Genomic DNA, 57,530 nt, shown 5'->3' on the forward strand with positions numbered 1-57,530 from the left:
AACCCTTCGCTTTCGCATCCGCCCCCACTGAACTACTTTGGAAGGTCGTAAAAAATGACTAGTCAGGCTGCCACCGACCCCAGCGTAATCCGTTCTCAGATGGAAAAACTCGAGACTGTGGTAAGCGCTCTGCTCAGCGATGACACATACAGCGAGTCTCACCTACACGACCAGCTGGAAACATTCCGCCCTGTCGTAGCTCCCGACGTCTCTGACAACGACATCACAGCAGTTCACCGACGGCTTGTGAGCAAATTGAGCATCGATGTGGAGATCGGTGTCGGTATCACCGACAAGGATTTCAAGCCTTGGCTCGCGTCGAAAAAGCATCACATCGAATGGACTCGGTGGCTCACCTACAAGCAATGGCTACGTAACAACAATCGTTCTCCACGAGTCCTCGAAAAGATGGAAGAATTCACTGACGAAATCCTCGACTACGTCGGAGACCCGACGCTGCCTGGACCTTGGGACCGAAAAGGCCTAATCATCGGTGACGTGCAGTCAGGCAAAACACAAACGTACTTGGGTCTACTTAACAAGGCAGCCGACGCGGGTTACCGCTTGGTCGTCCTTTTGGCCGGCAATACGGAGTCCCTGAGGCAGCAAACACAGATTCGTGTCGACGAAGGATTTCTGGGCAAAGATTCAAGCCGAAACGTTTCTAGGTCAGGAACGGGCACCGCCGCCGATAGGTTTGTTGGGGTCGGACGGCTAAACAAACAATTGACGTACGCGACCGGAATGACGACAGTCGTCCAAGATTTTCTGCAAGCCAGTAAGGATGCCACCAGCATAAGTGTGTCCGAGGAATCGCCCAACCCGTTCATCTTCGTCGTCAAGAAGAACGTCCATGTCCTAAAAGCGCTCATTGACTGGACGAACGACCAGCCAAAGTCTCATGGCCGGATCGACCTGCCTCTCTTGCTCGTCGACGACGAATCAGACTACGGCTCGGTAAATACGGGCAAGGAAGACGACCCGACTAAGACGAACTTCCTTATCCGTAAACTCCTAGGAAAGTTTTCTCGGAACTCCTATGTCGCTATTACGGCGACTCCGTTCGCCAATATCCTCATCGACCACGAAGCTGAGACTGTCAAGGACGGCGAAGTTCACCCGGATCTGTTTCCGAAGGACTTCGTCTACGGGTTGGAAGCTCCAACAAACTATGTGGGAGCCGATAGAGTCTTTGGGACCGAGGACGACATCAATGAAGAGAGTGTCATAGATCTCCACGACGTCGAGCCATTACTGCCACTCAAGCACAAGCAGAACCATTCCATCCACACAATCCCTGACAGCCTAAAGACTGCCGTCCGCGTGTATGTTGTCGCGAACGCCATTCGTGATCTTCGAGGACACGAAGACAAACGCCGCTCTATGCTCGTCAACATTTCCCGTTTCAAGCGCGTTCAAGTGCACTTGCACGACCTCGTGAAGCATGAGCTCGACACCATCAAGAATGCGCTCGAAGCCCACGCCATCCTTTACACGGAGGGCGTCGAAAATCAGATCATCGACGGTTTAAAGTCCGCCTTCGAAACGCACTTCTCTGCTGATGGGCCAACTTGGTCGGAAGTCTTGTCCGCACTACCAAGTTCAGCCAATGAAATTACGGTCAGGACGTTCAACTCGGACACAGAAAAACTCCTGAAGGATCAGCAGCAAAGCGCTGAGATGCCGAAGCGCGTCATCGCCATCGGTGGGGACGTTCTCAGTCGCGGTCTCACCCTCGAAGGTCTCATGATCAGTTACTACTACCGAAACGTCCGAGCAGCGGACACCATGATGCAGATGGCTCGTTGGTTCGGATACCGGGACGAATACGAAGACCTCTGCCGCATCTGGATCGATCCTGGAGTCGCAGCTGATTACCGGTTTATCGCTGACGCTGTAGCGGAACTACGTTCGGACCTGAAACTCATGCGACGCCAATCCCTAACCCCCCTTGATTTCGGACTATCTATTCGCATGCATCCGGGCGCCCTTCTGATCACGGCAAAGAATAAATCCAAGTCGGCAGCGGTGGAGCCCAAGGTAATCAGCCTTATCGGGCGGCGCATTGAAACCTCCCGGCTCGACCCGAGAAAAACCATCGTGAAGGAAAACAGGGACGCTGCCATCGGGCTGGCTCAAGCCCTTATCGGCACATTCGGCCAGCCCAGCCAAACCCAACGAGGCTACCCGCGTTTCACTGACGTCCCGCAGGCCATGGTCGCCGCCTTCCTCGACGAATACACAGCACACCGGATGGACGAACTCTTTTACGGCAACGCCATCAGTAAATTCGTGAAAAACAACAAGACGGCCAAGTTCTCGACGTGGGATGTAGTCTTCGTCAATGGTACAAAAACTGCCAACTCTGAGGAACCGTTTGGCGGCGTGAAGATCCATCCACCGACCCGAACTATGACCGTCGGGGCCGCTGACGAACTGCTCGTCTCAGGGAAAAGTAGCCGGCTAGCAGGTAGTGACGACCTAAGAAAAATACTCGACGCCGGCACAGATGACTCCCTAGCTGAAAGGTTCAAGGAGGAATATGCGGGCAAGCAAATCCCAGAATCAGCGATCTACGAGCATCTCCCGAGACCGACCTTGCTCATCTATGTGCTGGTGCCTAACTTCAAGGAATTGCTTGAAAAGGAGCGCAAGAAAGTCGCAAACATTGAGGGCGAGCGAATCGTGGGTGTCAAGCTAGCGTTTCCGGGGAACCGCCTCGACGTCAACAACCGCGACGGCGATGTTCGCTACCTCATCAACACTGTCGCTCAGCAACAGTGGTTCGTAGAGTACTCCGGCACTGACGAGGATGATGATGTCTAATCCCGTCGAAACCACATGGTTGAGCGCCATCGAGCAACGGCTACCCAGAACACTTGAAGTCGATCCAGAGCTCGAGCTTCGCCTCGTCTGCGGTACTGATCAAGCTGGACAACCGATGTTCTGTTCCATCAGCAGCCTCAAGCCGGCTGTTCCGGAACTGTCAGATGCTGTTGATGTAACACGCACCCAGAGAAGCATAGACGGCCATTGGGTACTCCTGCTGACGCTCAAGGCGTCCAAGTTCACGGACGTGTTCGTTCAGCTCTGCGCACATATCGTCGATCGTGTCTCCGAGACCAGTTCTGAAGCCCATGGACTTGCAGCATTCATGGCAAGTGTCGAGGAGTGGCGGACACTCCTCCAAGCTCCCGCAAGTCAGCGGCTTTCCTTGGAAGCCACGCGGGGCCTTTTCGGCGAGCTTTGGCTCGGCTTTTCCAACCTGATACAGGGGTGCACTGTCGGCCACGTCATGGACGCGTGGCACGGCCCGTTCCAAAGTGACCAAGACTTTCAGTTCCCAGGCGGGCCGTTGATCGAAGTAAAAACTGTCCATAGTCGCGCCCGCCGCATTCAGATTTCCTCAGAGAACCAGCTAAATCGCCTGCCGAATGAGCAACTCTTCGTCTGCGTCGTGGCCGCTGACGACGCCGTGGCAGATACACCGGGGGCCATGACGGTTGTTGGGCTACTCAGCCAGACTGACCGGCTGCTCCAAGATTCTGGAGTTGCGCAGTCTGAACTTGCACGCCGTCTCGCCGAGCTCCGTTTCGATCGATCGGACGATGTCTACGCTGATATGTACTTCTTCCCGACAGGCGTTCGATATCTGGAGGTAACTGACTCCTTCCCACGGATCGAGCCCAGCCTGCTCCCAGCCAGTGTCAGCCGGGTCTCGTATTCCTTAGACTTAGCTGACCTAGCGCCTTTTGAATGCGATTTTTCACAGCTGGGCCTGCCCGGACCGGAACTGAAGGTGTCGTCGAATGAATCTTGATGATTTCTACTTGGACCTACAAAACACCGTCAATGCTCGCGCGGCAGTCGATAACGACTACACCTCAATGGCCTTCATGGCAGAAGTGTCGGAACGGTTCGCCGAAGCTGGTGAGGTTGAAGACTTTACGGTGCTTCAGTTTGAAGGCTCGGGTCAGCGAAACAAAAAGCTTGCAGTCAACGCATACGACCTTGACGATGCCGATGATTCGATCTCACTGGCCGTGCTTTTGCACTCGAACTCCGACTCGATCGAGGTGGTCACCGCTACCGATGCTAAGAAACGTTTGACGGCACTCGAGAACTTTCTATTGGAAGCGGTTTCCGGCCAATTCATGGCTGGCCGAGAAGAAAGCTCAGCCGCCTATCAGCTGGCCGAAGACCTCAACCATCGTGGCCGCGCTGTTTCGCGTTATCGCCTTTACCTCGTCACCAACGGCCGACTCAGCGACCGTATCAAGGAAGTCCCATCATCGGTTCTTAACGGTGTTCCTGTAGATTTCCACCTCTGGGACCTGCAAAGACTCCACCAAGTCCAGGAGTCCCAACAGGGCCGTGAAGCCCTCGAGATCAACTTGACGAATTGGGTTCCGGAGGGGCTACCAATACTAGAAATTAGCGGCGATTCCACGGACTTCGCCACATATATGGCCGCTGTCCCAGGCGCCCTCGTTGCCGACTTGTACGCGCAATACGGAAGCAGACTGCTGGAAGGGAACGTCCGTTCTTTTCTAAGCGGTCGGGGCAAGGTCAATAAGGGTATCAAGACGACCATTCTGTCCGAGCCTGAGATGTTCATGGCGTACAACAATGGCATCACCGCCACAGCCACCGGCCTGACGCGAACTTCGGACGGCCTCAGAGCAACGTCCCTCGTTGATCTCCAGATTGTGAACGGTGGACAGACCACTGCTTCGCTTTTCTACGTGGCAAGGGAAAGCGCCAAAGGCTCCGTACTGAGTGACGTGTTCGTGCCAATGAAACTTGTGGTGGTGGACCCCGAGAAAGCTGTTGACCTCGTTCCAAAGATCTCGAGGTTTGCCAACAGCCAGAACCGGGTGAGCGAGGCAGACTTTTTCTCAAATAGCCCATTCCATATCCGGCTGGAAGAACTGTCCCGGAGGCTGCTCATCCCGGCTCGCCCGGGTGTGAATTACCAGACCAAGTGGTACTACGAGCGAACTCGCGGACAGTACCTCAATGAAAGGAACAAGCTCGCCACCGCCGACGCCAACAAGTTCTTGGCGACCTATCCGCGAGGTCAAGTCTTTACAAAAACGGATGCGGCGAAGTACGCGGTCTCGTGGGATCAAAAACCGCACATCGTGAGTGCCGGCGCCCAGAAGAACTTTGTCGCCTTCGCCGAAAGCGTCGCCAAAATCTGGGAGTCCTCGAACGAGGAAATCAACGAACAGTACTTCCGGGACCTCGTCGCAAAAGCGATCATGTACGAGGAAATTCGACGCTCCGTCGCCAAGGCAGACTGGTATGACAAGGGCTATCTCGCAAACATCGTCACCTACACGATGGCCAAGTTGGCGTTCGAAATCGGCAGACAGACGCCCGGAAGGCACTTCAACTTTGCGGCGGTCTGGCGCCAACAAGCCCTGTCCGAAGCGATGCTAACGACAGCTCTTCCCGTGGCTGAACTCGTCTCGGAATTGCTTACCTCGCCCACCCGCCGGGTGGCGAACGTAACCGAGTGGGCGAAATCGCTGGCATGCTGGGAAGTAGTGCGGACAGCCCCCTTCAAATTGCCAGGCAGTCTCGTGGCCGAGCTCGTCGATTCATCAGTTCGAGCTGAAGCTCAGAGTGCATCCAAAGCCGTTCAGAAGATTGACAACGGCATTGATATCCAGAAGCAAGTTTTCTCTACTACTAAGGAGGAGTGGGAAAGCCTGCGTACTTTCGCTCTCGCAAACCGAGTCGCAGGCCCCACCGACATCGGTATCCTCGATGTGGTCACTGGGCGCAAGGGCGGATTTCCCTCTGAGCGGCAAAGCGCTCGACTCATCGCAACCCTGGAAAAGGCACGGGCGAAAGGCTTTTCCGACTTCTAGTCTTCGCTTCCGTACTCATTCGCGGAAAGGCGCAAGGTCTCGACCACCTTTTCCGCAATGAGGCGAGCCAGCAGGGGAGGCACGGCATTTCCTACTTGGTGGAACTGCGCAGTCCGACTACCCTCAAAAAAATAGTTGTCGGGGAAAGTCTGCAATCGTGCTGCCTCACGCACAGTCAAGCTCCTCATCTGCTTCTCATCGGGATGAATGTAGTAATGACCGTCCTTGGAGATGTGGGACACGATCGTCGTAGACGGCGAGTCCCACACTTGGACCCGGAACCGATCCATGAATGGCGTGTTATCCTCGGCGATATTCTTGTGGTTCGGCTCCAAGCCGTCCGGGAGATGAGTGAATTTAGGGCTCTTCCCCAGTTCAAGGGCCTTCCACGCTAGAAAGCCATACCTCTTGATATCGCTTGCCATGTGACTTCGCGATTTGTGCTGGAGCGGTGACGTCACACGAGAGTCTTCGACCCACTCCCGGTAAGTCTTGAGCGCAGTATTGACTTCCTCAGCGTCCACCGACGCCGTGGTTTCCTGCGACACTGTCTCAGAAAGCGATTCCGATCGCAAGGCGATGGTTTCATTTCGAAGGATTAGCCAAGCTTCTTCGCTGTCCATTTTCGCCGGCGATATGTGAGATCGGCAACTCGGCAGGTCGGCAATCGCATCCCTCACCGTAACTGTTGAAGTCTCCGCGAGGACGGCGCGGCCTGTCCGCTCAACAACGTCTGATCGAATGCCAAGCAGGATGATCCGATGTCTCTTTTGGGGTATGCCGTACTTCTCAGCCGGGATAACGAAATCTCGGGGCTGGAGTTTATGCGCTTCCTCGTCGACCACGAGGGACCGGATCTCGTAGTTCAGCGCAGAATTTGGATGGCGCAGATCACGGAGGATCTGACCAAACATACCCACGCCATGATTGGTTGAAGACAGAAGACCCTTGACGTTCTCCATGACAAAGACGGCTGGCTTGAATCTCTCAATTATGTGGAGGTACTCCTCATAGAGGAAATGCTTGTGATCAAAAGCAAATTGAAGATCGTTCGTCCTCCGCGAGCGTCCCGCCAAGGAGTAGGCCTGACAGGGCGGGCCCCCAATTAGCACCCAGTCCGCGTCCTCGTCCGCACGGGCGGCCTTCAGGGCATCGGCGATCTTCGTGTCGACTTCGTCACGGGTACTCTTTCCAAGCTCGACCTTGTGGACATGCTTCTTTGCCTCGGCCAATGCCCGCGAAACGGCTTCGTCTTGCTCGAAGTCCTCGCGGGTCGTCTTGCCGGAGATGTAGTCATAATATGCCTGCGGCACACGCCCCGCCCGCTTGAGAAAGCGGAACGCCGAGCGAAGCGTCAGTGTCGATACGGCGTTGCTTTCCATCTCGAAGGAACCGACAGTGCGAAAGATGGGTCCGGCGTCGTCTTCACCTATGCTCGAGAAACCCTCGTTCAGGCCACCAGGGCCAGCGAAAAGGTCAATGACTGGAATCGGTGCCGAGGGCGGCGTGGGTACTGTGGCTTTCATCGTCTGACCAGGTTACCAAGATATTCGAGGCATGAGGGCATCCACTGAGCAGATGTGGATAACTGGCCATCGCCAGCTGAAGGGTGGGCTCGGCTGGATTCTCCGAATCGCATGCCTCCACCCTCGCTACTTGGTCAGGTCGACCGTAGTCAGATCTTCGACGTTGTGGCGACACCTGCTCCACATCGAATGCTCTGCGACTGCGGCAGCGATCGCGCAGCCGCCTCAGAGGGACTTGACCGTATATGCGGAACGCCAAGGCTATTGAGGACACTTTGCGGACTGCAAGCCCCCAGAATCAAGAATGCTCCTTGGGCCAGGTACTCGCTTCGCGGACCGCGAGCAAAAAGGGACGAGTGGGACCCTTTTTGACGAACCGCCTTGGCTTGACACGTCCCGCTCCAAGCGCGCCGTCAGAATATATACACTGGCAAAGCGTACAGTAATTAAGCATTATCCGTCGGAAAGCAAGGAACCCACGTTGACACAAGAGAACTACGAAGGCCAACCAACTCTCTGGGCGGACGACTATGATGCGGAATCGGATCTGAAACTGTCGAACGGCCACCAAGCAGTAGTCACCGGAACCGACTGGACCGTCGAGACAATTCTCAGTCAAATGCGCCGGGGAAACTTCGATCTCTCACCAAAGTTCCAACGAAGGGACGCTTGGGACGCTGTCAGAAAGAGCCGCTTTATCGAGAGCCTAATCTTGCAGTTACCTGTCCCCCAAATCGTATTGGCAGAGAAGGCTGATTCGAGGGGACAATACATCGTATTAGATGGGAAGCAGCGCCTTCTCGCAATCCAGCAATTCGCCACTAATTCATCTCTCGATCCAGGTGGCAACGAATTCCGCCTACTGAAACTTTCCGACCTTGACATGCGACCGGACTTAGTTTCCATGAGTTTGAGCGATCTGGAAGAATCGGTGGAATTCCTGGATGACCTCAACTCATTTCTAAACCAAACGATTAGGACCGTCGTGGTTAGGTCTTGGCCGGACGACGATTTCTTAAACCTCATTTTCCTTCGCCTCAACACTGGAAGCGTGGGATTATCTCCCCAGGAATTAAGGCAAGCTCTGGCCCCCGGACCCTTCACGGAATTCTTGGATGACTACGCTTCTAATTCGGAGCCGATGAAGCGGGCGCTCAACCTCCAGCGTCCAGACTTTCGTATGCGCGATGTAGAAATTGCCTTAAGGTTTTTTGCTTTCGATTTTCTGCTTAGCAGCTACCAAGGAAACTTGAAGAAATTCCTTGATGATGCAACTAAGCAGCTGAACGCGACGTGGCCTCAACGCTCGGATGAAATAGCACGCTCAGCAGATTCCCTTGACGCTGCGATCGAATGCACCCTCAACATTTTTGGCAAGAATGCATTCAGAAGATGGGCAAACAGTGAATATCAAAGAAATTTCAATCGTGCCGTCTTTGACACAATGACATACTTCTTCAAACTCCCCACAGTACGTTCGCTTGCAATGGAACATCGAATAGAAGTTCAAAGAGCTTTCGAAGAATTAAATGATTCGAATGTCGAATTTGTCAACTCAATTCAGACAACTACGAAAACTCTAGGCGCCACTAGGACGAGACTTAAGGCTTGGGGCGACATTTTAGAGAAAACCTTGGGGACAGCAATTCCGGAATTGCGCAATGTGGAATCGTTGGGGGAGAAATCCCGGCGATGACGAATGGAACGTCCTTGAGATACCGATCTCTTGTAAGCGGAATTGCGAAGCTAAAGCGATTGTGGCTGCCCCGGCGGCTCGACCCGACCGGATCTTATCCTCAACGCGTGCACGATAAGGTAGTGGTATTTAGGATTTTTGCGCATGCGGAAGTGGAACATTATGTTGAGGACCGAGTCAAAGAGGTTGCTCTCCTTCACCAGCGACGGTGGAAAACCAACCAAGAGGCGAGCCGTGTAATCTTGGGGCTTATCGGCTACTACTCCGGGGACCGTAAGGTTGTGTCAAACTCAAAAAAACAGGCTCCCGTCCTCGAAAAAGTTCAGGATATCGACTTCTACATCGAGAAGGGAATGAACGAGTTAAGTCACCAAATTATCGCCAACAACGGCATCAAGGAAGAAGACATCTTAGCCCTGCTTACTCGTGTAGGTATTCTCGCGAGCGATCTCGAGCAAACATGGCTCAATCGCATGAGTTCTTGGGGTACAGAGCGCGGGGATTTTGTACATCGGAGTCCGAGCCTCACATCTCGAACGCTTGACCCCGCATCGGAGCTCCAGGCCATCGGTGAAGTGCTTGCAGGCTTGAAAGCAATCGATTTGAAACTGTCGACTTTCTAACGGATTTTTAGCTCTCGCGGGACTTACTTCAAAGGTTTGATCTGCCTCTTCGATACATTTGCCTAAGAGCAGGAATTGAACACGTCGCCGTGTCAGCTCCCGCCCCGCCACTTTCCCCTTTGCCGGCTTCCGCCACGCCAACAGCAGCACAAAACACCACCACGATCAGCCCCCGGCACCATGGGGCTGGGGCTCGGCTGGGCCCCGCCAGCGCCGCGTTAATCGGGTCCCGACGCAGTAGTTGGTCTGGAAAGCCCCGGCAGCCACTCCCCTCGCCTCGAGCGGTGCGAGCGCGTACAGGACCTAGTCCGATGCCGTGCTGACCACGCCATGCTGAACCCCCATGACCGCCGCAGGCACCAGCAGCGGTCAGAAGGACAAGATCAGCAAGCGGCACGCCGACGATCATCACGGACCGCACGCCGAACCGCTCAATGAACCGAACCGTCACCGGCGTCATGAAAACCGACATGGCAGCAAGGGGAAGCATCAGCCGACCGCCCACGCCGACGTCGTACGCCTGCTGCAGCAGCCGCCATCGGTCGAAAGCGCAAAGTAATACACCTTGCTGAAACAGCAGCTGCCGGTTCCGGCCAGCCCGTTGTACCCCCTCCCCCAACGTGCCTATAGTGGCAGTCATCGCACTCCTCTCTGAGCACCGTCCTGCCGTCCAGCACGTTCTGCCATCTACAGGAGAGAACCCCATGGAAAACCGCGCGCTTGGTTCATTGACCGTTTCCGCCCTCGGCCTCGGCTGCATGGGCATGAGTGAGTTCTACGGCGAGGGGGACGACCGCGAATCCGTCGCGACCATCAACGCCTTCCTCGACGCCGGCGGCAGCCTGTTGGACACCGCGGACGTGTACGGGCCATTCACCAACGAAAAGCTCGTGGGCCAGGCCATCGCCGGCCGCCGTGACGACGTCGTGCTGGCCACGAAGTTCGGAAACGAACGGCGCGAGGACGGCTCCTTCGTCGGTGTCAATGGCAAGCCCGAGTACGTTCGCTCCGCCTGCGACGCCAGCCTGCAGCGTCTCGGCGTGGACCACATCGACCTGTACTACCAGCACCGCGTGGACAAGACCGTCCCCATCGAGGACACCGTGGGCGCCATGGCCGAACTCGTCCAAGCCGGAAAGATTCGGCACTTGGGACTCTCCGAGGCAGCACCGGACACCATCCGCCGCGCTCACGCTGTTCATCCGATCACCGCATTGCAGACCGAGTACTCCCTCTGGGAGCGGGAGCCCGAAACGAAGGTCTTCCCGGTCCTGGCTGAGCTGGGCATCGGATTCGTTCCCTACAGCCCGCTCGGCCGCGGCTTCCTGACCGGGCAGCTGCGCACCGAGGCAGACTTTGCCGTGAACGACTTCCGCCGCCACTCCCCTAGGTTCCAAGGCGACAACTTCAAGCGCAACCTGGAGCTGGTGGACAGGGTGAAAGAACTCGCCGACCAGAAGCAATGCACCCCGGGGCAGCTGGCCCTCGCCTGGCTGCTGGCCCAGGGCGCGCACATCGTCCCGATCCCCGGCACGAAGAAGCGCGAACGCCTGGCAGAGAACCTGGGGGCCACCGCCGTCGAACTTTCCGAGCAGGACCTCAAGCGCCTCGATGAACTCGCGCCGGCCGGAGCCACAGCCGGAGCGCGCTACCCCAACATGTCCAGCATCGACACCTAAGCCCGCTAACCAGCCACCGATTCCTTACCCAGCACCACGTTCACCGGTGCCTCGCCGGCAAGCAGAAACGAAATCTGCTTCTTGATCAGCCGGACCATCCGAGGAAACATTGCCGAGCTCGCCCCGCCCACGTGGGGTGTGATAAGCACACCAGGGACCGTCCACAAAGGATGGTCGGCCGGCAGCGGCTCCGGGTCGGTCACATCCAAAGCGGCACGTAGACGTCCCGATGAAGTCTCCCGCAGCAAGGCTTCCGTGTCGGCCACGGGACCCCGCGCCACGTTCACCAACAACGCCCCGTCCGGCATGGCCGCGAGGAACCGAGCATCCACGAGCCCACGGGTCTGCTCGGACAGCGGCACGCTGACCACCACGATCTCGTGCAGCGGCAACTGCTCGAACAGCGCATCGACGCCGAGAATCCGGCCGTGGTCATCGTCCCGTTCGCGGCTCGCCATCCGCGTCACGTGGGTTTCGAACGGCAACAGCCTGGCTTCAATGGCCTTCCCCACTCCCCCGTAGCCCACCAGGAGCACGCGGCGGTCCGCCAGGCTGGGACGCTGGCCAGCACCCCACGCACCGGACGCTTGGTTCCGCGCAAACTCCGGAATCCCACGCTGGCTGGCGATCATCATTCCCAAGGCGAGTTCCGCCGTCGACGTCTCATGGACTCCTGCCGCGTTGGCGAAAACGCAACCCGACGGCAAGACGCCAGCAACGCCGTCGTACCCGATCGACTGGCTCTGCACCAACCGGACCGTCACGCGGTCCAGCTCTGCGAGGGCGTCCGGCCGGCCCATGTACGGCGGCACCAGCAGGTCGAAACTGTCCGCCGGCGCGGGACCGGTCAGGTCCCACACCACGAACTCGACGTCGGCGGACGGCTCCATGGCGTCCAGGAGCTTCTGATCAGGCAGGCATACCCGCAGCGGGGCGGTCATCGTGCCGTCACCCTGATGTTCGCGGCACGCCGCGCGGCATCGCTCATTTTCCTTTTCCTGCTTCCCTCAGCCGGGCCAATTAGTCAGATGGCATGTTGCAGTTCCAGCACAAATCTACTGAGTGCCTTGCTCAACGGTTCGTGATCGGTGCGGCGCGCCAAAGCCCGCTACCCCAACGTGTCCTGCGTCGACACCTAAATCGACGCTTTCTGGGGTAGCGGACTCCGCTGGACTAACTATTCGGCGGCGGGCTCGCCCTGCTTGACCAGGGCAGCCTCAAGATTGATCTTCACCTTGTCGCTCACCAGAAAACCGCCGGTCTCCAAAGCAGCGTTCCACGTCAGTCCGAAGTCCTTGCGGCTGATGTCGGTTTCGGCGGAGAACCCGGCGCGCGTGGCGCCGAAAGGATCAACGGCGACGCCGGTGAACTCCACTTCCAGCTCCACCGGTTTGGTGATCCCGCGGATGGTGAGATCGCCCGTGAGAGTGTAGTCCTCGCCGTCGCCCTCCACACTGGTGGCCCGGAAAGTCATCTCCGGGAACTTCTCGACGTCGAAAAAGTCGGCGCCGCGGACGTGGGCGTCGCGGTTCGCATCACCGGAGTCGAAGCTCGCTGTCTTGACGGTTGCGTGGAGGGAGGCGTCGGCCAGGGACTCGCGTATGCGGGCCTCGGCGTTCGCTTCAGTGAAACGGCCGCGGACCTTGCTGATGCCAGCGTGCCGCACGCTGAAACCAATTTCGCTGTGGGACATGTCCAGCAACCAGACGCCGGAAGTCAGACCTGAGGGAAGAGTCATGGTGGATCTCCTGATTCGCAAGAATTTCGCTTGGATCGGTCCTCTCCACCCTTGTAGAGCCACTCGATGAAGTCAAGGATTCCAGCGCTGGCCTCGGGGAACTCCCAGTTGTCCGGGGTTCGCGGACACTGTGGTGGTGGTGGTGCGTTCAAACGGTGGATGCACGCAGTCACCCTTCGCGGCAGCGCGGGCGGGTAGGCTGAGGACCGCCAAGCCATTCAGGATGGGCGGCTTCTACGGCCGCCCCTACGCAGACGTCGAACGCAGGCGTCGCCACGAGAACTGGAGACTGCACCATGCCACATGTGCGACGCTTCGACCACGTCGGCATCACCGTCGCAGACCTCGACAGGGCAACGGCGTTCTTCGTCGGGCTGGGTCTGGAGGTCGAGGGCCGGATGTTCATGGAGGGCGAGTTCGTGGACACCGTCATCGGCATCCCCGATTCCCGCAGCGAGATCGTCATGCTGCGGCCACCTGACGGAGGCGCTGGCCTGGAGCTGTCAAGCTTCATCCGACCCGACCACGAACCCGGGTCTCCCGCCGCGATGTCCACCGAATTAGGGCTGCGCAACGTGGCCTTCGAGGTGGACGACCTTCAAGCAGCCGTCGACCGGCTGGCCGCCGATGGCTACGGCCTGGTGGGCGGCGTGGGTCAATACGAGGACATGTGGCGCATGGCCTACGTGCGCGGACCGGAAGGAATCATTGTGGCCCTGGCCGAGCGGATCGGCTGATACCGCCGTCGGCGAGTCCGCCACTTTTCGCCTCGAGCCCACCCCACTGCCCCGGCATCAATTTCCAACGAAACAACCGCGACCTGGAATATTGTTGACCGATGTTTGAATCGCGCCAACTTAGTGAAAGCGTCAGCATGCGTGTGCTGCGTCCGAGTGATGCGGCAGCGCTTGCCACCGCATATGTGCGCAACCGCGCTTACCTTTCACCGTGGGAGCCAGTACGCCCCGAGGAGTACTACACCGAGGCATGGCAGGCCGCCGACATTTCCAACCGCCTCGTTGCGCATGAAGCTAAGGAGGGATATCCCTTTGCCCTGTTTGCTGGCGATATGCTCGTTGGCCGATTCACCCTGGCGGGGATCGTGCGCGGCCCCTTCCAGAGCGCCGGGCTGGGTTACTGGGTGGATAGCAATTATGCAGGCCGCGGGCTGGCGACCGCTGCGGTCCAACCGATCGTCGAAATCGCACGCGACGAACTCGGACTTCACCGCATCGAAGCGAGCACTCTGCTGCACAATGGTGGCTCGCAGCGGGTGCTGCTGAAGTCCGGGTTCCGGCAGATTGGCATGGCACCGAGATACCTGCAGATTGCCGGACAGTGGCAAGACCACAACCTCTATCAAATAGTCCTGCACGACTAAAGCAGCCAGTTCATCCGAACCCAGCAAGGAATGCGCGGCGCCCGTCCCCTTGACTGACAACGCCCGCCGCCCGAGAGTGTCACATGTGAGGCGTGATGCCGTTCGGGAGTATCTGGCGAGTGCGCTGTGGGCGATGCCGACGTGCGCTGTCGTCCTCGCGATCATCGCGGGGGCGAGCCTCTCCGCGGTGGAGCTCGACGTGGCGTCGCCCTTCGCCGTCCTCCTCTTCCAAGGGACATCCGACGACGCGCGGAACCTGCTCATCGGGATCGCGAGCACCATGGTGACGGTCATCGCCGTCGTACTCGGGCTCACTGTGGTGGCACTGCAGCTCGCGTCGACGCAGTTCAGCCCGCGGCTCCTGCGGAACTTCCTCCGCGACATCCCCAACCAGGTGACGCTCAGCGTGTTCGTGGCCACGTTCGCATACAGCACGGCCGGGCTCTACACAGTGGGAATCGCCGCCGGTCAGCGCACCGAGAACTACCCCCGCCTCGCCGTAAGCGGCGCCCTGCTGCTGCTTTTCGTGAGCATGGTCATGCTCGTTTTCTTCGTCCACCACCTCTCGCATTCGATCCAAGTGGACCAAGTCATGAAGGGCGTCGAGCGGGCGACGCTCAAGGTGATCGAGCGATCGTTCGTCCCGGGCGATCCCGGTATTCGCATGCCAAACCCGCCGCCCGGCGCCACGGCGTTGCTGGCACCCCGATCAGGGTATGTCCAGGCGTTCCATGTCGAGGCGTTCGTCGGGGTGCTCGCGAGCCACGGCCTCCGTGCCCGCATGGTGCCCATGGTCGGCCGACACGTCATCGCCGGGTCCCCGCTCGCTTGGGTGTGGGAAAACGCGGACGACGGCGGCCGTCCCCTTGCGCCCGACGGCGGCGCTGAACTTCGGCGGGCACTCGCACAAAGCGTGCGGATCGGCTACGAACGGACACTCGAGCAGGACGTCGCCTTCGGGATCAGGCAACTCGCCGACGTCGCGTCCAAAGCTCTCTCCCCCGCCATCAACGATCCCTACACTGCGAACCAAGCGGTGGACCATCTCGGCTCGATCCTCGCGGCCCTCTCGCTCCGGCAGCACGGCCCGCAGGCCGTGGCGGATGCGCAAGGCACCGTGAGGCTGCACCTGCCGGCCCGCGATTTTGCCTATCTGGTGGATCTGGCCCTCGGACAGGTGCGGCGGTACGGCGCGAACGAGCCTCGCGTGGTCCGGGCCCTTTTGCGAGTGTGCGGCGATCTCGCGTGGTTCGGCGATGAGGCCCACCGAGCCGTCGTACGGCAGTACGTCGAGACACTCCTGAGCGATGCGACCAGACTCGTGGCCCAGCCAGCCGATCGCGAACCCCTCCTCGCGGAGGGCGCGGCGGTGCTTGAGGCCTTCAACGCTTCGGGCGGCGCGGGCGACTCCGTCTAGTTGAGGCGGTGGGTGCGTCATTCGGTTTCTGCTTCCGCTTCTGCGTTGCGGATGCCGCGCGGGCGTCCTGTTTTGGTCCAAGCCCGGTAGAGGACGCCTGCGATGGCGAGGGTAGCGACGAGACTGACGATCGGGAAACCGCGGGAGAGGTTGGCAATGAGAGTGAAGGCCACGACGAGGGCTCCGACGGTGTTCAGGATGAGGAATCCCGGTCGGTGGTGCCTGCGGGCAAACAGTGCCATGGAGACCAGACCGGCGAGGAAGCTGAGGAAGATCGCGACCGCGTAGAACAGGACAAGCTCCTGGTCGTTGCCACCGGCAACGGCGGTGATAGCTCCGGCCAGGAAGGTGAACAGGGCGACGCCCCAATAGGGCGTGTGATGGGTGTTGGTGCGGCCCAGGGAGGAAGGAAGGATGCCGACAGTCTCACCTTCGCGGTTGATGTGGCGTGCCAAAGCCTTGAGTAGGCCCGGTCCGGCCTGGAAGCCCGAGGAAGCCGCCGAGAGCAGCAATAGGGCAGTGACGAGCTGGAAGGCGGCGAACACGGGTGCCGGGGCAGTGAGGCGGGCGAGTTCGGCGATCTGCGTGCTGTTTTCCGGAGGTATGCCTATTTGGAGTTGCGCGGCCTCAAGAGTGAGGCCCAGCGTGATCGTGCCGACGATGGCGAGAGTCAGCCAGAGGGTGAGCTGCCCGAAGCGGCGCTTCCCGTCATTGTCGAGCTGCCCGAGCTGGCCAACCGCCGAAGTCGCCGCTTCCACACCGGTGGCCATGGCCATGGCGACCGGAAAGGCAAGGACCACGGCAAGGACCGGTGGATGCCTAGGGAGGATTGTCGTCGTGACGGGCTGTTGAGGTGTTCCGCCGAGACCGTAGAGGAGGACTACGGCGGAAACGACAATGAAGGCCGCGGTCATCGCCGCGAAGACCAGGCGACCCAGGTGTCCGAACCAGCTCGCTGCACCGACGAGGACCACCAAGCCCAGCCCCAACAGCAGCCGCCACGGGGCAAGCGCAGGGAAATAGGCGATCACCGCCGAGGACCCCGCCGAAACGCTAATCGCGATGGTGAGCACGAAATCTACCACCAGCGCACCGATCGGGATGAAGGACCAACCATCTCCGAATGCCTCACCCACAGCGGCGGAAGCCCCGCCCCCTTGCGGATAGCGGGAGACAAGTTGCCGGTAGTTCACGATGACCAAGCCAACGATCGCCACCACCAGGACCATCGTCGGGACCAGCAACGCCAAGTCACCGTTCAGGGCGCGCAGGGCGGCTTCGATGGCGTATGCGACAGAGGAGACCGGGTCTGCCATGACCGCGAAGGCAAACGCCAACAGCAGCGCGGTGCGCGAGCGCAAGCCCCTCCCCAGGCCTCTCCGAGTGGACGTTCCGCGCAGGATCTTCACGGGGATCTCCGGTTCCATGACAGACTTATCGACCTGCCGACCAGACTTCCCGGCTCACCTGGGACAAACTCTACCGCCGACGCCATCCTCGGCGGAGGTCGAGTGGCACCTGTGAACCGGTGCCACTCCAAGTGCCTCCCGCCCGCAGGCTAGGAGCGCGGGCGGGAGACGCTATTGGGGAATCGCGCCGATCTGCTGCATGAGGCTGAGATTGTCCGTGGATCCCCAATGCTCAGCAACTTTGCCGTCTTCGACGCGGATGATGTCGGTGCTGCCGAACTCGACGCTATTGCCGGTCGCCGGAATGCCTGCCATTTCCCCACTGTGGGTGCCCGTGAGAACGACGTAGCACGCCTCCAGGTTTCCGTCAGTCAGTGTCGGCTCGATCGTCTTGACCTTGATATCCGGGAACGCCGCTCGGATGGCGTTAACGAAGAACCGGGCGCCCTCCTTGCCTGGCGGTTGCCCAGGAAGAGCCCGTTCGTGATCGACGAGGTCCTCCGTTGCCAACTCATCAATGAGATCGAGATTTCCACCCTCGAGGATCTCCTTGTAAAAACGCTCAATCAGTTTACTGCCAGCCATTTCCGACTCCTTAAAGATTGAGACCGTCCCATTTTTCCCCCACGTGAACCTGGCGCTTCGGCGGAATCCCGGAGCCGCCGTCGCGCGCTCACGGCCGCGCCGAAACGCTCCGCACTTACATCCCAACTCCAGGCACCATCCCCGGCGCAAAGACGAAGGACACGGCGATCAGGCCCAGCGCCACCGCGACCGAGCGATTTAGCGAGCCGTTTCCACGGGAGCATCTTCCCCAATGCAATGAACACCCCGACCAATGCCATCCAGCCGACGCTCATCACGCCGAGTGCGAAGAGCGCCAACATCAGTGCCCAGCAGCACGCGACGCACCACGTGCCGTACTCCAGTCCAAGGCGGTGGCAGCGCCGAAAACACTCACAACGAGACCACGAACCTCGTAAGGCCGACCATATTCCGGCGCGAAATGGGGTGTCAATATGTTCTGCAAACCCCGGTTGAGACGGCCCTTGCTGGTGTCCACGGGGTAATCATGACGCCGACAAAACCGCAGGTCAGGGGCGCGTTGCCATTACGCCCCCGGCTTCCGCCACATCACTGCCAACACAAACACCACCGCGCTCAGCCCCAGCATGACCAGCACCATCAACCCCCAGTTCGGCTGATTCACTCCGGACCCGTACAACACGCCAATGAGTACCGTCGCCGTGATGGCCCCGAGGTATCTGCACGTTTGGAAAATCCCGGCTGCCACTCCCCTATCCTCGGGCCGCGCAGACACATACAAACCCTGGTTCGACGCCGTGCTGACCACGCCATATGGAACACCCATCAACGCCGTAAGCACGAGCACCAGCGGCGGCCAGAAGGACAGCGTCAGCAACCCCAATGCCCCGGCTGCCAGAGCCAAAAGCAAAACCCCGACGATCATCACGGAACGCACGCCGAACCGCTCAATGAACCGCACCGTCACCGGCGTCATGAAAACTGACATGGCAGCAAGGGGCAGCATCAGCAGGCCGACCACGCCGGCGTCGTACTTTCCCGCCTGCTGAAGCAACTGCGGAAGCCCGAAGAAGGCAAAATAGTAGACCGCGCTGAACACCGCAAAACCCAAGTACAACAGCAGCAGCGGCCGGTTCCGGCCGAGCAATCGCAGGTCCAGGAACGGCGGACTGAACCGCAACTCGCGCCACGCGAACAGCCCCGCCAACACAACCGCGACGGCGATGAACCACCAACGGTAGGCCGGCATCACGTTGAGCAGCGCCATCATCGCCAACGTGAGCGAGGCGATGAAAGCCAGGATGCCCGGAATGTCGGAATCGCGCAGGAGGACGGAGAGCTTGCCGCTTTCGCGTCCGACGTCGGGCGGCGCCACCTGGCGCACCACAATCAGCGCCAGGAGCGAGATCGGCACGTTGATCGCGAACAGCGCCTGCCAGCCGACAAGACTCACCAAAAGGCCGCCGACGACGGGTCCCACCGCAGCGGCCGAGGTGTTCGCCATCTGGATGCGCCCCAGGGGGCGGGTGGAGCTGATGTTCGCCTGCCGGCTGAGCGTCGAGACCATGACGACGGCGCACGGGTACGCCGTCGCTGTCCCCACCGCCATGAGCGCCCGGGCCACGCAGACCAGCGCGAAGTTCGGCGAGAACGGCGCCAGAGCGCAGGCAATGGCCACGACCGCCATGCCGAAGGTGAACAGTCGCCGCGGACCGAAACGGTCAGCGAGCCTGCCCATCAGCGGCTGGCCCGCCGCAGAGGCGAGGTAGAAGGACGTGATCACCCAGGTGACCGTGGCGACGTCGAGCGCAAAGTCCTCGCGCAGCACCACCAGGGCGACCGCGATCATGGACGAGTTGAGCGGATTCAACGCCGTCCCGAGACTGAGTGCAGCGATCGCTAGGCCGGGGCGTGGTTTATTGCTCACGCCCCTAAGTCTGGTCCATGGTTGCCTTGGGTCACGAAACGCGGCGCGACTCGGGCGTTTCAGCCCTGCGGCTGCAGCCGCAGCGGCTTCCGCTTCCCGTTAACATCCGTCGTTAGAGTCGGCACGGGCGGCTTCGGCGGGGCCACAACCGGTGCAGGCGGCGGGGGCGGTGGTGGTGCAGGCGGAATGCACGAGTAGTTGTAGTCGAAATCCGTGGTGAACTGGGTGAGCGCAACGACACCGCCGGCCGTCAGCGGAGGGGCCGAGCAAAGTTCCACTGCGGACTCCGGTGACGTCGCTCCGGCAAGCCAGCTCTTCAACCCGTTCAGCCTGCTGCCTGCCAAAAGCTGACCGGCAATGATTCCGAACTGATACGAGGTGGAATAGATGCCCACCTGGGCACCGATGCTTTGCAGATATGCAGTCATGCCTTCGAGGTCGGCCTCGTTCGCAACCTGGTCAGAGGACCAGGCGTTCCCGGTCTCCACGTCCAGCCACCACAGGCGCTTGGCGGGGTCGCTGACGCCACTATAGTTCACGTCGTTAAAGGCCATGACGTAACCGTAGATGTAAGCGCAGGCCGCGGCGGCGCTCCCGTCACAGATCCCATAAGGATTGGGAACGTCCGCACCCCCGACCACGTTGGATGCCGGCCACCACGCGGACCCAGATTCCGCGGGATTGGCGGTATTGACATACAACGCGGCCGGGGGTTGGCTTGTCCCTCCCACCGAGCTGGCAGCCCACTGGAGCTGCTCGGCCAGGCAGGGATTTGCATCGTCCGGCCGTCCGCCGTTCACCCCGACGATCCCGAACGCTTGGCCACCGGGAAGCCCGCCCCCACATTGGGGCCAGGAAACGTCGCTGCCCAACACGATGTCCGAGGCCTCCATCGGCGCGGCATTCGCGGCGGAGACCGGTGTTGCTATCCAAGCAAAAAGGAAGCAAGCGAGAGCCATGAGTTTTGCAGTTTTCATGATGTGCATCCTCGGCAGGGTCAGGACCCAGACGGGTTGGTACTGCCGCACATTGCTTCCCGAAGCAATGGCAGTGAGCCCATTTCCGGCTCACTTTGGATGCTACGGAGCCCTTTCCGGGCAGCCGTGAGTGATTTCTACTGGAGTTAGTTAACGAGTTTGCGAGTAAGTGGTGCGTTGCACTTGGAGTACAGCTCGGACGCAGGAGTACTCAGCGGCCCCTTGTGCCGAGCGCGAAACGAGGGGCAACTTATGGTCGGGGTGAAGGGAGTCGATCTCCTGCAGTCGGTTCAGTGACGGATTGCGAAGATGTTCTTCATGCGATCCCAAGCGTCTGCGCGGACAAACACCGGGATACGGTTTAGAGGAGCGGGCACATCTACTGCCTGTTTTCCCGCGTAGCTGTCCCCGGTCCATGCGTCGATCCAGTCCCCGGAAGGCAGGTAGGTTGTCCAAGACCTGATCCCCTCCTGGGTTACGGGTGCAACCAGAAGGTCATCGCCGAGCATCCATTGCAGCGGGTGGTCCCAGACCTCCTGGTCTTCGGCATAGTCGAAGTAGAGCGGCCGCATGAGCGGCGCCCCAGTGGCTATTGTCTTTCGGGCTTGCTCTGACAGATACGGAATGAGGCGCTCGCGAAGCTCCGTCAGTTCGCGGAATACCGGAACCACGGTTTCGTCGCCGCTTCTTTCCTGGATATTCCAAGGCGTCCGGTCACGGGATGGCGTGCGGTGATGATTGAATTCGGAGTGGTACTGCATGATGGGGACGAATACTGCCGCCGCTGCCGAGCGCAGATACAGTTCGGAAGTCGGCACGTCGCCGGAGAACCCTGCAAAATCCCAACCCCAGTACACGATGCCACTCGCGGCGGCGGACAGGCCGGCAAACATTGACCAGCGGAATGCCTCCCAGGTGGAGTCCTCGTCACCCGCCCAGAAGGCTCCGTGGGCCTGGGATCCAGTGAAACCGGCCCTGCTGAAAGTGACCGGAGCCTTGCCGGCAGACTCGAGCAGATCGCCATAGGCTTTGGCGTACGCGACCGGGAACAGGTTGTTCCCTTCGTCCCCCTTCATCCCATTGAGGTAGTGAAGATCCTCGCCCCAGGCGTGCTCCCCTCCGTCAGTTTTGAATCCGTCGATGCCAAGATCCTCAACCAAATATCGCCGTTTCTCCGTCCACCAGCGTGCCGCCTCCGGATCGGTCAGGTCCGGCATGAGTCCAAGGGGGAACCACCATCCACGGTTCCGGTAGGGCCGCAGGCTGCCATCCGGAGCCTCCTCACGAATGAGCCTGCCTTCGCGGATCGCGGCATCGGCATCGTTCCATGCCTGCCCTTGGGGGTGCGGTCGCATCTTGATGAGCGGGATTTGCCACAGGACCACGCGAATGTCCCGACCGTGGAGCTCGTCGACCATCGCTTTCGGGTCTGGCCAGGCCCCCGCCTCAGGGAAAGTGAAGTCATTAAGCCGGAGAGGGCCCCCATCGGGGCTGGGATCATAGACTGCGTCACGGAACGCAGTGAAGGTGGCCTCGTCACTCCATGCCTCAATGACCACGGATCCCACAGGGATTCCAGTTTCGCGGTGCAAATCCATCTGCCGCATGACTTCTTCCTGGGTGTTCCATTCGTTCCCGCTCGCCCAGAGCTTGAAGACCCAATCGGGAAGCGCCTTGGGTCCCCCTATTTTCGAGAGGAAGGAGTGCAGGACCTCGGTGGGCGTTCCATCGAAGATCTGCACGCCCAGGAGGGCCTCACCGAGCACGGCGTCAGGGCCGACTTCGGCTTCAACGACGAGGCGGTTTTGGTCGGCTGCGCCGATGTCGTACCAAGTGCGCCGGGAGGTATCGAGGTGGAATCCCCAGCCGTCTCCACCGACCACGTGGGCGAAGGGCATAGGCAAGTAAGTTTTCCGATGCGCGCCCTGGCTCTTGTACTGCTCAAAGACGACCGCATCCAGCGTGGTACCCCGGTGGTCGAGGGCATCAAATCGTTCACCGAAGCCGGTAACCCGTTCGTTCGGGGCAAGGGGCAGCGCGAACCGGACCCGAAGAGGCCGGGAACCGTCGTGGAGCACTTCGACGGAGCCGCTGATCACCCTGTCGGTACCAATAATGTCCAGGGCCCGTTCCGCAGGTTCCCACGTTGCAGCTCGATAACTGAACCATCGGGTACGTTCCTTCCGGCCCGCCGGGTTGTCGGCACTGAAAAGATACTTGTAGCTTGTCAGAGGGTCGGCCGGCCCGAGGGTGGTCTGCCAGCCGCTGGCCGCCCGGGCCAACTTGGCCTGGGCTGAGGCGAGATGGCCGCCGTCGACCACTTGTCCACGGGAGGCCGCCGGCACCCGGGTGAGCGGCACGGTTGAGTTGGTAACCGAACCGTCCCCGTGGATTTCCGCCAATTCACAGACCACATTTGTCAGCTCAGGCGAGGTTCGTACCCCCAAGGTGACGGACTCGCCAGCTTGGGGGCGGACTGGGCTGCGCTGATCGGTGTCGTTGACGTAGGGGTGTCCTGAGCCGAATGGTTTGTGGCGGATCAATTCAGAGTCCTTTTTCGTTCGTCTGGAGGCCGGATTCCGACCGGTCAATGGGGTGGATGGTCTCGAGTGCTATCGCGAGTCGGATGAACATGGCGTGGCTCCACAGCAGCGGACTGGCCGAGGGCCCCCACCGATCAATCCAGGGCTGCAGGTATTCGGCGTCGAGGAGGTTGTCTTCGACCTGTTCGGGGAGTTCGGTGCCGTCCCGTGCAACGGAACCAGCCCAGAGAAGCAGTTCACGTGCCCGCGATCGGTTGCCGGCGGCTTCCTGCGCCAGTCCGAGGAAACAGCTGAGGAGGGGCCATTGGCCACCGCCGTAGTAGCTGTCTGCCAGATAACGGTGAACACCGTTGCGGACGGTGAGCTGCTTTTCGACGGCGGAGACGGTCCCTTTGCCTAGAGGACTGACCGGTTCAAGGAAGTTCATCGGAGCGATGAGCGCCAGGAGGCTGGCGTCGACGGCTTCGGTTCCGAGCCATTTAGTGAGGTGCCCGTTCCTGACTCCGTCGTTCTGGACGCGACGTCGGATCAGTTCGACAGTCCTGGTGGCCCGCCGGGCTCTTGCTTCCTCCAGGTCCCCTGCCGCAACAATGCTGGCCAATCCTGAGGAAATGCAGCCGAGAGTGCTGACGTGCACTTGTTGGGGGGCTTCTTCCCACCAGTCGTAGCAGGGCCGGTCCCAGGAGCATGTCAGATAGTCGACCGTGAGGGCAATGGCCTCGGCCCAGCGTTCCATCGAGCGGCCATGCCGGACGCTGTGTTCAGCCAAGGCCCAAAGCCAGGTACCGTAACCGTCGAGCTGAAAGTCCCACCACTCGCCGTCCCCGTCGTCCCCTTCGAGGGTGAACCGGGTTGGGAGCATGTGCTCATCGGCTGAAGGCCTGCCGGCCAGGCTTTCAGCCACGATGTACCGAATTTTTCCGGAGCGGGAAGTCAAGACTCCCGAGCACCAGTCGAAGAACAGCTCGGCGGATTCGATATGCCCGGCGACGGACATAGCGTCAGCAATGAACGAGCCGTCACGAAACCAGCAGTATCCGGCGTAGGCGGAAAACGATGGGCTCGCGGGGTATGCGCCGTCGGGGGTCTGCTGTTCCAAAATGAGCTCGGTGCTTGCCCGGACTATCGAGCGGATAGTGGCATCGCCAATGGACGTCACCGTTGAATCTGGCATGGACTTGTCGATCATGTTCTTCTCTCTCAGCCGGTGGGCCTTCAGGCAATGAGCGGGTCGCGGTGCCGGCAGTCAGGGTGACACCGCGACCCGTACGCCGGGCGTCTTCAGTTAAGGCCGGCCTATTTCAAGAGAGCGTTGATTTGGTCTGCGGCACCCTTCAGGGCATCGGAAGCGGTGGAGCGCTTCGCTTCGACTTCGCCAAGAGCGTTGGTGATGATGTCGACCATCTTTTGCTGGTTGTCGCCGATGACTGGCGTGAGAGCGACGTGGTCGAGTGCATCGAATATGGCCTTGCGGTTTGCCGGCTTGTCCTTTGCGAAATAGGGCTTCAGGAAGGACTCATCGGAAGTAGGAGGCAGTTCCCATCCGGCGCTGATGCGCGTCTGTGCCATGACATCTGAACTGGTCATGTATACGGCCCATTTCTGGGCGGCAGCCTTGTTCTTGGAGTTGGCAGCTACCGCGATCGCGTTGGAGAACTCCGCACTTGCCTTCTGCGTGTCTCCCGGCTCAACGACAATGTCCCAGTTTTTGGGTGAATCAGCGAAGCTGCTTGCCACCCAGATGCCGCTGTGGAGCATGCCGAGTTTGCCGTCCTTGAATAGCTTTGTGTCGAAGTCCGGGGTTCCTGCGCCCTGGGCGGGTGTAGGCATGGTCGTTCCGCTCTTGCCCGCCAGCCACTCGGCTGCCTTGATGCCCTGCGGCGAGTTGAACGCGACGGATTTGCCATCGTCGTTGAGGAACTTGCCACCGGTTTGGGCCAATGCTTTGTAGAACTCGTAGAAGCTCACGTTTTGGAAGTCTCCAAAGACGCCGGCACCGCTGTCCGTGATCTTCTTCGCGGCAGCCGTCTCATCTGCCCATGTCCAGCTGGACGTGGGGTACGCGACCTTCGCGGCGTCGAAGAGCGCCTTGTTGTAGTACAGGACAACATCGGAGAAGGAACTGGGCAGCGCATACTGCTTGCCATCTGATTGGTAGGACTGAAGCAGAGACTGCTTGTACTTGGAACCGTCAACTCCTTCGAGAGGAGCTACTGCCCCATTCGACACGTAGGAGCGCAGGTTCGCATATTCGATATCGAACGTATCGGCTTGGGTTCCGGCGGCCAGATCAGTCTGGAGTGCTGTGGCGTAGTCCTTGTAGGGCAAGGTGGTGACCTGGACAGTGATGTTGGGGTTGGCTTTTTGGAAGGCCTGAACAATGGTGTCCAGATTCTTCTCATTTCCCCCGTTGGACGTGAAGTTTGAATACCTGATGGTCACTTTTTCATTGCTTGAAGCTTCAGGACTTCCTGCGGAGCCGCAGCCGGTCGTTGCCAAGATTGCGGCCAGGGCGATGCCCAGAGCGGCCAAGGGCTTCTTGTTCATGTCTATCTCCATTGATAAGGGGGAAGCAGGGCGGTCTATTTCAGTCCGGTTCCCGCAACCCCTTGGATGATGTACTTCTGGGTGAAGATATAGAGGGCGAGCATTGGCAGGACGCTGACCACGGATCCGGCCATGACGATGTCCCACTGGGTTGTGTACTGGCCCTGGAGTCCTGCCAGCGCAACGGGAAGGGTCTTCATTGCGGGAGTGCGCAGGATAATCAGGGGCCATAGGAAGCTGTTCCAGCTGTTCAGGAATGCGAACACGGTCAGCGTTGCCAGGGCTGGGCGGACCAAGGGCAGAACGATAAGCCCAAAGATCCGGAAATGGCCCGCACCATCCAGCGTTGCTGCCTGATCGAGGTCCGTGGGAACGGAGTTCATGGCTTGGCGCAGTAGGAACACCCCGAATGCGCTGGCAATGCCCGGTAGGAGGACGCCCAAGTAGGTGTTGATGAGGCCAAGGCTTTTCATCTCAACGAACAATGGAACAACGAGGACCTGCAAGGGAACCATCATGGTGGCCAGATAGACGGCGAACACGGCATTGCGCCCTTTGAAGGGCATCCGTGAAAAGACATAAGCGGCCAGGGAGCTGGTAGCGAGCTGGAACACCGTGGTGAGGACGGCGAGGATCAGGCTGTTAAGGACGATCTGAACGAACGGGAGCCGCTGGAACAACTCAGCGTAGGCGGACAGTGAAGGGTTCTCCGGGACCAGCTGCGGGGTGGCGGACAGGCCAGCCCCTGGGCTGATGGACGTTACGAGCGCCCACAGGAAGGGAAACACCATGACAGCGGCGCCGACGACCACAAGAATGTTTAGTGCGATCAGGCGCGGGAACTTACGCATAGTTCACCCACTTCTTTTGGCCCCGCACCTGGATCAAAGTGATGATCAGAATGAAGAGGAACAGTAGCCATGACAGGGCGGATGCTTCGCCTGCCTTGCCGTAGCGGAACGTGAGGTCATAGATCTGCTGCACTACTACCTGGGATGAATTGTTCGGCCCGCCTCCGGTCATGGCATACACCTGGTCAAACACTTGAAAACCATTAATTAGTGACAGGACGATGACGAAAAACGTTGATGGAGACAGCATCGGGAGAGTAATGCTGAACAGGCGCCGCCAGGGGCTGGCGCCGTCCACCGTCGCCGCCTCATAAAGTTCTTCCGGAATGGCCTGCAGCCCGGCGAGCAGAATCACCATGACGAACCCAAGATCTTTCCACGCCGAGGCAAGGATGATCGCCGGCATCGACCAAGCCGGGTCTGTCCACCACCCCGGGCCGGCAATGCCGATCAGCCCAAGCAGCCAGTTCACGATGCCCGTACTGGGGTTCAGCAGCCAGCGCCAGACGAGCGCTACGACGATCCAGCTAGTTACCACCGGAAGGAAATAGAGGCCCCGAAGCATGCTGCGACCTTTGATACGTGTGTTCAGCGCCAGGGCGATGGCGAGGCCACCGATGTACACCAAGGGCAGGTAGCCGAGGATGTAATAGACCGTATGAAGGAACGCGCCCTGTGTGCCTGGGTCCGTGACGAGCCTGGCATAGTTGTCCAGGCCCACCCACTTCATCGGGCCCACCAAGTTCCACTGGTTCAGGCTGATCCAGAACGCGGACACCATGGGAACGATCGTGAAGAACAGCAGTGGCAGCGCGCTCGGCAGCAGGAACAACGCAACGGTCAGTGCGTACCGAAGACGCGGGGCCGCCTTCCGCCGGATGGGTGCAGGATTGGTTTTGCGAGCGTTGGTGACCCTGAGAACTCCTGGTTCGGAATTTCCAACAGTTGTCATGACCCGATGGCCTCCACGGCGGGCGTGCTGAGCCGGGCCCGCACCCTACGCCCTTGTTCGCCGGAGCTTTCACCGCTGTAGAACGGGGTGGATGCCACCAAGGCCGCGGCGCCACGAGCCCAGCCTTCGTCGTCCCAGGACTCGACGATCACGGGAATGCTCCTTCGGTCGGAGGTCAGCGCAGAACGGAATGCCTGCTCAAAGCCTTCCTTCCAATGGCTCCAGGCCGTGGTGCCCTCACCGCTGACAATCACGATCTCCGGGTCAAGTACCTGTACTAGACCCGAAACGATCCGTCCCAGTGGTTGGCCCGCTTCGCTGAAAATGTCCTGTGCCATGGGGTTGCCCCTATCCGCTTCGGCTTGCAAGTCAGCCACCGTGCCTGCGGGCTGAATCACGCCAGACCGGCGTGCCTGAGCGACGAGCGCCGCTTCACCTATCAATGCCTCAATGCAGCCACGGTTGCCGCAAGTGCACAGCGGTCCGCCCGTCACAGCAGCGATATGTCCGATTTCGCCGGCACCGCCGCGGCTCCCGCGGACAACAGTGCCTCCGGTCACGAATCCGGCACCGACGCCCTCACCGATGGTTACGACGAGAAAGTCGGCATGATCGCGACCTGGCCCATAGAGCCGTTCAGCCACAGCGAGGGCGTTGACGTTGTTTTCGACCAACACCGGCACACCGAGCTCACGGCTTAGCACGGCCCCGAGAGGAACTTGCCGCCACCCAAGGAGGCTCGAATCGACCACGCCGCTTCCCTGGGCGTCGACAGAACCAGGCACACCCACCCCCACGCCCAGAATTGGAACGACACCGCCGGAATCCCGGAACTCACGCACGAGTTCGACCAAGGCCGAGAGGAATGTGACCGAGGAGGCGTTGAACGGCCGGCTCTCGGCCCGCAACACCTGTCCCCCAAGCTCAGTTTCCACCAGAGCTACGTGGTCATTGGCAACTTTCATACCGATCACCCGCCCTGCGGAAGCCGCCAATCCCAGTAGTCGGGCAGGACGCCCGCCGTTGGATGGCGACATCGCCAACTCCCTCACGAGACCATCCGAGATGAGGTCTTTCACAAGCTGGGTCATGAGCGCCGGCGAGACCCCCAGCCCCCGCGCAAGGTCGGCGCGGGATGCGCCGCCAGAGGTGCCCAGGAATGCCAAGATCGCAGAGCGGGTAACGTCAGCGTTGCCACTCGGTCGCGACACGTGAACTCCTTTGTTTAGAACTAAATAAAGATTAGAACTATGTTGTAGGTCACGTCAAGAGATCAGTGAAAATCTGGAGCGTTCTGCGTGCCGCCGCGTCCACGCCGTGCGCATCCGGGGTGAGGACGCCGCGGCCAAGGGCACCAAAAGCGCAGGAGGGTCGCCCGAAAAGGCACCAAAAGTGCAGGAGGATCGGGGGCGAGCTTGAACGCTCCCCCACGGCCGTCAGGAAGCGAGCAGTCCGTCCGCGACGATCTCGAGCATCGAGGCCGCTGCGTCGGCGGGAAGCTCGCTGTTGTCTACGACTGCGGCCACGCCACCGACGAGACGGCTGATTTGCATCGCCTCGACCCCCGGACGCAGAGCCGAGTCCAACGCGTCGATCACTCGCTGGTTGGCACCGAGATAGGTCTGGCACTTCGCTGCAAACGGGGATCCTGGGTCGCCCAGCGCAGCGGTGATCCGCGCGGCGGCGCCTTTATGTTCTGTCAGCATCGCCGCATAGTCGGTCAACCAAGTGACCAGCTGCTCCCGCGCCGGGGCGTCGAGGGTGAGCGCACGCTCGACGGCGGCGTTGACTTTCTCCGCCCAAGCCTCGAGCACGGCGTCGTACAGTGACTCTTTGGTCGGGAAATGCCGGTAAAGCGTGCCAGGGCCTACCCCCGCCGCCTTGGCGACCTCGTCCATTGAAACGGATTCGAAGCCTTTGACGCGGAAGAGGGCACGTGCAACCTCCACGATTCGATCGCGGTTACGTTGAGCGTCGGCGCGCACGGAAACCAGCCTTCCAAATACATCCAAGACAAAACTGTTGCAAAGCGGAGAGTGTCTCCGTATAGTACTAAGCGGAGCATCTCTCCTCTTAGTGTACGTCAGCCCCTCCGGCTAGAACAGGACACCTCCCATGACATCAACAACCGCCACACGCGCACCCGCCGGGATCGCCCGGAGAAGCGGTAATCCGCGCAGCCGCGCCGCCAGCATTGGCCTCTGGCTCGTCATGCTGGCCCAACTCATGCTTGTCCTCGACGCGACGGTCGTGAACGTCGCGCTCCCCCACATCGCCACGGACCTCCACTTCGATCGGGCCGAGCTCAGCTGGGTCTTGAACGGCTACGCCGTTGCTTTCGGCGGCCTCTTGCTGCTCGGCGGACGGATCGGAGACGTCTTCGGCCGTCGCCGCACCTTCCTCCTGGGCGTCGCAGCCTTCACGCTCTTCTCACTGCTCGGCGGGCTGGCCACCTCGCCCCTCTTGCTCGTCATCGCACGCGCACTTCAAGGTCTCGGCGCCGCGTTCGCCGCGCCGAGCGTGCTCGCGCTCATCACCACGAGCGCACGGGACGACGGCGCGCGGAACCGAGCGCTCGCATTGTTCTCCGCCATCGCCTCGATGGGTGGCGCGCTCGGGCTCATCCTCGGGGGCTTGCTCACCGACACCACCAGCTGGCGGTGGACCCTCTTCATTAACGTGCCGATCGGCGTCGTGGTCCTCATTGCGGTGCCGCGCCTCGTCGCCGAAACTCCCCGCAGGCCTGGTCGTTTTGACATCCTCGGAGCGGTGACCGCCACGGGCGGCGCCGTCGCCATTGTCTGGGCCCTTATTCAAGCGGGCGACGTCGGCTGGTCCAGCCCGCGCACTATCGGCGGCCTCGTTGTCGGCGCGGCGCTGATCGCAGTGCTTGCCGTCACCGAACGCCGCGTTGCGCATCCGCTGCTCCGCCCCCAGCTGCTGCGCAGCCCGAGCCGCGTGGCCGCGCTGGCCGCGATGGCGGCGACCTACGGCGGGATGCTGGCAATGTTCTTCCTCATGGTCCAGTACCTCGAAGACGATCTGCATCTCACGCCCATGGTGACCGGGCTGGCGTTCCTGCCGATGCCGCTCAGCATCTTCGCGATGTCGAGGATCGTCCCGCGACTGCTTGAGCGGGTAGGTGCGGTCCGCCTGGTCATCTTTGGCACCGCCCTTCGGGTTGTCGCTTTCTTGCCGCTGACGCAACTCAACGCGAACACTCCCTTCGCCCTTGTTGTGCTGGCCCTTCTGGGTACCGGAATTTCTGCCGGCCTGACGTTCATGCCGCTCACGACGCTTGCGCTTCGCAACGTCGAACCTGAGCACGCAGGATCCGCCTCCGGGCTTTTCCAGACAATGCAGCAACTTGGTGGCGCAATCGGCCTGGCCATCGTGGCTTCGACCTACGCGGCCTTCGCCATCCCCGGCGATTTCCTGATCGGCGGGCGTGCCGGGTTCTGGTCCGCGACCATTCTCTCCGCGCTCGCGCTGGCGGCCGTCGTCGGGCTGGTCTTCAAACCCCGGACGGTGGCCTGAGTCCGCAATCAACGCTTCCTCGCCGGACACTTGACATGGCAGACTTCGGCCATGAGTATCGAGCACTGGTGGCCGAAGCTGACGCCGTCCACCCAGAAATGGCTGATCGAGAACAATGGCGACGGGGTTCCCCCGGAAGTGGTTACTGAGATCACCCAAGCTGGCGGTCCGACCACTTCCGAGGGATGGTGGATTGCCCAGAGCGGGCCCTCGGGGTTCTATTTCCCGGACGAGGCGGTCGACTGGGTCGAGGCGGTAGGAAACGGCGAGGAGCCTGGCCGGCCCTGAAAAGGCGGCGTGCTTTGGCCAACTGAACAGGCCAAGCGTGTTTCCTCCCTAACTGTCCGAGGGCTTCAGGCCCTTGGCGTAGGCGGCCTGCCCCACGTGCTGAAGGCAATCGGCAATAGTGCTGACCAGCCGCACCCCTAGAGTGACGGGCGGATCCCAACGGGTGTCCACGATGCGATCGAGGTCCCCATCGCCGAGAGTGTTCAGATAGCCGACCGTCTGCCGGTGAACGGCGTCGTAGTATTCGAGCAACAGCTGCGGCGAGGCCTGCACCGCGTCGACTTTATCGCTCGAGTGGCCGTAGCCGGTATCGCGTTGGGGCAGCGGCAGGTTGAAACGACCGGCAAACTCCTGCGAGGTCCAAACCTGTTGCAGGCCGGCGGCGGAAGCGAGCTGCGCGTCCTCCACGCGGCTGAGGTGCCAGATCAACCACGCAATCGAGTTTCCGCTCCCTGCGGGCCGGCGGAGCAAGGATTCGTCGTCGAGCCCCTCAAGAGTGACCTCAACGATCTCACGGATCCTGCCAAAGGCATCCAGCAGCAGTTCGTTGGATTTCATGGAGGCCCCTCACTGTGCGTTCTCGGTGAGCCCCATGCTTCCATGATCTGCCGGCGCTCGCTATCGCGACGACGGCCACGATCGTTAGAGCGGCGGCGCAGCCGTGACGGATCAGAGGCGGTCCGCGCGTCCTTGCAGGTAGCGGCGTTCCGGTGAACTCAGCGTCGCGCGGGCCGCCGCCTGGTAAGCCTCCCGGGCGGCACGAAAATCTCCCGACAACTCCAGGAGGTGTGCTCGCACCGAGGTCAGGCGATAGTGCCCGCCGATAATCGGTTCCTTCTCTAGTCGGTCGAGCAGCCTGAGCGCCGCTTCGGGGCCATCGACCATCGCCAGTGCGACGGCACGGTTCAGGGTCACCATCGGGTTGGACACCATGTGATCGAGGAGGCTGTAGAGCTGGAGGATCTCCTCCCAATCGGTTGTCCCGGTCGAGGACGAATCGGCATGGATGGCCGCGATCGCCGCCTGAATCAGGTATGGGCCTGCCGTCGAAGACTTCAATGCGGGGATCAAGAGTTCCTTTGCCTCCGTGATGGCCTGCCGGTTCCACAGGGAGCGATCCTGTTCATCGAGGGGGACCAAGTCGCCGTCGGGCGTGGTTCGCGCGGGTCGTCTCGCGTCCGTCAGAAGCATCAGGCAGAGCATTCCGATGCTTTCGCCGTCGCCCGGCTGAAGTCGCACGAGTTGCCTTGTGAGCCGGATCGCCTCGGCCGAGAGATCCACCCGAGTCAACTCGTTACCGGCAGCCGCGGTGTATCCCTCGTTGAACATCAAATAGAGAACCCGCTTCACGGCATCGGAACGCTCCTGCCTCTGCCCGGGAGAGAGCCGTCCGAACGCCGCGCCGGCCGCTTTGATGGTTTGCTTCGCCCGGCTGATGCGTTGAGCCATGGTCGATTCCGGCACCAGGTAGGCACTTGCTATCTCGGCGGTGGTCAGGCCACCTACTGCGCGCAAGGTCAACGCGATTTGAGATGAAGCGGTCAACGCGTCGTGACAACACAAGAACAACAGGTCCAGCGTGTCGTCTTGGTTTGCTGCCGCCTCGTTGACCCCTTCGACTGCCGCGGGATCGTCCCTGACGTAGTCCTCTTCCCTGCTCCGACGCGCAGCCTCACTCCGCACCACGTCGATAAGCCGGTTGGAGGCAACCGTGTACAACCAGGCGGCAGGGTTGTCCGGGACGCCCTGTTCCGGCCATATGGTCACAGCTTTGATCAGGGCGTCCTGCACCGCGTCCTCAGCGGTGTCGAATTGGTGGTATCGGCGGATCAACCGCCCGAGAACCTGCGGCGCAAGCTCGCGCAGCAGGCCCTCCACCGGGGTTGGCGTGCTCAGAAATCGGCCGCCTTCGAGAACATGATCGGCCGGACCTCGATGGCCAGGCCGTCGATCTTCGCGTCGGGGATCAACTTGGCCAGCTCGAGTGCGCGCTCCTTCGAGTCGACATCGACAAGGTAGAACCCACCCAAAAACTCCTTTGCTTCCAGGAAGGGGCCGTCGTGGATTTCCGGTACCCCACCCGAACTGCGAACAACGCTGCTTTTCGAAGGGTCGCCGAGCGCCTGGGTCAGAATGAACTCGCCGGATGCCGTGATCTCATCAATGAAGGCACCGTGGCCTTTCCCAATCTCCTCGCTCTGGCTGGCAGACAGCGACGCCAATACATCAGGATCGACCTGCATCATCAGGAGGTACTTCATGGTTTCCTCGTTTCATTAATCGCTGGTTCATCGTGCCGGAGAGGCGCGATCACCAAAGAGACGTAACGGAGCGCGGGACTTCGACACCACCCTACAGATTCTTCTGTCTCACCTGGTTCTTTCTGTCTCACCTGGCGAACCGCAGGCATAAACTACAAGCAGAACGCCTCTTCCGACGCCGGGGAGCTCATCATCATCATGGACACTGAATTCGCCGATGTCATCGGTCATGACGTCACCACCATCACGTGCTTGTGCGGTAACACCGTGAGCAAAGAGGGACTGATTCAGGCCAACTCAAACGGCATGCCCGTTCATGTAGGTGGAAGCACCCCTGTCCCGGCCGGACTGGCCGCATGGCCCGAAGATGAGGATCTCTACACCCTGTGTCCGTCATGCGGCCGGGTTTACCATGACACGGTCATTGAAGCGACAGGAACCGCGCCCGTGGCCTTCCAGGTCGACGTCACCACTGGCCCGATCGCCGAGGCGATCCGGATCCATTGGGACCTCAGCACCTAGTCCGCGGGGTTCGGCTTGTCCCACAGACTTCGGTCGACCGGAATCGCGAGGCAACAATCGCGAGGGCTAATAATGTCCGACCCTCCTGACAGGGTTGATTCATGGAGGGCATCGGTCAATTGGTGTCGAAACCATTGACATGTGACTAAATGGTCACCTATCCTGAATCCATGGACGCCGTCTTCAAGGCACTCTCCGACCCCACCCGCAGGGACCTGCTCGATGAGCTCTTCCGCGAGGACGGTCAGACGCTGAGCGCGCTTGAAGGACGGTTCGATATGACCCGTTTCGGGATCATGAAGCACCTCAAGATTCTTGAGGAGGCCGGGCTGGTTGTGACCCGCCGTCGTGGTCGCGAAAAGCTCCATTTCCTGAATCCGGTACCCATCAGGCTCGTCCACGACCGCTGGGTGAGCAAATATGCAGAACCATGGGCCGCTGCGTTGAGCGACCTCAAAACCAGATTGGAAAGTCCCGTGGAAAAGATCTTCGAAATCTACATCAAGACCACTCCGGAACGGCTATGGGAAGCCATCACGGACAGCGACATCCGCAGCAAATACCAGTTCGGAAACACCCACACCGCGGACTGGACACCGGGCGGCCACTACGAGATGCACAATCCCAAGGCCAACGGAATGGTCCTCGGCGAAGGCGAAAACGTGGAGGTCGATCCCCCACGCCGGCTCGTGCAAACCATGCGTGCACTGTGGGGCGAGGACGTCAAGGCCGAGGGCACCTCGCGCGTCACCTGGGAGATCGAACCCGTGGGCGATTCCTGCCACTTGACCGTCACCCACAGCGATCTCCGCGAAGGCGGCAACGACCAGATCTACGGCGGTTGGCCGATGATCCTCTCCGGCCTGAAGACCTGGCTGGAGACCGGCGATGTCCTCACCACGCCGGGCTCGCTCATGTACTTGTGAGAGTCGACGACGGCACGGCCGGCCGCTGTTAGGCCCTGGCGGCCGGAACGAGCGCCGTCTTGAGATACTCCAAGTGCGCAGGCGTCGGGGCAACCGTGTTCGCCGCATATTCCGGGTGCTTGGTGAGAAACTTCTTGATGAAGGGGCACACGGGCACAATGCGCAGCCCCTCACTCACCGTTTCATTCAGAGCCACTTCGGCGAGCCGTCCGGCGAGCCCTTGTCCCCCGTACTCCTCATTGATCACGGTGTGGTAGAAAATCCGCTGCGGCGACCCGCCGTCGTCGTACGTTTTGTACGCCGCCTTGCCGATAACACGTCCGTCAGCGAGCACTTCAAAGCGCTCGCGGTCAACGTTGTGGCGGATGGTGACATCAGTCATCGCTAGCTCCTTGGTTGAGGCCTTTGACATACCCTAACCTCGAAGCCGGGACGCTTTGTTCCCGGCACCAGGCTTGTCCAGGCGGCCATCCACCAACCGGATGTGGCACCGAAGGCGCCTAGCTCCCTGCTCTCTCCAGCAATCCCGAATTGTTCCGTGACCACAAGTTGTTCTGCGCGTCCCGGAAGGCGAGATGCGTAACGCACCAGTTCTCTTTGCGGGTGATCGGCCGGGTAAAGCCGGCCAGGGCGCTCGTGTGCTCCGCCAGCGCCCAGCCGCTGCGGTCCTTGTGCGACTCGACGAAATACTGCCCGGGCGGGAGCAGCCTTAGAGTCAATGGCCGGAGTTTGCCTGGGACGTCCTGCGCTTCCAGAACAACGTCAAAGATCGGCGTAGTGGAGCCATTGTTCACCACCACCCCGTAGGCCAAGGCCGATCCCTTTGCGTCAAGGTGGACCGCGCTCCAAGCCGCTACTTTGCCGGCTTGGGCCTTGAGCTTGTCCTCATCAGCTTTGACGTCCCTGTCTCGTTCAATCTTGTGAACGCGGGCCGCAGTTAAAGCTGCCCACGCGGCCGCAACCAAGGCAAACAAACTGCAAAACGCCGAAATCCATTCAGGCATACGTATCCCCCTACGTGTAACAAATCCACGAGGAAGATTAGGGACTGGCGTGCTGCTTGTCGAGTCAAGTGGCGGGCGTCACACGCGAAAGCGGCTTCGCACGTCCAAGTTTTCCTCCAAGTCCAAAGTTGGACTTGGAGGAAACTTGGAAAAGCAGTTACGCCGTGACGATGTCGCGCGTGGCGTGATCGTACGTGAAGATGACCTTGCCACCGTCGTGCTTTAGCTCGTGGTTGGCGCCGTCACGCACGCCGAACGCGCCGTAGTTCTCGTCCCACGAGCGGTTCAGCGCGATCTTGTACGTGTAGAAACCGGCAGGCAGCGTTGCGGTGAGGGTCCAGACCTTGCGGCGTGCATTGAACTTCATCTGCACCTCGTCGTACTGCGGGGCCCAATCTTCCGCGGCACCAAGGATCGTGTTGAAGTCACCTGCGATCGCGACGGCGGACGGCTGCTCGAGCTTCTCGACGGCGGCAGGCGCTTTGGGTGCGGCAGCTTTCTTGGGCGCTGCCTTGGCAACCGGGGTCTTTTCGGCCGCGGGGGCCTTCTTGGCCGCAGGCTTCCTGGCGGGAGCCTTCTTAACGGGGGCTGCCGGGAGCGGCGTATCCGCCGGGACAGGGGTTCCCTCAGCTAGGGCCGTGACGAACTCATCCGGCTTGGCGAAAGCGACAGTGGCACGAAGGCCGTCGTCGGTGATGGTCCAGCCCGCACGACCCTTGACCAGCCAGCCGGCCTTGACCAGCTTCGCGGTCTCGGTCGTCAGGCTCTTGTGACCGCGTGGAATGCCTCCGCTGAGGAGCTCACTTTCGCGCTCATCCAGCGGGACACGGACAATCGCCTCTGCCAGGATCTCGCCGGCATTCAACGACTTCTCGGACCACGTTCCCTCAGCCAAGACGTCCAGGACGGTCTTGAGGCGGGCACTGCTTTTTTCGACGGTGGACTTGGCCACTGGGTCTCCTTCAACGGCGAACATTCCTTCAGCAGTCTGCCAATGTTCTGTAAATTCTGGCGACTGTTCTTGGTAAACACCGTGTGTCGTGACCCACTATTACGCCCAAACGGGAACAAGTGATGGAGGGGTCTCGGGTACCGGTCAGTAGCCAACGGATTGGGTATGCTGGACGGCCTTCGGCACGATAGCGAACCAAAGACAGTTCTGGCCTTGATTCGTGTGATCGGACAAACTGGCTCCATGGCCACTATGGATCTTCGGATTTCTGATTTGGCGCAGGATTCGATTGAACGCAGCCGTCCGCATTTGGATCCGGACAGGGTGCGTTACTACCGCGCGCATCTGGACGAAGCCACCCCGATTGTGGTGTTCGACGTCGACGGAGTCTTGCTGCTCGCCGACGGTCATCATCGGGTTGCAGCGGCAGTACTGCTGGGACGGTCAACCGTCCGGGCCGATGTCCGGAAAGGCCATCGACATGATGCCCTGAAATACGCAGTGGAACACGGCAAAAACCAGCGCGGACTTACCGATCAGCAAATCATCGAGGCAATCGCGCGGCGCGGCCAGCGGCCTGAGCGGACTAATTGACGGATGCCTTCTCCCATTCAGAAACCTCGGCCAAGAGTTCGGCCTTGCGGGCCTCGTCCGCGAACGATGAACGCACCGAATTCGCCGCCAGCCGCGCCCGATCCCCAAGAGACAGCCCGTGCACTGCGACGAGCTGCTCGAAGTTGTCGTCCACGTAGCCGCCGAAGTAAGCGGGGTCATCCGAGTTCACGCTGACATTCAACCCAGCAGCCAACATCGCTGGCAGTGGGTGATCCGCCAGGGTATCGACCGCCCGCAGCCGCACATTGGACAACGGGCACACGGTCAACGGAATCTGCTCGGCCGCCAACCTTTCCACGAGGGCCGCATCTTCCATGCAGCGGATGCCATGATCGATCCTCTCCGCGCCAAGCAGATCGAGAGCCTCGTATACATAGGACGCGGGCCCTTCCTCGCCGGCGTGGGCGATCCGTCGCAGTCCGGCCTCCGCCGCGCGGCGGTACAGTCGTTCGAACTTCGACGGCGGATTGCCCACCTCAGCTGAATCCAGGCCGATGCCGGCAATTGGCGCGTTCATGGCGAGTAGCTGTTCCAGAACCTCCAGCGCAGACTCCTCGGACATGTCCCTGAGGAACGCGGCAATCAGGAGCGTCGAGACGCCGAACTCCTCCACCGACGTCGCGAGTGCAGACGCCACACCATTCACGCACGTCTCCAACGCCACCCCGCGCGAGATGTGTGCCTGCGGATCCATCATGATCTCCACGTGCCGCACGCCACCAGTCGCTGCACGGGCCAAATACGCCCTGGTCATGTCCGCGAAGTCCTGCTCGGTCCGCAGCACGGCCATGTTGGCATAGTACAAATCCAGGAACGACTGCAGATCCGTGAACTCATATCGCGCCCGCAACTCGTCCAAATCCGCGTACGGAAGCTCAATCCCGTTACGCTCCGCGAGCGCGAAAATCAGCTCGGGCTGAAGTGTCCCCTCGATATGCAGGTGCAGTTCGGCAACCGGGGGTGCCGCCGTCGTCGTCGATTCGCCAAAAGTTTCCACCCGACAAGAGTAGGACGAATAGCCGAGCGAGCCGCAGCAGTACCGCCCGCAAAGCGGAGTTCAGGGCAAATATCGGTTGATCCAGCGCAAAAGTGATCCGAAGATAGGGTGGTGCTGCAACCGGCGCTTCATGACCGCACCCGCTCACTTATTTTTACCTGCTGCGATCATCACTCCCCTGACAACGCCATCGAGGGGAAGACCACACCGCGCCAACTTGGTTCTGCGTCCTTCGGCCCTCAAACTGAAAGGATGCAGACCTTCCTCCCGTTCCCCGATTTCAAGCAAAGTGCTGCCGTCTTGGACACCGCCAGGCTTGGCAAGCAGCGTGTCGAAGCACTGCAGATCCTCCGCGCACTGGTGATCCCCGAGTTCGGCCGCCCCTCCCATCCCGCGATCCGCATGTGGATGGGCTACGTCCCAGCGCTTACCCTCTACGGCCTGGCGATGGTGGACGAGTGGGTCGCGCGCGGCAATCCGGACAACACCCGCGCCAGCATCACCGAATTCGCGCCCCAGGCAGCCCACCCGGACTATGCCTCCAAGATTCCGATGCCGCCGTGGCTCGGCGACGCCGATTTCCACTTGAGCCACCGCTCCAAGCTGCTCCAGAAAGAGCCCCGCTTCTACGCCGAGCTCTTTCCCGACACTCCGACGGACCTGGAGTACCTCTGGCCGGAGCCCAGCCACGAGTTCATTCCCGAGGACCCCTATGAGGACTTTATCTGGGTGCTTCGCGCCCCCTTGGGCGACGTGGAACCAGAGAAGATCGACAAAGTGGGGATGCCGGCCGCAGGCAAGGCCAAGGCCGCCAACAGCGACGGCGACGGCTACCAATTCGTCTACGAGTCCGAGAAGTCCCGCCGCCCCGGCAAGACCGCCCGCAAGGCGCCCAAGCAACTGGTGAAGAAGCCCACCCGCAACCGCCAGCGCCAGGACGAGGCCTTCAGGACGCTTCCGGGGAACACCCCCGTCCTTGTCCCGGTTGAGGGCGGCGCCAAGTTCGCCCTGGGCAAGATTCACGGACGGCCGATCACCCTGGAAGACGGGCGTTTCGGCCGCAACTTCGAGGTCACCAAGATCATCGACCGCTCGGACTTCGACTACCCGGCCCTGTTGCAGGATCCGCGGGCGTTCTTCCCGATTCCGGCACCCTAGCGGGTCGCATTAACCGCGCACGACGGCGGCGCTCCGGTTCAATCCTGCATACGCACATCCTATTGAAACTGGCCCGCCCCTGGGGATCAGATCAGGATTGTAGTGTGCCACGTGGCGACCCGAAATGTAGGTATCAAGCCATCCGTGACATGCCAAGATCTCTTTCCCGTTCCATCCCACGGTGACTCCGTTATAGCCCGTGCAATAGTAGTCATACTGTCCGGTCGACAGAGGGGCAACGGCACCATCAGATGTCTTTTTATTGACGGAGAAGTTCCTGCCACGGAAGTCATCCCGCGTGTCAACCCGGATTTTCAGAGCAGCCTGGGTCTCCGCGACCTGAGGTCCGTCAAGCAGCATTGCTAAAGGGTTTGTATCGCCATTGAAAGCCTGGTTTATCGCGTTTTGAATCTGATCCGGCGTCTGTATTTGCAATGCTGTTGAGGCCGGCGGGAACGGTGGAATCGTTGCGGCTGCCGCGCCGTTCATCCCGCCGAGTAACAGAGCAGCAGTCGTCATCAAAACCGCGCCGACGCTTCGAAGCTTCTTCCCAATGCTCATTTCTCTCCCCTTGAGTTGCAGCAAATGAGTGATCAGCGTAAGCGGACTTAATCGACGAAATTTCAGATTAGGTGCCCTTAGCGCCGAATTAGGTGGTGTTTCGCAGCTAATTGAGTGCCGACACGGCGAGCCGGATGAGTATTCCACCAAAGGAGTCGCATGCTCGTTGGAACATGGTAGAAATGGCCGTGTTCTGCCGGCGAAAATATTGCCTAACCCCTCAACCCTGCCGATCGCGTGACCGCGGATTCATCGACGCTTTCGTGCTCTCCCCGTCAGGCTGCGGCTCGCCCCATTGCGCCCAATCCCCCGGCTCTACAGAGGGCCGCCCAAGTAGGTAGCCCTGCCCAGCAGTCATACCGAGCCTGGAGACGGCGGTCAACTCCGCTTCGGTTTCGATCCCTTCGGCCACCAAGCCGGCTCCGATCTCCCGGGAGAACCCGACCATCGCAGCTCCCAAGGCGCGTTGGCCGGGGTCCGTGTCGATCCCGGCGATGATATCCCGGTCCAGTTTGATCAGCTCCGGCTTGAGCAAAAGTATGTGGCGCATTGACGCGAAGCCCGCTCCGGCATCATCTACGGCAATCCTCAGGCCGCTGTGACGTAAGGGTGCAAGCGCAGCTGCGAGGGGGCCGTAATCAATAACTTGGTGCCGTTCCGTCACCTCAAGCACGATCCGCTCTGTCGAAATGCCGGAGTTCGCAAGAATGTCGGGAAGCCGTGCATCAAGGCATGCCCGGGGTGAAAGATTTATGGAAACAGACAACGTGGACGGCAGCCCGATCGCAGTCGCGAGTGCGGTCTCCAGGGCAAGGAGCTCAAGATCAACATCCAGCCCCACCGCGGCGGCCTCAACGAACCACGCCTCCGGCGAAAGGCCCGGAGAGTCCAGAAACCGGGTCAAGGCTTCGGTTCCAATGATTGCGCCTGTCTCCAGGGAGCATATGGGTTGGAAGGCTGTCAGCAAGGAACGCTCAGCCAGCACTTCTTCGATCCGGCTCTTGATCTCCCCGGCCGCAAGCGTGTCGGTTATACCGGGATCAAGGATCCTGCTGGTTCCTTCGAAACCATTGGGTCGCCCGGAAGCGTCGGTAAGTGACCTTCCCGATACGTCAACCAGGACCCTGCTGCCGTCCTTGCGGCGACACACAGCACGGAGCCCGCCCCAACCGGCAGCTGGGTCCTGGCCGGGCGTTCTTAGCTGCAGAGCATCGGCCAGATCGTCAGGATCGATGATCATACTAAAATGCCTACCCAGCAATTCCGAAGGCTCATATCCAATCAATTCAACGCCCGCGGGACTGGAAAAAGTAAAGCGTCCGTCGGGTCCTATGGCCCATAACCACTCCCGGCTGGTGGTCAGCACCGTATCCATCAGGCGTTTCGCCTGGGACGCCTGAGCCCGCTCCCGGAGCTGCTGCCGTACCAAGGAAAACGACGCATAAACCACGATGGGAACCACGAGCAACGCAACAACGTCCGGTATCCAGACGGGCAAGCCAAAGGCGTCCCAGGGCTCCTCGCCAATGACCAACGGAATTCCGACTGCCAAGGCGACACCGGCCTCCATCACAATGATGACGAGCAGCCACCATTTGGGCATGGACGCCTGAATACTTCTCTCCGGCCTGCGCATTTGAATCATGCCTCCCCCTGGCACACAAACTAAGGATGCTGATCTTCTACATGATGCCACTCGTAGTTCGAGAATCAGCAGCCCTTCTTCGAAATCATCGGCCCCTCGGGCGGCCCGGCCTACTTCCCCAGCCCGGCCCGGCGGAGCGCTTCCGCCATGGCCGTGTTGACCGGCGCCTTGGGCTCAGCCTTCGCCGGCGCCCCCTTTGCCGGAACCGCGTTGCGACCCGACGAACCCTGCCCAGCCTGCGGCGCCGAACGCCGCTGGCCGCCGCCACGCTCACCGCCACCACGCTCACCCCCACGCTCGCCGCGGTCACGTCCGCCGCCACGCGAACCGGAGCCGCCCGCGGTGCCGGGTTCGTCGTCGAGCCTTAGCGTGAGCGAAATCCGCTTCCGCTCCGGATCCGCCTCCAGGACCTTCACGCGCACTACCTGTCCGGATTTCACGATCTCGCGGGGATCGGACACGAACTTATTGGCAAGCGCGGACACGTGGACCAAGCCGTCTTGGTGCACGCCAACATCAACAAACGCGCCGAATGCCGCCACGTTGGTGACAGTACCCTCGAGGATCATGCCCGGCTTGAGGTCCGAGATCTTCTCGATGCCCTCGGAGAAGGTGGCTGCGGCGAAGGCAGGGCGGGGGTCGCGGCCGGGCTTTTCGAGCTCGGACATGATGTCGCGCACGGTGGGCAGGCCGAACGACCCATCCACGAACGCCTGTGGATCGAGCGAAGACACGGCAGCCCCGCGGGAAGCAGCCACGATCTTCCGGGCCACCGAATACGCCTCCGGGTGGACGCTGGACGCGTCGAGCGGTTCTGCTCCCCCAGTGATCCGCAAGAAGCCGGCACACTGTTCAAACGCCTTGGCACCGAGCCGCGGCACCTTCTTGAGGTCGGCTCGCTTGGCGAACGGACCGTTCTCGTTGCGGTACGCCACAATATTTTCGCTCAGGAGCGGCCCGACGCCAGCCACCCGCGCCAGCAGCGCGGGCGACGCCGTGTTCACGTCCACGCCCACCGCATTCACGCAGTCTTCGACGACGGCGTCTAGGGAACGGTCCAGCTTCGCCGCCGTGACATCGTGCTGGTACTGCCCCACACCGATCGACTTGGGCTCGATCTTGACCAGTTCCGCCAGCGGGTCCTGCAGGCGCCGAGCGATAGAAACAGCTCCGCGCAGGGACACGTCCATTCCCGGTAGTTCCGCAGCCGCGAGCGCAGACGCCGAGTACACGGAAGCACCGGCCTCGGACACCACGAGTTTCTGCAAAGTAGGACCGCCGGATGCTGCCAGCGCTTTGATGAGTTGAGCGGCGAGCTTGTCCGTTTCGCGCGACGCCGTTCCGTTGCCGATCGCTACGAGCTCGACGTCGTGCTGCCGTGCCAGGCGCTCCAGCGTCACCAAGGCCTCGTCCCACTTCTTGGCCGGGGCGTGCGGATAAACGGTATCGGTGGCCACGACTTTGCCAGTGCCATCGACGACGGCCACTTTCACACCCGTGCGCAATCCCGGGTCCAGGCCCAGGGTGGCACGGTTTCCAGCTGGCGCGGCGAGGAGCACGTCGCGGAGGTTGGCTGCGAAGACCCGGACGGCTTCGTCCTCGGCCTGTGCGAACATGCGGCTACGCAGATCGTTACTCAGGCGGTCCAGGATCCTCGAGCGCCATGCGATCTGTGCGGTTTGGACGAGCCACGAATCGGCGGGCCGGCCGCGCTCGGCGACCCCAAGGCACTTGGCCACAGCGTTCTCGTACCGGCCGCGAGCCGCGGCCAGGGCGTCGTCGTCGGCTGGTTCTGCCTCGGCGAGATCCAGCTCGAGCACGCCGTCGTTCTCGCCCCGCAAGAGGGCGAGCACGCGGTGGCCGGGCATGCCGGAAGGCACCTGAGAGAACTCGAAGTAGTCCTTGAACTTCTGCCCCTCAACTTCTTGGCTCTTCTTCACACGCGAAACCATTCGGCCCTGCGTCCACAAGCGTTCGCGCAGCGTCTCGGCGAGGTCGGGGTCCTGGGAGACCCGCTCCACAAGGATCGAGCGCGCACCGGCGAGCGCCGCGGAGGCATCGTCGATGGAGTGCTCGGCGTTGAGGTACTTGGCGGCCTCGCGCTCAGGTTCGAGCTGCGGGTTCGCGAGAAGCGCATCGGCGAGCGGCTCGAGGCCGGCTTCGCGGGCGATCTGGGCTTTGGTGCGGCGCTTGGACTTGAAGGGCAGGTAAATGTCTTCCAGCCGCGACTTGGTATCGGCGCCGACGACGGCGGCTTCCAGTTCCGGGGTCAGCTTGCCTTGGGCGGCAATCGCCTCAAGGACCGTTCGACGGCGGTCCTCCAAGTCCCGCAGGTACCGGAGCCGTTCCTCGAGCTCGCGCAACTGGGTGTCATCGAGCGTCCCCGTGACTTCCTTGCGGTACCGGGCGATGAACGGAACGGTGGATCCGGCGTCGAGGAGTTCAACCGCGGCTTTGACCTGCCAGGACTTCACGCCGAGCTCTTCGGCGATCAGGGTGTGGATGGCGGCGTCTGCTGACTGGGGCTGTGGAAGATGAGTCACCCTGACATTTTGCCCTACCTAAAGACCGCGCGGAGTGCTGTAGTGGAAAGAGCCGCCGTTGATTCGGTCAGGAATGCTACTCAAGGAAGAGGCGCATCATGCAAGAACTGCTCATCATCCTGCAGGACGGCTTTGACTCCGATGACGTAGAAGTCACTGTCAATCACAAAGAGGCCCACCACGAGCGCGATGTTTCCACCAGAACGATGTTGGGAATGGCAGCCGAGATCTCCGTGGAGTTGCCCGCAAAGGGGTCCACCGTGGGCGTGGAGGTCACCAGCCGCAAGCTGAGCGCGAGCAAGAAACTCCACGGAAAAGCAAAGAGCCTGCTGGTTTCCATTGAGGACGGGGAACTGGTGCTCAGGGAAGGCACGGGCCGGGAGGCGTTTCTTTAGCCTGGTGTTCTAGGTGCGTCGGTCTTGGCCCGCAGGTCTTGGCCTGCAGGTGGAAGCGCCACGGCTTGAGAGCCGTGGCGCTTGATAGTACGGAAGTTGCAGTTAGCCCAGTTGCGCCATAGGAGTCTTGGCCGAGATGTGCTCCACCAATTCACCCACACGCTCCTCGGTGTAGTTGCGGGCGATGTCGCCCTGGCTAATGATGCCCACCAGCTTGTGGTCGGTGATGACCGGAAGGCGCCGGACCTGGTGCTTCTCCATCAGGTCGATGGCGGCGTCGATGCTGGCATCAGCATCAATCCAGATTGGCGTGCCTTGGGCGAGGTCGGCCGCTGTCTTTTGACCGGCATCCCATCCCTCGGCAACGCATCTGACCACGATGTCGCGGTCAGTGATGAATCCCTTGAGTCTTCCATCGCTGCCGCAGATCGGCAGGGAACCGACGTCCAGATCGCGCATCAGGACAGCCGCGTCACGCAACGACTGTTCTTCCTTGACGCACTGGGCATTGGTGGTCATGAATTCGCGCACAACACTCATGAGTCCTCCTTCATCGATTGGGTATCGACGCGGACCCCCCGGCACCGACGCCGATGCTGTCAGCCTACGCTTGGGGTTTGGCTGTGGCCAGATGTTGTTTGCTTCCCCACGCCGCCCACGCCGCCCGCCACCAGCTATTCGGCGATGTCCTCCGCCCACAGCTCCGGATTCTCTTCCTGGAAGGTGCGCATCATGTCCACGCACCGCTGGTCATCGAGGACCACCACCTCCACGCCGCGGGACCGGAGGAGCTCGAATTCGCCGTCGAAAGTGCGGGCCTCCCCCACCACCACGCGCGGGATCTTGAACTGAATGATGGTTCCTGTGCACATCGCACACGGCGCTAGGGTCGTATAGAGGGTTGTATCCCGGTAGCTTTTCTGCCGGCCGGCTGTGCGGAGGGCCGACATTTCCCCATGAGCAATCGGATCACCGTTTTGGACGCGTTCGTTGTGCCCACTCGCGATCACCACGCCGTCACGGGCAAGCGCTGCACCGATAGGAATGCCACCTTCACCAAGGCTCTTCTGGGCTGCCTGGTACGCGGCTTCGAAGGCCGGATCTGGTGAAGGTTGCGCATCGGGCTGGGTCATGGCGGCCTGCTCTTTCGGGTGGTGGGGAACGGGTGGGCGGTGTGCGATAGGACATGGCCTGCTGTATTGGCCCCAGCGTAACGCCGAAAAGCGCAGGCCCATTGGTCGGGGACCTGCGCTTTTGCCCATTCTTGCTTAGGCGCTTGCCACGGGTGTCCTAGTCTTTGCCTCGCTGGGGGCATTTCGGGGGGTGGACTTCCTCTGTTGGCGGCCGCTCCCGTTCGACGCTCCGGCGCGTCGTTTGTTGAAGACATCGAAGGCGACGGCGGCCAAAAGTACCAGGCCCTTGATCAGCTGCTGGTATTCGGTGCCGACGCCAAGAATGGACATGCCGTTGTTGAGGATGCCGATGATCAAGCCGCCGATCAGGGCGCCCATCACCGTTCCAATTCCGCCGGTGACGGCAGCGCCTCCGATGAAGACCGCAGCGATCGCATCAAGTTCGAAGCCGTCTCCGGCTTTGGGGTTGGCCAGGTTCAGCTGCGCGGTAAAGACGAGGCCGGCCAAGGCCGCCAGGACACCCATGTTCACGAACAGGGTGAACGTGACCCGCTTGACCTTGACACCCGAGAGTTCTGCGGCGAATCGGTTGCCGCCGATTGCGTAGATGTGGCGGCCCCAGACGGAGTTGGCCATCACGGCTGAATAGGCGACGGTGAGCAGGCCGAGCACGATAAGCACGATCGGAGTTCCGCGGTAGCCTGCGAGCAGGAAGGTGATGAGCAGGATCAGCAACCCGGTGAAGATCATCTTGCACAGAAACCAGGCGAACGGCTCGTCCTCGAGGTTGTGCTTTCGGCGCGCCGCCCGTTGGCGCAGGTCCTGCACAACGAGAGCAATGGTTGCGACGATTCCGATGATCATGGTGAGTGGCTCAAGGGCGGAGGTGCCGCCCCCAAGGTCAGGAAGGAAGCCGCTTCCCAAGGATCGGAACTCGTCCGGGAAAGGGGAAATCTGTTGGTTCTGCAAGGCGATCTGGGTTAGCCCGCGGAAGGTGAGCATACCGGCCAAGGTGACGATGAAGGCCGGTATGCCGAAGTAGGCGATCCAGAAGCCCTGCCACATGCCAACGAGGGCGCCGATCGCTAGGCAAAGGATGATGGCAAGCCACCAAGGCACGCCCCACTGGGTAATCATGACACCTGACATTGCTCCGACGAAGGCGACCACGGAACCGACGGAGAGGTCGATGTGTCCGGCGATAATGACCATCACCATGCCAACGGCGAGAATGAGGATGTAGCTGTTCTGCACGATCAGGTTCGAGACGTTGATCGGGGCCAGCGTGATGCCGTTGGTGGTGACCTGGAAGAACAGGATGATCACAATCAGGGCGATGAACAGGCCGACTTGGCGCAACTGGCCGGCCAGGTAGTGCAATGCGGAGCGAAGCGCAAACATCAGGCTTCCTTTTCTAGGGTCATGTATTGCATCAGGTACTCGGCGGTGGCCTTTTCCCGTGGAATGTTGGCGGTGATCCGGCCCTCCGAGAGGGTGTAGATCCGGTCGCAGATGCCCAGCAGTTCAGGCAGCTCGGAGGAGATGACAACGATGCCCTTACCCTCGTCTGCCAGCTGGTTGATGATCGTATAAATCTCGTATTTGGCGCCGACATCGATTCCTCGGGTGGGCTCGTCCAGGATCAGTACGTCTGGGTTGGCGAACATCCATTTCGACAGGACGACCTTTTGTTGGTTGCCGCCGGAGAGTTTTCCGGTGACCGCGGCGACCGTGGCTGCTTTGATTTTCATGCTGCGTCGGTAGCCTTCGGCGACCAGGTTCTCCTTGTTGCTGTCTACCCAGCCCCAGCGGGAGAGCTTGTCCAAGGCGGCGCCGGAGACATTACGCATGACGTTGTCAAGCAGGTTCAGTCCATAGTGCTTGCGGTCCTCGGTGGCATACGCGATGCCGTGCTTAATCGCGGCGGCCACGGTGTTGGTTTTTATCTCCTGGCCGTTTTTGTAGACGTGGCCGCTGATCTTCGCCCCGTAGCTGTGGCCGAAGATACTCATCGCGAGTTCGGTTCGTCCGGCGCCCATCAGTCCGGCGATCCCGACTATCTCGCCGGCGCGAACATTGAAGCTCGCGTTCTTAACCACCTTCCGGCTCTGGTCCACCGGGTGGTGCACAGTCCAGTCCTCGACCCGAAGGATTTCCTCCCCGATGGAGGGCTCGTGTTCGGGATAGCGATGGTCGAGGTCCCGGCCCACCATTCCCTTGATGATGCGCTCCTCTGAGATTTCATCGCTGTGCATGTCAAGAGTCTCGATGGTCCGGCCATCGCGAATAATGGTCACCTTATCCGCAATGGCTTTGATCTCGTTGAGCTTGTGGCTGATGATGATCGAGGTGATGCCCTGGGCCTGCAGATGCTTGATCAGGCGCAGCAAGTGTGCCGAGTCCTCGTCATTCAGGGCTGCGGTCGGCTCGTCAAGGATGAGGAGCTTCACCCGCTTGGAAAGTGCTTTGGCGATTTCGACCAGCTGCTGCTTGCCCACGCCTAGATCCGTGATCTTAGTGATCGGGTTGTCGTTGAGGCCCACGCGCGCGAGCAGCTTTGAGGCCTCGAGGTTTGTCTTGTTCCAGTCCACGAAGCCGTTCCTGGCCTGTTCGTTGCCGAGGAAGATGTTCTCGGCGATGGAAAGGTAGGGGCTCAGGGCGAGTTCCTGATGGATGATCACGATGCCTGCGGCCTCGGAGCCTTTGATGTCTTTGAATTCGCAAAGCTCGTTTTCGAAGTGGATTTMGCCTTCGTAGGTTCCGGCCGGGTAGACACCGGAAAGTACCTTCATCAGCGTTGATTTGCCGGCCCCGTTTTCACCGCAAATCGCGTGTACATGGCCCCGCTGGACCTCAAGGGAAACATCCTGGAGGGCCTTGACCCCCGGGAATGTCTTGGTGATGCCGCGCATCTCGAGAATATTCGTCGTCACGTCAAGTCCTAGCTTTCGCGTTTTTCACGCTATGGATCTCAAAGGTGTGGTGGTGGCGGTAGGAGCCCSCCACCACCACGGTTCAGGGCAGGACTACTTCAGGTCCGACTCTTTGTAGTAACCACCGTCGACAAGGACGTTCTGGTAGTTCTCCTTCGTGACGACCACCGGCTGCAGCAGATACGTCGGTACGATCTTGGCCTTGTTGTCGTAGCTCTTGGTGTCATTGGCCTCGGGAGTCTTGCCCTTGAGCAGGTCATCAGCCATGGTGACCGCCTGTTTTCCGAGGTCGCGGGTGTCCTTGAAGATCGTCGAGTATTGCTGGCCAGCGATGATCGACTTCACCGAGGCGGCCTCGGCATCCTGGCCTGTGATGACTGGCAATGCCGAGGGTGAATAGCCCGAAGCCGTCAGTGCCGAGATAATGCCGATCGAGAGACCGTCATAGGGAGAGAGGATTCCCTGCACCTTGGCGCCGCCGGAGTAGGTGCTGGCGATCAGGTTCTGCATGCGCTTCTGGGCCGTCGCCGGATCCCAACGCAGCGTGGCGATCTGAGTAAAGCCCGTCTGGCCGCTCTTGACCACAAGGGTGCCGTCGTCGATGTACTTCTTCAGTGTCTCCATGGCGCCGTTGTAGAAGAAGGTCGCGTTGTTGTCGTCAGGACTGCCTGCGAAAAGCTCCACATTGAACGGGCCTTTCTTCCCGGTTTCCTTGCCGTCCTTATCGAGGATCCCCAGCCCGGTCAGCAGCGAGGTGGCCTGCTGGACCCCGACCTTCTTATTGTCGAAGGTCGTGTAGTAGTCAACGTTCTTGTTGCCGTTGATCAGGCGATCGTACGCGATCACCTTAATGCCGGCCTTGGCCGCGTTGTCTAGCTGGTCGCTTAGCGCCGTTCCGTCGATCGCGGCGATGATCAGCACCTTGGCGCCCTTGGTGATCATGTTGCTGATCTGCTGGACCTGCTGTGGAATCTTGTCGTCACCGTACTCAAGGTCCGTCTTGTAGCCCATCTTTTCCAGCGAAGCCTTGATGGCATCACCGTCCTTGATCCAGCGTTCGGAGGTCTTTGTCGGCATCGCAATGCCCACCAAGGATCCGCTGTTGTCCCCTCCGCTGCTTTCGGCGCTAGCGCCGCGGCTACCGCAGGCGGCAACGCTGAGGGCCATACTGACGGCCGCAGCGCCGACAATAAGCTTCCGTAGTTTCACTTTCAGTCCTTCGATTGCAGTTGACGTCGTTGTCGAGAAAACCCCGAAGATCACCCCTCATTGACCTGCGTCACATGTTAGCGCTAACAAGCGCTGTTGGGCAACCACTTATTGTCCGACCCCACTGATAGCTTGGCTTCATCAGCTCAACGGTCTGGGGGCACGGTGTTTTTTCTCGATTCAGAAGTTGCAGGGCACGCGCAGGACCTGGTGTTTTCCGCCAGCGACCTCGTCACGGCTTCCACCTGCGAGTACCAGTTGCTGCGCAAGTTGGACGAGAAGCTGGGCCGATCACCGAAGCCGGCCTTCGAGGTCGACGAGATGCTGGAGCGGACCGCCGCGCTCGGCGACGTTCACGAACACAGGGTGCTCGACCGTTTCGTGGCCGAGTTCGGCACCTGGGACCCGCTTACCGGGAAGGGGGTGTTCGACGTMGTTCCCGCCGAAGCGATGGACCGCGCCACCCTGCGAGCGAAGCATGCAGAGTCCATCGAGGCGCTGCGCTCCGGCGCGGATGTGGTCTTCCAAGCGGCGTTCTTCGACGGTCAGTTCCACGGACGGTCCGATTTCCTCGTCAAGCAACCCAACGGAAGCTACGCGGTTTTCGACACCAAGCTCGCCCGCCATGCCAAGGTCACAGCCCTGCTGCAACTGGCTGCCTACGGCGACCAACTGCTCAAGGCGGGGATTGCTCCCGCGCCGGATCTGACCTTGGTCCTCGGGGCTACCATTCAGCGGGACGTTCCGGGCCCTAACGCTGCCGGGGCGGACGGCCAGGCGGGCTTCGACTACGTACACAGCAACCATCGGCTTGCCGACGTACTGCCGGTGTTTCGCGAACGCCGCGAGCGCTTCCTGGCATTGACTGAGGCGCACCGATCGCGGCTTGAGCCTATCCAATGGGGTGCACCTGGGATCACGGCCTGCGGCCGCTGCGACTACTGCAAGGAACAAGTTCGCCTGCACCGGGATCTGCTCATGGTGGCGGGGATGAGAATCACCCGCCGCAAGAAGCTCATGGAAGGGGGCATCTTCACGATCGACGCGCTTGCTCGGATGCCCGACGCCGCCGATTCCGCTACGCGGCGCTTGCAGGAACAAGCCCGGCTGCAGACCGGAACTGCCACACCTGATGGCACCGTCAATTACACCGACAAATCCGGCGAGGCCAAGAGCATCAGCTATTCCGTTCTGGAATCCAACTCCCTGGCCCGGCTGCCCCGGCCCGACGCCGGAGACATCTTCTTCGACTTCGAAGGAGACCCGCTGTGGCAAGACCCCGTGACCGGCCGCTGGGGATTGGAGTACTTGTTCGGGGTGGTCGAAAATCCCACGGAACCGGGGGGAGAGCCTGTTTTCAAACCGTTCTGGGCACACTCCCGGGCTGAGGAGCGGCAGGCGTTCGTCGACTTTCTCGACTACGTGGAAGAACGCCGCATGAAGTATCCGGACATGCGGATCTACCACTACGCCGCCTACGAGAAGACCGCACTGCGCAATTTGTCGGTCATACACACCGTGGGCGAAGCCGCCGTGGACAACCTCCTTCGCGAAGGCGTCCTGGTCGACCTCTACGACACGGTGCGGCACAGCATCCGCATCTCCGAAGACTCCTACAGCATCAAGAAACTCGAGCCTCTGTATATGGGCGAGCATTTGCGTTCGGGTGACGTGACCGACGCCGGGGCCTCCGTGGTTGCCTACGCCAATTACTGCACGGCCCGGGACGCGAACCGCGAAGATGAAGCGGCAACGATCCTCGCGGGTATTTCCGACTACAACGAATACGACTGCCTCTCCACCCTGGAACTGCGGAATTGGCTGCTGGGCCTGGCAGCGGAACGCTCCGTTGAACCCGGGCTGGTGAGTGCTTCAGGACCGGAATTGCACACGGAGACCGAGCCTGCCAAATATGAGGCGGCGCCCGAGGAGACGGCGCTCCTCGACTACCTCGCGGAATTGCCGGACGACTCCCTTCCCTCCGATGACAAGCGTGCGGTGGCCATGGTGGCAGCCGCGGTCGGCTTCCACAGGCGGGAGGACAAGCAGTTTTGGTGGAGCCACTTCGATCGACTCGACCGGCCAGTTTCCGAATGGGAGGACACCCGGGACTGCTTCATCGTGGAGCACGGCGAAGTATTGCAGGACTGGGCCAAGCCGACTCCCCGCAGCAACCCGGCGCGGAAAGTGCTGCTCTTCGGACACGCCGCAGACGGCTCGGGTTTCGCGCCCGGTAAGAAGTACTTCCGGATGTACGAGCCTCCGCTCCCCGACGCCTTCCTGGGCAAGAACGAAAGCGCTCTCGGCAGATCGGGAATGTCCGGCACGGATGTGATCGAGGCCGGTGATCTCGATGTCCTCGATGAAGGCATCACCCGTGCTGAACCCGACGACGTTTCGGATGTCGTGACCATTTCGGAGCGATTGCCCAAGGGTGCGGCCGAATACTCCCAGCTACCCATGGCTTTGACGCCCGATGCTCCGGTCAACACGGATGGGCAGAGAAAAGCCTTGAGCGAACTGGCCGTCAAAGTGCGTTCCAGCCTGCCAAGGTGGCCGAAGGATCCGGCCCTGGACCTGCTGCGCCGCGTGCCGCCGAGGCTTGCCACACTCGCGGCGTTGCCCGCCGTCGGACCTGGCGACGACGGTTATGTGGATGCGATCACCGCGGCCGTGATGGATCTGGACCAGTCATACCTAGCCGTCCAAGGGCCACCAGGGACGGGTAAGACCCACGTGGGCTCGCACGTCGTCGCCCGGCTGGTGCTCGAGGGCTGGAAGGTGGGCGTTGTTGCGCAGTCCCATGCCGTGGTGGAGAACATGCTCCATGCCGCGGTGAAGGCCGGGGTCGATACGGATGTCATTGCCAAGGAAATGAAACACGATGACCCCGTCCCGTGGAGCCAGCAGACGAAGGACGACATTGAGCTCCTGCTCGGATCCCCGGGAGGCTGCCTCATCGGCGGCACGGCGTGGACCATGACGGGCCGAACAGTCCCCGCGGGATCCCTGGATCTGCTGGTCATCGACGAGGCCGGGCAGTTCTCGCTCGCCAACACCCTCGCCGTGAGCCGTGCAACGAAGAGGCTGCTGCTCCTCGGCGATCCCCAACAACTGCCCCAAGTCACGCAGGGCAAACACCCCGAACCGGTGGATGAGTCTGCCCTCGGCTGGCTGGCCCACGGGCTGCACACCCTCCCCCCGGAACTCGGGTATTTCCTGGCGACCTCGTGGCGGATGCACCCGGATTTGTGCTCCGCGGTGTCCGGGCTCTCCTATGACGGCCGGCTGCATTCGGCACCAGCTGTCTCCACGCGGAAGCTGTCCGGAGTTGGGGCCGGCGTCGAATGTGTCTACGTCCCACACAGCGGCAACTCCACCCAGTCGCCCGAAGAAGCAGCGGAGGTAGTCCGGCAAGTCAAGGAACACCTCGGCTTGGCGTGGGTGGACCCTCGTGAATCGCAGGAGGAACGGCCGCTACTCGAAAAGGACATCCTCGTGGTGGCGGCGTATAACGCCCAGGTTCAGCTCATTCAGCGCGAACTGAGAGCGGCCCGACTCCGCGGTGTGCGGGTCGGCACCGTAGACAAGTTCCAAGGCCAGGAAGCTCCGGTAGTGATCGTCTCCATGGCCGCGTCCGCTGCAGCCGAGGTACCTCGCGGCATGGAATTCCTTCTTTCGCGCAACCGGATCAACGTGGCGATATCGCGCGGTCAGTGGCGGGCCGTCGTCGTACGCTCGCCGGAGCTGACCAATTACCTGCCGACCCAGCCGGAGGGGCTGGAGCACTTGGGCGGCTTTGTCGGACTATGCCAGCGTGGCGGCCCCAACTGACTCGCATTAGTTGTCGCTCTGAGGGCTGAAAACGACAACAACTGCGGGGGCCCACGCCGCCAGGGTTCCCTGGTCGAGCTTGCGAGGCGAGGGCGGCGGTGGGGATCAGTTGGGCAAGCTCAGCGCTTCGTCCAAGACCGCCCCGAAGTTCGCGGGGTCGTGGGCGAAGCGGCCCAGGAAGAGTCCGGACACGCCCCGCAGTTCAGGCATGAGCCCCGGTTTGGCCGAGCCACCGTAAATGATCGGCAGCCCGGCGAGGCCATGCTCGGCCAGCGATTCGCGGAGATGAGCGACGACGTCGGACACGTAGGCTACGCCAGCCGGCTCGGCAGCGCCAATAGCCCACACCGGTTCGTACGCGATAACCAAACGGGCCGCCGTCGTCCAGTCGTCCCGGACGGCGGCCAGGATCTGCTGGAACACGAACGACGCCGACACCGCCGGATCGGCGACGGCTTCCTCGCCGACACACAGCAGCGGGGTCAACCCTGCGTCCACCGCGGCCCGGACCTTCAATGCGACCACTGCGTCGTCCTCGGCGAAGTGCCGGCGTCGTTCCGCGTGTCCGATCTCCACGAGCTGCGCACCGAGCTCCGCCAGCAAGGACGGTGACACTTCCCCGGTCCACGGGCCCTCGGCCCACCCACAGTTCTGCGCGCCCAGGATCAGTGGAGAGCCTTCCAGTATCCGGGCCGCGTCGGGCAACATGGGGAACGACGGGATCACAAACGGGACCACCCGCCCGGCCATAAGGGCCGGACGGGCGTCCACTTCACCTCGCAATTGCTCCAGCCAAGACATGCTGTGCCGGTAGCCCATGTACATCTTGGTGCTGACTCCGACGTACAACGGACTACTTGCCCAGGAGATCGTCGGCCTTGTTCCTGAATACCCGGGTGCCATACATCATGGCGGCCGCCAAAAATGGAAGGATTCCCAGTGCATAGACGCCAGCCGATCCCGTGGGGTCGGCGGTGGCGCTGTTGACAGCGGTCCGCAGGATCGGGGCCACGAAACCACCCAGGTTGCCCAACGAGTTGATCAGACCGATACCGGCCGCAGCAGCCGAGCCGGCGAGGAACGCTGTCGGGTAGGCCCAAACGACCGGCCCGACGGCCAGGAAGCTGCACACCGCGAGCGTGATAAAGATCAGCCCGAGCACCGGCTGGTGGTTAGTTCCGGCCCAAGCCGAACCGAGGATGCAGACACCCGTGGACACGAACAGCACCGTGCCGAACGTGCGGCGCTTGGCAACGGTGTTGGCTGCCCGGCCGATCAGGTAGCAGGAGAAGATACCGAAGAACCACGGAACCGCGATCAGCAAGCCGACGGCAAGGCCCACCTTCTGGCCTGTCAGCGAGGAAACCTGCTGCGGCAAGAAGAACGTGACACCGTAGACGGCGATCTGCAGGCAGAAGTAGATGAGGGTGAAGTACCAGACGCGACCGTTGCGCATCGCCGCGAACACGCCCCGCGGCCCGGTTTCATCTTTAACGGTGTCCTCCTGGGTCATGATCTCCTTGAGCGCGAACTTTTCGTCGACGTTGAGGAACTTGGCCTTCTCCGGGCCGTTGATCAGGAAGAAGAACGCCGCAACGCCAGCGAGCACTGCCAGGATGCCCTCGGTGAAGAACATGACCTGCCAGCCACGGACGCCGGGAATCTGGTCGCCGATGTTGATGAGCCAGCCGGAGAGCGGGTTGCCGATCATCTGGGAGAACGGCTGGGCAAGGTAGAAGATCGCGAACATCTGCACTCGCACCTTGTTCGGGAACCACTCAGCCAAGTACATGATGACCCCTGGGAACAGCCCCGCCTCGGTCACACCGAGCAGGAAGCGCAGGATCACGAAGGACGTCTCACCCTGCACGAAGGCAAAGCAGGCCGAGACGAGTCCCCAGGTGATCGCGATGCGGGCAAGCCAGATCTTGGCGCCAACCTTCTTGAGCAACAGGTTGCTGGGGATTTCAAAGATCGCGTAGCCGATGAAGAAAATGCCGGCACCGAGCGCGAACGCGCCGGCCGAGACGCCTTTGTCCGCGCCGAGGGCGGCTTCAGCGAAACCGACGTTGGTGCGGTCGAGGAAGGAGACAACATAGAGGATGACCAGCATCGGCATGAGCCGAGCCGCAGCCTTGCGGATTGCCGATTTCAGAACCGGCGAATCCAGCATCTCCTTCGTGGATGTTGTTGCAACGGACATCGAAACTCCTCTTTGAGTAATGACTGTTGAGTAATCAGAGCTGAGTAGTCAGGGGTTGGGGCATTTCAAAGGGTGATGCGGTCCCGGATTAGTGCATGTAGAGTCCGCCGTCCACATTCAGCGTCTGGCCGGAAATGTAGCCGGAGTCCTCGCTGATGAGGAAGGCGATGGCGGCGGCGATGTCCCGCGTGGAGCCCACGCGGTTCACCACGAGGTCCTTGGTGAGTTCGTCCTTGCGTTCCTCGCTGAGGGTGCCGCCCATGATGTCGGTGTCGATGGGGCCGGGAGAAATGGCGTTGACGGTGATGTCGAACTCACCCAGTTCGCGGGCGGTGGCGCGGGTCAGGCCGATGACACCGGCCTTGGCCACCGAGTACGGGGTCTTGGAGAACGTGCCACCGCCGCGTTGGGCGGAAACCGAAGAGATGTTCACGATGCGTCCGATCCGGTTCTTGACCATCGATTCGGCAACGCGGCGGGTGGCGTAGTGGACTCCGTTGAGGTTGATGTTCAGGACACGGTTCCACTCGGCGGGCTCGAGTTCCAGGTACGGAATCGGTGAGCTGACGCCGGCAACGTTGGCCAGGGCGACGATCTGCGGCAACTCGGCCTCGAGCGTGTCGATCGCGGAGCGTACGGATGCTTCATCGGCCACATTGGCGCCCACACCGTAGGCCTTGACGCCATATTCGGCGGCGATTTCCTTGGCGGTGGACTTGCAGAGGGCGTCGTCGAGGTCGATGATGCCGATGTTCCAGCCCTGCGCGGCCAGGTAGTTGACGGTGGCTCTGCCGATGCCGCGCTCGGAGACGGCGCCGGTGACAATCGCGGTTCGTTCTGCGGGGAAGGTGCTCATGTGTATTCTCCTGTGAATGGTGGGGCTAGTTGATGGGTGCCGGGCCGAGCTCGTCGAGGAGCTTCTGCATGGCCACGTAGGCCTTGTTCCGGTAGGCGATGAGTTCGGGCGTGCGTTCGGCGGGGACGTTAAGGAAGCCCGCCCCGGTCTTGGTCCCGAGCTTCCCTGCCTCCACGAGGTCACTCAGGATCTTCGGGGTGGCGAAGCGTTCCGGGAATCCGGTCTGCAGGGATTTGTAGCAGAAGTTGTAGACGTCCAGTCCAGCCA

General features: G+C 61.1%; 53 protein-coding genes (2 of these 53 cut by a window edge). 19 read left to right on the forward strand and 34 right to left on the reverse strand.

Annotation, left to right across the window (positions count from 1 at the left end):
• The 4 genes in view from AC1DLO_RS18265 to AC1DLO_RS18280 are tightly spaced (each overlapping or abutting the next) and all read left to right on the forward strand, a layout consistent with a single transcriptional unit that may run on beyond the window.
• Nucleotides 1-62: the end of an ATP-binding protein gene (locus tag AC1DLO_RS18265; RefSeq protein WP_476891159.1), read on the forward strand. Its footprint begins 1,405 nt before the window's first position; only the last 62 of its 1,467 coding nucleotides appear in the window; its start codon lies off the left edge, out of view; the stop codon is at nt 60-62.
• Nucleotides 55-2,826 (forward strand): Z1 domain-containing protein, encoded by a 2,772-nt coding sequence (locus AC1DLO_RS18270; RefSeq protein WP_476891160.1) that lies wholly within the window; start codon nt 55-57, stop codon nt 2,824-2,826. The genes AC1DLO_RS18265 and AC1DLO_RS18270 overlap by 8 nt, the downstream gene beginning before the upstream one ends.
• Nucleotides 2,819-3,820, forward strand: a complete 1,002-nt coding sequence (locus AC1DLO_RS18275) for a PD-(D/E)XK motif protein (RefSeq protein ID WP_476891161.1) — start codon at nt 2,819-2,821, stop codon at nt 3,818-3,820. Before AC1DLO_RS18270 ends, AC1DLO_RS18275 begins: the two co-directional genes overlap by 8 nt.
• Complete coding sequence (locus AC1DLO_RS18280; RefSeq protein WP_476891162.1) at nt 3,810-5,879, forward strand: AIPR family protein; 2,070 nt, start codon at nt 3,810-3,812, stop codon at nt 5,877-5,879. Before AC1DLO_RS18275 ends, AC1DLO_RS18280 begins: the two co-directional genes overlap by 11 nt.
• On the opposite strand, the gene AC1DLO_RS18285 is transcribed toward AC1DLO_RS18280, so the two are convergent.
• On the reverse strand, nt 5,876-7,405 hold the full coding sequence (locus tag AC1DLO_RS18285) for a DNA cytosine methyltransferase (protein ID WP_476891163.1): 1,530 nt from the start codon (nt 7,403-7,405) through the stop codon (nt 5,876-5,878). The two genes, AC1DLO_RS18280 and AC1DLO_RS18285, sit on opposite strands and share 4 nt — an antisense overlap.
• Before the next feature lie 481 nt (nt 7,406-7,886).
• On the opposite strand from AC1DLO_RS18285, the gene AC1DLO_RS18290 reads away from it, so the two are divergent.
• From AC1DLO_RS18290 to AC1DLO_RS18305, 4 genes are all read left to right on the forward strand, one after another.
• A complete protein-coding gene (locus AC1DLO_RS18290; RefSeq protein ID WP_476891164.1) occupies nt 7,887-9,101 on the forward strand; it encodes a GmrSD restriction endonuclease domain-containing protein in 1,215 nt (404 codons plus the stop codon).
• A 107-nt stretch (nt 9,102-9,208) separates the two neighbouring features.
• A complete protein-coding gene (locus AC1DLO_RS18295) occupies nt 9,209-9,724 on the forward strand; it encodes a HEPN domain-containing protein (RefSeq protein ID WP_476891165.1) in 516 nt (171 codons plus the stop codon).
• A gap of 343 nt (nt 9,725-10,067) precedes the next feature.
• Entirely contained in the window at nt 10,068-10,283 is a 216-nt protein-coding gene (locus AC1DLO_RS18300) for a hypothetical protein (protein ID WP_476891166.1), read from the forward strand.
• Nucleotides 10,284-10,428: 145 nt separating this feature from the next.
• A complete protein-coding gene (locus tag AC1DLO_RS18305; protein ID WP_476891194.1) occupies nt 10,429-11,403 on the forward strand; it encodes an aldo/keto reductase in 975 nt (324 codons plus the stop codon).
• A gap of 5 nt (nt 11,404-11,408) precedes the next feature.
• Here AC1DLO_RS18305 and AC1DLO_RS18310 read toward each other — a convergent pair whose 3' ends face one another.
• The gene (locus AC1DLO_RS18310) at nt 11,409-12,344 is read right to left on the reverse strand and encodes a 2-hydroxyacid dehydrogenase (protein WP_476891167.1); all 936 of its coding nucleotides are present in this window, start codon (nt 12,342-12,344) and stop codon (nt 11,409-11,411) included.
• Nucleotides 12,345-12,580: 236 nt separating this feature from the next.
• Nucleotides 12,581-13,141: a YceI family protein gene (locus AC1DLO_RS18315; protein ID WP_476891168.1), complete on the reverse strand. Its 561-nt coding sequence runs from the start codon at nt 13,139-13,141 to the stop codon at nt 12,581-12,583.
• 296 nt (nt 13,142-13,437) lie between these two features.
• On the opposite strand from AC1DLO_RS18315, the gene AC1DLO_RS18320 reads away from it, so the two are divergent.
• From AC1DLO_RS18320 to AC1DLO_RS18330, 3 genes are all read left to right on the forward strand, one after another.
• Nucleotides 13,438-13,878 carry a VOC family protein gene (locus AC1DLO_RS18320; RefSeq protein ID WP_476891169.1) on the forward strand — a complete coding sequence of 147 codons (441 nt, stop codon included), beginning with the start codon at nt 13,438-13,440 and terminating at the stop codon, nt 13,876-13,878.
• Between the two features lie 101 nt (nt 13,879-13,979).
• Nucleotides 13,980-14,522 (forward strand): GNAT family N-acetyltransferase, encoded by a 543-nt coding sequence (locus AC1DLO_RS18325; RefSeq protein ID WP_476891170.1) that lies wholly within the window; start codon nt 13,980-13,982, stop codon nt 14,520-14,522.
• Between the two features lie 85 nt (nt 14,523-14,607).
• Nucleotides 14,608-15,939: a DUF2254 domain-containing protein gene (locus tag AC1DLO_RS18330; protein ID WP_476891171.1), complete on the forward strand. Its 1,332-nt coding sequence runs from the start codon at nt 14,608-14,610 to the stop codon at nt 15,937-15,939.
• 17 nt (nt 15,940-15,956) lie between these two features.
• Here AC1DLO_RS18330 and AC1DLO_RS18335 read toward each other — a convergent pair whose 3' ends face one another.
• From AC1DLO_RS18335 to AC1DLO_RS18390, 12 genes are all read right to left on the reverse strand, one after another.
• Nucleotides 15,957-17,366, reverse strand: a complete 1,410-nt coding sequence (locus AC1DLO_RS18335; protein ID WP_476891172.1) for an APC family permease — start codon at nt 17,364-17,366, stop codon at nt 15,957-15,959.
• 153 nt (nt 17,367-17,519) lie between these two features.
• Nucleotides 17,520-17,933 carry an ester cyclase gene (locus AC1DLO_RS18340; protein ID WP_476891173.1) on the reverse strand — a complete coding sequence of 138 codons (414 nt, stop codon included), beginning with the start codon at nt 17,931-17,933 and terminating at the stop codon, nt 17,520-17,522.
• Nucleotides 17,915-18,367, reverse strand: coding sequence for a copper chaperone (locus AC1DLO_RS18345; protein ID WP_476891195.1), 453 nt, complete (start codon nt 18,365-18,367; stop codon nt 17,915-17,917). Before AC1DLO_RS18345 ends, AC1DLO_RS18340 begins: the two co-directional genes overlap by 19 nt.
• Before the next feature lie 92 nt (nt 18,368-18,459).
• On the reverse strand, nt 18,460-19,821 hold the full coding sequence (locus tag AC1DLO_RS18350; RefSeq protein ID WP_476891174.1) for an MFS transporter: 1,362 nt from the start codon (nt 19,819-19,821) through the stop codon (nt 18,460-18,462).
• Between the two features lie 59 nt (nt 19,822-19,880).
• Entirely contained in the window at nt 19,881-20,798 is a 918-nt protein-coding gene (locus AC1DLO_RS18355; RefSeq protein ID WP_476891175.1) for a hypothetical protein, read from the reverse strand.
• Nucleotides 20,799-21,088: 290 nt separating this feature from the next.
• Entirely contained in the window at nt 21,089-23,341 is a 2,253-nt protein-coding gene (locus AC1DLO_RS18360) for a glycoside hydrolase family 31 protein (RefSeq protein ID WP_476891176.1), read from the reverse strand.
• 1 nt (nt 23,342) lies between these two features.
• Nucleotides 23,343-24,530: a glycoside hydrolase family 15 protein gene (locus AC1DLO_RS18365; protein WP_476914555.1), complete on the reverse strand. Its 1,188-nt coding sequence runs from the start codon at nt 24,528-24,530 to the stop codon at nt 23,343-23,345.
• Between the two features lie 107 nt (nt 24,531-24,637).
• The gene (locus AC1DLO_RS18370) at nt 24,638-25,888 is read right to left on the reverse strand and encodes an ABC transporter substrate-binding protein (protein ID WP_476891178.1); all 1,251 of its coding nucleotides are present in this window, start codon (nt 25,886-25,888) and stop codon (nt 24,638-24,640) included.
• Between the two features lie 35 nt (nt 25,889-25,923).
• Nucleotides 25,924-26,739, reverse strand: a complete 816-nt coding sequence (locus AC1DLO_RS18375; protein WP_476891179.1) for a carbohydrate ABC transporter permease — start codon at nt 26,737-26,739, stop codon at nt 25,924-25,926.
• Nucleotides 26,732-27,691, reverse strand: a complete 960-nt coding sequence (locus AC1DLO_RS18380; RefSeq protein WP_476891180.1) for a carbohydrate ABC transporter permease — start codon at nt 27,689-27,691, stop codon at nt 26,732-26,734. The genes AC1DLO_RS18375 and AC1DLO_RS18380 overlap by 8 nt, the downstream gene beginning before the upstream one ends.
• Nucleotides 27,688-28,902 (reverse strand): ROK family transcriptional regulator, encoded by a 1,215-nt coding sequence (locus AC1DLO_RS18385; RefSeq protein ID WP_476891181.1) that lies wholly within the window; start codon nt 28,900-28,902, stop codon nt 27,688-27,690. The genes AC1DLO_RS18380 and AC1DLO_RS18385 overlap by 4 nt, the downstream gene beginning before the upstream one ends.
• A 225-nt stretch (nt 28,903-29,127) precedes the next feature.
• The gene (locus tag AC1DLO_RS18390) at nt 29,128-29,703 is read right to left on the reverse strand and encodes a TetR/AcrR family transcriptional regulator (RefSeq protein WP_476914556.1); all 576 of its coding nucleotides are present in this window, start codon (nt 29,701-29,703) and stop codon (nt 29,128-29,130) included.
• A gap of 103 nt (nt 29,704-29,806) precedes the next feature.
• Between AC1DLO_RS18390 and AC1DLO_RS18395 the strand changes: the two genes are divergently transcribed.
• Nucleotides 29,807-31,228: an MFS transporter gene (locus AC1DLO_RS18395; RefSeq protein ID WP_476891183.1), complete on the forward strand. Its 1,422-nt coding sequence runs from the start codon at nt 29,807-29,809 to the stop codon at nt 31,226-31,228.
• A 51-nt stretch (nt 31,229-31,279) separates the two neighbouring features.
• Complete coding sequence (locus AC1DLO_RS18400; RefSeq protein WP_476891184.1) at nt 31,280-31,516, forward strand: hypothetical protein; 237 nt, start codon at nt 31,280-31,282, stop codon at nt 31,514-31,516.
• A gap of 48 nt (nt 31,517-31,564) precedes the next feature.
• Here AC1DLO_RS18400 and AC1DLO_RS18405 read toward each other — a convergent pair whose 3' ends face one another.
• The 3 genes from AC1DLO_RS18405 to AC1DLO_RS18415 form a co-directional block, all read right to left on the reverse strand.
• Entirely contained in the window at nt 31,565-32,074 is a 510-nt protein-coding gene (locus AC1DLO_RS18405; protein ID WP_476891185.1) for a mycothiol transferase, read from the reverse strand.
• 111 nt (nt 32,075-32,185) lie between these two features.
• Entirely contained in the window at nt 32,186-33,394 is a 1,209-nt protein-coding gene (locus tag AC1DLO_RS18410) for an RNA polymerase sigma factor (protein WP_476891186.1), read from the reverse strand.
• Nucleotides 33,395-33,408: 14 nt separating this feature from the next.
• Nucleotides 33,409-33,777 carry a YciI family protein gene (locus tag AC1DLO_RS18415; protein WP_184737591.1) on the reverse strand — a complete coding sequence of 123 codons (369 nt, stop codon included), beginning with the start codon at nt 33,775-33,777 and terminating at the stop codon, nt 33,409-33,411.
• Nucleotides 33,778-33,975: 198 nt separating this feature from the next.
• Here AC1DLO_RS18415 and AC1DLO_RS18420 point away from each other — a divergent pair, with 198 nt between their 5' ends.
• Both AC1DLO_RS18420 and AC1DLO_RS18425 read left to right on the forward strand, forming a co-directional pair.
• A complete protein-coding gene (locus AC1DLO_RS18420; protein WP_476891187.1) occupies nt 33,976-34,299 on the forward strand; it encodes a hypothetical protein in 324 nt (107 codons plus the stop codon).
• Nucleotides 34,300-34,469: 170 nt separating this feature from the next.
• Nucleotides 34,470-35,225 (forward strand): ArsR/SmtB family transcription factor, encoded by a 756-nt coding sequence (locus AC1DLO_RS18425; RefSeq protein WP_184738152.1) that lies wholly within the window; start codon nt 34,470-34,472, stop codon nt 35,223-35,225.
• A 28-nt stretch (nt 35,226-35,253) separates the two neighbouring features.
• Here the strand turns inward: AC1DLO_RS18425 and AC1DLO_RS18430 are convergent, their stop codons facing one another.
• The 3 genes from AC1DLO_RS18430 to AC1DLO_RS18440 form a co-directional block, all read right to left on the reverse strand.
• On the reverse strand, nt 35,254-35,607 hold the full coding sequence (locus tag AC1DLO_RS18430; protein ID WP_476891188.1) for a GNAT family N-acetyltransferase: 354 nt from the start codon (nt 35,605-35,607) through the stop codon (nt 35,254-35,256).
• A gap of 118 nt (nt 35,608-35,725) precedes the next feature.
• The gene (locus AC1DLO_RS18435) at nt 35,726-36,229 is read right to left on the reverse strand and encodes a hypothetical protein (RefSeq protein ID WP_476914557.1); all 504 of its coding nucleotides are present in this window, start codon (nt 36,227-36,229) and stop codon (nt 35,726-35,728) included.
• A gap of 157 nt (nt 36,230-36,386) precedes the next feature.
• Nucleotides 36,387-37,181, reverse strand: a complete 795-nt coding sequence (locus tag AC1DLO_RS18440) for a pullulanase X25 domain-containing protein (protein WP_476891190.1) — start codon at nt 37,179-37,181, stop codon at nt 36,387-36,389.
• A gap of 243 nt (nt 37,182-37,424) precedes the next feature.
• Between AC1DLO_RS18440 and AC1DLO_RS18445 the strand changes: the two genes are divergently transcribed.
• Nucleotides 37,425-37,775, forward strand: a complete 351-nt coding sequence (locus AC1DLO_RS18445) for a hypothetical protein (protein ID WP_476891191.1) — start codon at nt 37,425-37,427, stop codon at nt 37,773-37,775.
• On the opposite strand, the gene AC1DLO_RS18450 is transcribed toward AC1DLO_RS18445, so the two are convergent.
• Nucleotides 37,768-38,793, reverse strand: a complete 1,026-nt coding sequence (locus AC1DLO_RS18450) for an adenosine deaminase (protein WP_476891192.1) — start codon at nt 38,791-38,793, stop codon at nt 37,768-37,770. The two genes, AC1DLO_RS18445 and AC1DLO_RS18450, sit on opposite strands and share 8 nt — an antisense overlap.
• A gap of 252 nt (nt 38,794-39,045) precedes the next feature.
• On the opposite strand from AC1DLO_RS18450, the gene AC1DLO_RS18455 reads away from it, so the two are divergent.
• Nucleotides 39,046-39,951: an MSMEG_6728 family protein gene (locus AC1DLO_RS18455; protein ID WP_476891193.1), complete on the forward strand. Its 906-nt coding sequence runs from the start codon at nt 39,046-39,048 to the stop codon at nt 39,949-39,951.
• Between the two features lie 9 nt (nt 39,952-39,960).
• On the opposite strand, the gene AC1DLO_RS18460 is transcribed toward AC1DLO_RS18455, so the two are convergent.
• The 3 genes from AC1DLO_RS18460 to AC1DLO_RS18470 form a co-directional block, all read right to left on the reverse strand.
• Entirely contained in the window at nt 39,961-40,512 is a 552-nt protein-coding gene (locus tag AC1DLO_RS18460) for a hypothetical protein (RefSeq protein ID WP_476914558.1), read from the reverse strand.
• Between the two features lie 220 nt (nt 40,513-40,732).
• A complete protein-coding gene (locus AC1DLO_RS18465) occupies nt 40,733-42,115 on the reverse strand; it encodes a sensor domain-containing phosphodiesterase (RefSeq protein ID WP_476891693.1) in 1,383 nt (460 codons plus the stop codon).
• 152 nt (nt 42,116-42,267) lie between these two features.
• On the reverse strand, nt 42,268-44,700 hold the full coding sequence (locus tag AC1DLO_RS18470; protein ID WP_476891692.1) for a Tex family protein: 2,433 nt from the start codon (nt 44,698-44,700) through the stop codon (nt 42,268-42,270).
• A 98-nt stretch (nt 44,701-44,798) separates the two neighbouring features.
• On the opposite strand from AC1DLO_RS18470, the gene AC1DLO_RS18475 reads away from it, so the two are divergent.
• The gene (locus AC1DLO_RS18475) at nt 44,799-45,095 is read left to right on the forward strand and encodes a hypothetical protein (protein ID WP_476891691.1); all 297 of its coding nucleotides are present in this window, start codon (nt 44,799-44,801) and stop codon (nt 45,093-45,095) included.
• Between the two features lie 102 nt (nt 45,096-45,197).
• Here the strand turns inward: AC1DLO_RS18475 and AC1DLO_RS18480 are convergent, their stop codons facing one another.
• The 5 genes from AC1DLO_RS18480 to chvE all read right to left on the reverse strand — a co-directional run bounded on the left by AC1DLO_RS18480 (nt 45,198) and on the right by chvE (nt 50,370).
• Nucleotides 45,198-45,635: a CBS domain-containing protein gene (locus tag AC1DLO_RS18480; protein WP_184737619.1), complete on the reverse strand. Its 438-nt coding sequence runs from the start codon at nt 45,633-45,635 to the stop codon at nt 45,198-45,200.
• A 134-nt stretch (nt 45,636-45,769) separates the two neighbouring features.
• Nucleotides 45,770-46,228 (reverse strand): nucleoside deaminase, encoded by a 459-nt coding sequence (locus AC1DLO_RS18485; protein ID WP_476891690.1) that lies wholly within the window; start codon nt 46,226-46,228, stop codon nt 45,770-45,772.
• Between the two features lie 135 nt (nt 46,229-46,363).
• A complete protein-coding gene (gene mmsB, locus AC1DLO_RS18490; RefSeq protein WP_476891689.1) occupies nt 46,364-47,629 on the reverse strand; it encodes a multiple monosaccharide ABC transporter permease in 1,266 nt (421 codons plus the stop codon).
• Nucleotides 47,629-49,161 carry a multiple monosaccharide ABC transporter ATP-binding protein gene (mmsA, locus tag AC1DLO_RS18495; RefSeq protein WP_476914559.1) on the reverse strand — a complete coding sequence of 511 codons (1,533 nt, stop codon included), beginning with the start codon at nt 49,159-49,161 and terminating at the stop codon, nt 47,629-47,631. Before mmsA ends, mmsB begins: the two co-directional genes overlap by 1 nt.
• A 93-nt stretch (nt 49,162-49,254) precedes the next feature.
• On the reverse strand, nt 49,255-50,370 hold the full coding sequence (gene chvE / locus AC1DLO_RS18500) for a multiple monosaccharide ABC transporter substrate-binding protein (RefSeq protein WP_476891687.1): 1,116 nt from the start codon (nt 50,368-50,370) through the stop codon (nt 49,255-49,257).
• A gap of 165 nt (nt 50,371-50,535) precedes the next feature.
• Here chvE and AC1DLO_RS18505 point away from each other — a divergent pair, with 165 nt between their 5' ends.
• Nucleotides 50,536-54,204: a TM0106 family RecB-like putative nuclease gene (locus tag AC1DLO_RS18505; RefSeq protein WP_476891686.1), complete on the forward strand. Its 3,669-nt coding sequence runs from the start codon at nt 50,536-50,538 to the stop codon at nt 54,202-54,204.
• A 105-nt stretch (nt 54,205-54,309) separates the two neighbouring features.
• Here AC1DLO_RS18505 and AC1DLO_RS18510 read toward each other — a convergent pair whose 3' ends face one another.
• From AC1DLO_RS18510 to AC1DLO_RS18525, 4 genes are all read right to left on the reverse strand, one after another.
• Nucleotides 54,310-55,107, reverse strand: a complete 798-nt coding sequence (locus AC1DLO_RS18510) for a triose-phosphate isomerase family protein (RefSeq protein WP_476891685.1) — start codon at nt 55,105-55,107, stop codon at nt 54,310-54,312.
• On the reverse strand, nt 55,058-56,407 hold the full coding sequence (locus AC1DLO_RS18515) for an MFS transporter (RefSeq protein ID WP_476891684.1): 1,350 nt from the start codon (nt 56,405-56,407) through the stop codon (nt 55,058-55,060). Before AC1DLO_RS18515 ends, AC1DLO_RS18510 begins: the two co-directional genes overlap by 50 nt.
• A gap of 88 nt (nt 56,408-56,495) precedes the next feature.
• A complete protein-coding gene (locus AC1DLO_RS18520; RefSeq protein ID WP_476891683.1) occupies nt 56,496-57,263 on the reverse strand; it encodes an SDR family NAD(P)-dependent oxidoreductase in 768 nt (255 codons plus the stop codon).
• 25 nt (nt 57,264-57,288) lie between these two features.
• Nucleotides 57,289-57,530: the end of a 3-hydroxyacyl-CoA dehydrogenase family protein gene (locus AC1DLO_RS18525; protein ID WP_476891682.1), read on the reverse strand. Its footprint extends 745 nt past the window's final position; 242 of the gene's 987 nt are visible here — the last part of the coding sequence; its start codon lies beyond the right edge, outside the window; its stop codon occupies nt 57,289-57,291.

The sequence above is a fragment of the Arthrobacter sp. 01T419 genome, assembly GCF_056398865.1.

What these genes read in the sequence shown, in the direction of transcription:
- AC1DLO_RS18425 (WP_184738152.1), top strand. Translation starts at nt 34,470, where the DNA reads ATGGACGCCGTCTTCAAGGCACTCTCCGACCCCACCCGCAGGGACCTG.
- AC1DLO_RS18375 (WP_476891179.1), bottom strand. Translation starts at nt 26,739, where the DNA reads ATGCGTAAGTTCCCGCGCCTGATCGCACTAAACATTCTTGTGGTCGTC.
- AC1DLO_RS18355 (WP_476891175.1), bottom strand. Translation starts at nt 20,798, where the DNA reads ATGAAAACTGCAAAACTCATGGCTCTCGCTTGCTTCCTTTTTGCTTGG.
- AC1DLO_RS18280 (WP_476891162.1), top strand. Translation starts at nt 3,810, where the DNA reads ATGAATCTTGATGATTTCTACTTGGACCTACAAAACACCGTCAATGCT.
- AC1DLO_RS18435 (WP_476914557.1), bottom strand. Translation starts at nt 36,229, where the DNA reads ATGCCTGAATGGATTTCGGCGTTTTGCAGTTTGTTTGCCTTGGTTGCG.
- AC1DLO_RS18520 (WP_476891683.1), bottom strand. Translation starts at nt 57,263, where the DNA reads ATGAGCACCTTCCCCGCAGAACGAACCGCGATTGTCACCGGCGCCGTC.
- AC1DLO_RS18305 (WP_476891194.1), top strand. Translation starts at nt 10,429, where the DNA reads ATGGAAAACCGCGCGCTTGGTTCATTGACCGTTTCCGCCCTCGGCCTC.
- AC1DLO_RS18465 (WP_476891693.1), bottom strand. Translation starts at nt 42,115, where the DNA reads ATGCCCAAATGGTGGCTGCTCGTCATCATTGTGATGGAGGCCGGTGTC.
- AC1DLO_RS18315 (WP_476891168.1), bottom strand. Translation starts at nt 13,141, where the DNA reads ATGACTCTTCCCTCAGGTCTGACTTCCGGCGTCTGGTTGCTGGACATG.
- AC1DLO_RS18370 (WP_476891178.1), bottom strand. Translation starts at nt 25,888, where the DNA reads ATGAACAAGAAGCCCTTGGCCGCTCTGGGCATCGCCCTGGCCGCAATC.
- AC1DLO_RS18270 (WP_476891160.1), top strand. Translation starts at nt 55, where the DNA reads ATGACTAGTCAGGCTGCCACCGACCCCAGCGTAATCCGTTCTCAGATG.
- AC1DLO_RS18395 (WP_476891183.1), top strand. Translation starts at nt 29,807, where the DNA reads ATGACATCAACAACCGCCACACGCGCACCCGCCGGGATCGCCCGGAGA.
- AC1DLO_RS18420 (WP_476891187.1), top strand. Translation starts at nt 33,976, where the DNA reads ATGGACACTGAATTCGCCGATGTCATCGGTCATGACGTCACCACCATC.
- AC1DLO_RS18415 (WP_184737591.1), bottom strand. Translation starts at nt 33,777, where the DNA reads ATGAAGTACCTCCTGATGATGCAGGTCGATCCTGATGTATTGGCGTCG.
- AC1DLO_RS18475 (WP_476891691.1), top strand. Translation starts at nt 44,799, where the DNA reads ATGCAAGAACTGCTCATCATCCTGCAGGACGGCTTTGACTCCGATGAC.
- AC1DLO_RS18285 (WP_476891163.1), bottom strand. Translation starts at nt 7,405, where the DNA reads ATGAAAGCCACAGTACCCACGCCGCCCTCGGCACCGATTCCAGTCATT.
- AC1DLO_RS18510 (WP_476891685.1), bottom strand. Translation starts at nt 55,107, where the DNA reads ATGGCACCCGGGTATTCAGGAACAAGGCCGACGATCTCCTGGGCAAGT.
- AC1DLO_RS18460 (WP_476914558.1), bottom strand. Translation starts at nt 40,512, where the DNA reads ATGAGCATTGGGAAGAAGCTTCGAAGCGTCGGCGCGGTTTTGATGACG.
- AC1DLO_RS18515 (WP_476891684.1), bottom strand. Translation starts at nt 56,407, where the DNA reads ATGTCCGTTGCAACAACATCCACGAAGGAGATGCTGGATTCGCCGGTT.
- AC1DLO_RS18365 (WP_476914555.1), bottom strand. Translation starts at nt 24,530, where the DNA reads ATGATCGACAAGTCCATGCCAGATTCAACGGTGACGTCCATTGGCGAT.
- AC1DLO_RS18325 (WP_476891170.1), top strand. Translation starts at nt 13,980, where the DNA reads ATGTTTGAATCGCGCCAACTTAGTGAAAGCGTCAGCATGCGTGTGCTG.
- AC1DLO_RS18380 (WP_476891180.1), bottom strand. Translation starts at nt 27,691, where the DNA reads ATGACAACTGTTGGAAATTCCGAACCAGGAGTTCTCAGGGTCACCAAC.
- AC1DLO_RS18430 (WP_476891188.1), bottom strand. Translation starts at nt 35,607, where the DNA reads ATGACTGATGTCACCATCCGCCACAACGTTGACCGCGAGCGCTTTGAA.
- mmsB (WP_476891689.1), bottom strand. Translation starts at nt 47,629, where the DNA reads ATGTTTGCGCTTCGCTCCGCATTGCACTACCTGGCCGGCCAGTTGCGC.
- AC1DLO_RS18485 (WP_476891690.1), bottom strand. Translation starts at nt 46,228, where the DNA reads ATGACCCAGCCCGATGCGCAACCTTCACCAGATCCGGCCTTCGAAGCC.
- AC1DLO_RS18275 (WP_476891161.1), top strand. Translation starts at nt 2,819, where the DNA reads ATGTCTAATCCCGTCGAAACCACATGGTTGAGCGCCATCGAGCAACGG.
- AC1DLO_RS18340 (WP_476891173.1), bottom strand. Translation starts at nt 17,933, where the DNA reads ATGGCTGGCAGTAAACTGATTGAGCGTTTTTACAAGGAGATCCTCGAG.
- AC1DLO_RS18445 (WP_476891191.1), top strand. Translation starts at nt 37,425, where the DNA reads ATGGCCACTATGGATCTTCGGATTTCTGATTTGGCGCAGGATTCGATT.
- AC1DLO_RS18480 (WP_184737619.1), bottom strand. Translation starts at nt 45,635, where the DNA reads ATGAGTGTTGTGCGCGAATTCATGACCACCAATGCCCAGTGCGTCAAG.
- AC1DLO_RS18310 (WP_476891167.1), bottom strand. Translation starts at nt 12,344, where the DNA reads ATGACCGCCCCGCTGCGGGTATGCCTGCCTGATCAGAAGCTCCTGGAC.
- AC1DLO_RS18335 (WP_476891172.1), bottom strand. Translation starts at nt 17,366, where the DNA reads ATGGAACCGGAGATCCCCGTGAAGATCCTGCGCGGAACGTCCACTCGG.
- AC1DLO_RS18320 (WP_476891169.1), top strand. Translation starts at nt 13,438, where the DNA reads ATGCCACATGTGCGACGCTTCGACCACGTCGGCATCACCGTCGCAGAC.
- AC1DLO_RS18455 (WP_476891193.1), top strand. Translation starts at nt 39,046, where the DNA reads ATGCAGACCTTCCTCCCGTTCCCCGATTTCAAGCAAAGTGCTGCCGTC.
- AC1DLO_RS18400 (WP_476891184.1), top strand. Translation starts at nt 31,280, where the DNA reads ATGAGTATCGAGCACTGGTGGCCGAAGCTGACGCCGTCCACCCAGAAA.
- AC1DLO_RS18405 (WP_476891185.1), bottom strand. Translation starts at nt 32,074, where the DNA reads ATGAAATCCAACGAACTGCTGCTGGATGCCTTTGGCAGGATCCGTGAG.
- AC1DLO_RS18300 (WP_476891166.1), top strand. Translation starts at nt 10,068, where the DNA reads ATGACCGCCGCAGGCACCAGCAGCGGTCAGAAGGACAAGATCAGCAAG.